This is a genomic window from Pandoraea terrae (assembly GCF_902459695.1).
Lineage (GTDB): Bacteria > Pseudomonadota > Gammaproteobacteria > Burkholderiales > Burkholderiaceae > Pandoraea > Pandoraea terrae.
In genome coordinates, this window is record NZ_CABPRZ010000033.1 from 1 (window position 1) to 57,671 (window position 57,671).

Genomic DNA, 57,671 nt, shown 5'->3' on the forward strand with positions numbered 1-57,671 from the left:
CGGCTTCGGCGCGGCCCGCGGTTTCGGCGCTGCGGGCTCAGGCGGCAGCAGCTGGTCGCCGCAACGCATGCAGCAGGGCACGCTCTCCGTCGCGCAACCGCTGGCCCCGTACGACACCCTTTTCGGCCGCGCCGCGCCTGCGGCGCCGATGGCGCGACCGTATGGCGACGCGGTGCGCCTGGCCAACGACAACGCCACCGGCGCACCGGCCACGGCACTTGACGCCTTGGCCGCCAGCGGTGCCAACGCCGGCGCCAACGCCGGCGCCGACGGCAGCGCCTACCCGGTGGAGCAGCCGCTCGGCTTCGCGCTCGGCCAGTTGCATGGCATCTATATCCTTGCGCAAAATGCGCACGGGCTGGTGCTTGTCGATATGCATGCGGCGCACGAACGGATTCTTTACGAACAGTTCAAGCAGGCGCTGGTGGAACGGCGCGTGCCGGTGCAGCCGTTATTGATTCCCGTGACATTCTTTGCGGACCCCGTCGAAATCGGCACGGCCGAAGAGCATCAGGAAACGCTCACCGCCCTTGGCTTCGACCTGGCCGCCATGTCGCCGACGACGCTCGCCGTACGGGCGATTCCCGCCTTGCTCGACGGCGCCGACGCGCAGGCGCTCGCGCGTGCCGTGCTCGCGGATCTGCGCCAGTATGGTGGTTCGCGCGTGTTGACGGAGCGTCAGCATGAACTGCTCGGCACACTCGCGTGTCACAGCGCCGTGCGGGCCAATCGCCAGCTCACGCATGTCGAGATGAACGCGCTATTGCGCCAGATGGAGGCGACCGAACGCGCCGACCAGTGCAATCACGGACGTCCGACGTGGTATCAGCTCACGCTCGGCGACCTCGACAAATTGTTCATGCGCGGGCGCTGACTGTTTCATGACGACCATTGCCGCCCCGATCGTCTGCCTGCTCGGCCCCACTGCGTCGGGCAAGACCGCCGCCGCGTTGGCGCTCGCGCAAGACACGCCGCTCGAGATCATCAGCGTCGATTCGGCCCTTGTCTATCGCGAGATGGACATCGGCACCGCGAAGCCCAGCGTGGAAGAACTGGCGAGCGTGCCGCATCATCTGATCGACATCATCGATCCGGCCGATGCCTATTCCGCAGCACAATTCCGTCGCGATACGCTGCGGCTCGTCGGCGAGATCGCCGCGCGCGGCAGGCGTGCGCTGCTGGTCGGCGGCACGATGCTGTACTACAAGGCACTCACGCAGGGCTTGTCGCCGCTGCCGTCGGCAGATCCGGACGTGCGCGCGCGCCTCGACGCCGACGCGGCCCGCGACGGCTGGCCCGCGATGCACGCCCGCCTGGCCAAGGTGGACCCGGTGACGGCCGGGCGTCTTGCCCCCAACGATGCGCAGCGCATCCAGCGGGCGCTTGAGGTCTTCGAGATATCCGGCAAGCCGATGTCGCAATGGATTGCGGAGACTCCTGCCGAGGAAGCCGGCGCACACCGATTCGTGCCGGTGGCGCTCGAGCCGTCGGATCGCGCCGTGCTGCACGCACGGATTGCCGAGCGCTTTGCGCTGATGCTGCGCGCCGGCTTGATCGGGGAAGTCGAGCACTTGCGCGCGCGGGGCGACCTGCACCTCGGCCTGCCGTCGATGCGTTGCGTCGGCTACCGGCAGGTGTGGGAATACCTCGACGGTGACGTCGATTACGACACGATGCGCGACAAGGGCATCTTCGCGACGCGGCAGTTGTGCAAACGGCAATTGACATGGCTGCGTTCGATGCCCGAGCGGCATGTTGTCGATTGCACGGCAGCCGATGCGCCGCAGCGCGCGCAGGATGCCGTACGCGCGATCTGGAACGCCTAGCTGCGCGCCCCGTGATGCTTGCGACGGGCGCTTCCCGTCGTGCCTACTGATGCTCACGCCGGCCGCAAAGGCTCCTCTTGCCTACTGATGCTCGCGCCGGCCGCAACTGCCCGTCTTGCCTATTGATGCTCGCGCCACCCGCAACGGCCCTTCTTGCCTATGGATGCTCGCGCCGGCCGCAGCATTGACCCGCTTTCCGCTCCCGACAGAACACACGTACGCGGAAAGCGGGTCAACGCTCCGGCGAACCGCTCAAGTCGCGTCGACACACTGCCTCACGCCGCCCAATGCTTGCCCCAGTCTGACGCGACAGCCGTCTTCACCCGTCGCTCCACGCGGCATGCCAATTCCCGGACTCGCTCACGAGGGACCGGCGTCGACTCCGATAATCGTCATGCCGTGACACCCCGGCGGTCCACTCAGCCCCGCGGCCTCGGGGCCGCACACCGAACGTGGGTTTCGACGTACCGGCACCGCGCGACGCGCCCCGGTTCGTTGAGCCCCCCGCTTGCCATCGGCGCGCCTGCGTCTCGGATAACGTAAACCACGAGCCGTTCGCGCCCCCCCAAATGGACGGATTGTCTCGTCCGCAACAGAAGCCGGCTCCTCGTGAGTGACCGCGTTATTCGCCAAGCGGAACAGTGCGCGTTGTCTCGCCGTCTGCCGGCACTGACCAGCACTTTGGGAAAGCAGTCTGAGCGATGTTCAGCAGTGTTTACCATGCCCTACTGGTTTCGCGTTTGTGATGCCTGGACATACCCTTCAAGAGGAATCGATGACGTACTGCTTCAAAGAACATGAGTCCGACAAACAGGAGTTGAACAAGAACACGAAGCCGATTTCGGAATGCAAGAATTATTTCACCGAAGAAAACGGGCGCAAAGTCCGGGTTACCGAAGTGCCAGTGCTGACGTGCGCTTGTATATGGCGTGAATATCAGAAGCAAGCCGAGGAAATCGTGGCGCCGGGTGGCAAACTGATTGTTGACCCCATAGCGCGCAATCGCGCCATCAATGCGGCCTATGCAAAGTTGTGGCTGCTTGATGGCCGTTTCCAGTGGGCGGGATTGGCGGCCTTTGCTTCCAAGCAAGTCGGCTGCGGCTTATTACATGCATCGGAATCGATCGAGAAAATGCAGGCCGAGCACGAGGCCTTCGAACGTGTGATGAACACCGCTAAACCGCGTTGGAGCTTTCGGAACTGGTTTCGCATCAGCAAGCTTGACGAACAGGCGGAGCGCGATTACAAGGAGGCTCGCCGCAATAACCCAGTGCCAAGCGCCGACATACGGCGCGCCGGCAAATCACTCTCAGTCGTCCAACGGCAATTCCACCATGTGTATGAAATGCTGGCGATGGGCAATACCACGTTGTTTCTGGATGTGTTCCCATTGCACCAATTCTACTGGAAGCGGGGGCTGAAGGAACTTGAGGCTTGTCTACAGTCGCGCGAGAAGCTCACGGACGACCCGAGGTTTCCTATACTCTGGCCGGCTGGACGGAAACTCAACTTCGGCACTGCTCACGCTGAGATTTTGAAAGCCTTTGAAGCCATCGACAAGTGGCAGACTGCCAAGAGTGTCGAGCATTTGGCTTTCCATGAGCAGCGGAACATCCTTCAACCGACAATGTACGATGACCCGCGATTTGTGGCGCTGCTGCGCAGTAACCATGTATCCTACGTCACAGCCTTTCCTACGGGCGTGGCGGAAGCCATCGAGCTGACGCTGACCAGTCAGTGCAGCCGAGTCGATGACGGGCGCACCATCGGCTTCGGCGACAACCCGATTGCCAACTTGGCCGACATCGACCAGCGCATGCCTTTTGTGCTCAAGGCGGCAGAGCGCTTTGACCATATGTTGAATACGGAACATCGCGCCGCGCTTCAGCAGTCGATCCGGGAGATTTCCCGGGGCTCGCGATGAATTGGCCACGCCGAATCGGTTGGCGGCGCGGCGTGCTGGGCGTTGCCGTTATCGCCATCCTTGCGCTGGCGGCAGTGCGCCTGATTGGCCACATTCAATCGGACGTGCCGGAAATCGCGCTGGTGATTGGTGAGCCTTGGGAGGCCATGCGGCAACGATCGAGCGCGAAGATCGACCCCGCAATTCCCGGTCATGTGTGGGGACGAATACCCAAGATCGATGCACGTCTGCGCTTCATCGACCCAACGTATGGGTTCGTGACGCCACCAGCCCGGTTTTTCTCGGTTGGATTCGATGATGAGCGAGTTAACAACGTGCGCATGTCTCCCCAAATTGAACCGCTGCTGCTCGACGACGCGCTCAAAATCGTGTTGGATTTGGAGGAGCAGTGGCGCAAGGGCGGCTGGCAACTGACGTTTCCCGAAGGTTGGCCGGCCTTCGCCGACACCCCGCAGTGGCGTGCACAAATCCAAGCCTGCAGGGCCAGTACGACATACTGGCAGGCGGAAAGCAAGTACCAGGCGCTACTGACTGTTGCTTGTTTTCAGGACGATAGGCACCCGAACGAAGAGCGCTACCTCATTACGCTTGCGTTGGCCAAACCGTGGCTGAAGTAGCTGCGCGTATTGGATTCGCGAGCGGACATGGGCGAAATCAACCAGCGCATGCGGTTTGTGCCGAAGGCAGCAGATCGCTTTGGTAATATGTCGGATACCGAACATCATGCCGTGGCCATCACGTCGCGTTTCGAAATGCTGCGATATCCGGGAAGTCATCCCAATGATTCGCTCGGACGATTCTGAAAGTCGCGCAAAACAATAGAATTGTCGGCATTTCGCCTTGTACATGCCGTGTGCCGCGCGTAATCTTTCCTTGTCGCGCCCCAAGCGCGACTCGGGTGTGAGAACCCGATACTTCTTTTCGGGGCACACGGCCGCGCATCGGCGCGGTCCGTCGTGCAATGGCCTTGCTCGTCTTTCATGCCATGGGCGGGTCCAAGCTGGGCGACCTTTGGGTCGGCCGTTTTTTCCCGAGAAGAGTACGGTTTCTCACCCCGGCTTGGTGCCCGCCCACCCGTTCGTCATCGGAACGCTATCTCTCACGTCACCCCCACGACAGCGCTGAGCGGGCGCAAACCCACTTTGTTGCATTGGAGGTGTTATGTCTGAAGTTGAGCGTCAACTTTCCACGGAAGACGAAGCGATTGCCCAGTGTCGTCGGGAGCAGGATGAACGTGCGGTTGAACTGCGCAATGTGACTGGCAAGATCGTCGCGCTGTCGATGGTGGGTGGCCAAGGCGGGATCGATTCGCTAGATGAGGAATTCGTGCATGCGTTCTTTGAGCAACTTGAAGAACTCGCGAACACTGCGCATGAGCTTTCGGCGCAAATCTTCGAGCAGCGGAACTACTGCATCTATCGAACGGAGCCTCTTGCCGCGTAACGCCGGCCCACAGGGGCAGCCTTGACCGGATGGCATCTCGTCCGGGCGATTACGGATGCGTTACCGCCCGGATTTTCGCGATAAGGCCGGGATACACAGCGGGTTTCAACGAACCGGAGCGCGGCGCGCGGTGCCGGTATGTCGAAACCCGCGTTCGGTTTACGGCCCCGAGGCCGCGGGGCTGAGTGGACCGCCGGGGTGTCACGGCATGACGATTATCGGAGCCGACGCCGGTCCCTCGTGAGCGGGTCCGGGAATTGGCATGCCGCGTGAAGCGGCTGGTGAAGACGGCGGTAGCGTCAGACTGGGGCAAGCATTGGGTGGCTTGAGGCAGTGTGTCGACGGAACGGTGGCGGTTCGCCGGAGCGTTGGCCCGCTTTCCACGTACGTGTGTTCTGTCGGGAGCGGAAAGCGGGCCAATGCTGCGGCCGGCGCGAGCATCAGTAGGCAAGAAGAACAGTTGCCGCTGGCGCGAGCATCAATAGGCAAGAGAAGCGGCTTAAATCGGCACAAGCATGACTAGGCGCGAGAAGCAAAAACCAACGCACACCGGAAAGCGCGACAAAAAGCCCGCTCGGCGAACCGAAGCGGGCTTTTAGAAACAGAAACGCCAAATAACCTAAAAAAGCGCGACGTTACTTGACGATAGTCTGCGCTTCGCCTTCGGCGCGGGTGCGGATCGTGCCGAGTCGATAGACCGTTTCACCGGCCGCTTCCAGTTGCGCGATCGCGGCGGCGGCGTCGGCTTCCGAGACGATCACCGCCATGCCGATGCCGCAGTTGAACACGCGGTGCATTTCGGCGTCGGCAACATTGCCGTGCTTCTGCAGCCACTGGAACAGCGGCGGCAGCGTCCAGGCGTCCTTCGACAGCTCGGCCGTCAGGTGGTCCTGCAGCACGCGCGGAATGTTTTCGACGATCCCGCCGCCCGTGATGTGGGCCATGCCCTTGACGTTCAGCGATTGCATCAGCGCCAGCAGCGGCTTGACGTAGATGCGCGTCGGTGCCATCAGGACGTCGCGCAGCGGCTGGCCGTGGAAATCCGCGTTCAGGTCCGGCTTGGCGACTTCGATGATCTTGCGCACCAGCGAATAACCGTTCGAGTGCGCGCCCGACGACGCCAGGCCCAGTACGACGTCGCCCGGCACGATGGTGGTGCCGTCGATGATCTTGCTCTTTTCGACAGCGCCGACCGCGAAACCGGCCAGATCGTACTCGCCGTCAGGGTACATGCTCGGCATTTCCGCCGTTTCACCGCCGATCAGCGCGCAGCCAGCCAGCTCGCACCCTTGCGCGATGCCCTTGACAACCGTGGCGGCCGTTTGCACGTCCAGCTTGCCGCAGGCGAAATAATCGAGGAAGAACAACGGCTCGGCGCCTTGCACCAGAATATCGTTCACACTCATGGCGACCAGATCCTGGCCGACCGTGTCGTGCTTGTTCAGCTCGAACGCCAGCTTGAGCTTGGTGCCCACGCCGTCCGTCCCCGACACCAGCACCGGCTCCTTGTACCGCTTGGGCACCTCGAACAGCGCGCCGAAGCCGCCGATACCGCCCAGCACGCCGTCGCGCAGGGTTTTCTTGGCAAACGGCTTGATCGCTTCGACCAGGGCGTCGCCTGCTTCGATATCGACGCCAGCGTCGCGATAGGAAAGACCGGGGGTTTGGTTAGGCTGTGACATGACGGAGGTGCATCGAGGTTCGGTAAAATGCGATTTTACCCGATCCTGACCCGCCCCCCGTCCGGCGTGCACGCAATATTTGCGTAAACAATGGCTGGTGATGGACGTGCCGGCGATTTATTATTCCGCCGCGCGCGTGCAATTCGGCGAGGCCTGGCGTTATCGTCCTTGCGATCGTGTATGGTATCGGCCTGGGGCCGAACCTGACGCCGCGCCGGCTTCGCCCATGTGAATGGCGCATTTTACAAGAACCGAATCGTTTTCGTTCGTGACTCAGCAACTGTTTCTCGACCTCGGCACACCGCCGCCCGCCACGTTCGATAACTTCATCGTCGGCGCGAACCGCGAAGCCATGCAAACGCTGGCCGATCTGCCCGCCGAGCTGGCGGCGGGCACGGCGCGCGACCGCGGCATCTATCTGTGGGGCGAAGCCGGGTCCGGACGCACCCATCTGATGGAGGCGCTGTCCCATGACGTCGGCGCGGCGCGCTATCTGCAGCCGCGCAGCCCACTCGCGGCCTTCACTTTCGACGAATCGGCCTCGGTCTATTGTGTCGACGATTGCGATAATCTCTCGCCCAATCAGCAGATTGCCGCCTTCAACCTGTTCAACGAATGCCGCGCCCGGCCCCATTGTGCTTTTGTCGCAGCCGGCTCGCAGCCACCCGTGGACATGCCGCTGCGCGAAGATTTGCGCACACGGCTCGGCTGGGGCCTCGTGTTCCACCTGACCGGGCTCGACGACGACGGCAAGAAGCAGGCGCTGCAAAACGCCGCGCGCGAGCGCGGCCTGCAGCTCGCCGCGGACGTGCCGGCCTACCTGCTGACCCACTTCCAGCGCGACATGTCGAGCCTCATGGCGCTGCTCGACCGCCTCGACCGGTTTTCGATGGAGCAGAAGCGGGCCGTGACGTTGCCGCTGCTGCGTCAGATGCTTTCACACACCGACGCGCCCCCCGCGGACGGGAAAAGCGCCTGATGCCCGTGCTTCGGGTAAAATTCACGCAATGACCAATCTCGCTCTCTTCGATCTCGACCATACCCTGCTGCCCACGGACAGCGACAAGGAATGGGGCCGCTTCCTCGTGCGCACGGGCGCCGTCGACGGCGACGCCTACGGCCGCGCCAATGAAGCGTTCTACCAGGATTACCGCGCCGGCCGCCTCGACATGCCAGCGTACCTGCGATTCTGCCTGGCGCCGCTGGCCCAGTACCCGCGCGACCAACTCGACGCGTGGCACGCGAATTACATGAAAGAGGTCATCGAACCGGCGATTCGTCCCGAAGCGGTGGCATTGCTCGACAAACATCGCGCCGCGGGCGACCTGTGCTGCATCGTCACCGCCACGAATACCTTCGTGACGGCCCCGATCGCACGCGCCCTGGGCGTCGAGCATCTGGTCGGCACCCGGCCGGCGACCGCCGGCGGCCATCCCGACGGCCGCTACACCGGCGATTACGTCGGTACCCCGAGCTTCCGAGAAGGCAAGATCGCGTGCACCGAAGCGTGGCTCGCCTCGCTTGGCAAGACATGGAGCGACTTCCCCCATTCGTTCTTCTATAGCGATTCGGCCAACGACGTGCCGTTGATGGAGCGGGTCACCCACCCGGTGGCGACCAATCCCGACGAAACCCTGCGCGACATTGCGCTCGCACGCCGATGGCCCATTCTTGAACTGTTCCAGTGATCCGCAAACTCATAAAAAAACTGCTGGGCAAGGAAAGCGGCGCCACGCGCGCCGCCGCGCCCGAGGGCACGCCCGTCATCATCGAGCAATCGGTGCACAACATCGATCCCGCCTTGCTGTCGAAGAACGCAGTGCGCGTCACCGATACGCTTCAGCAGGCCGGTTTCAAGGCGTTCATTGTCGGCGGCGCCGTACGCGACCTGCTGCTCGGTGTCCAGCCCAAGGATTTCGACGTCGCGACGAGCGCCACGCCTGAAGAGGTCCAGCGCCTGTTCCGCCGCGCGCGCATCATCGGCCGGCGTTTCCAGATCGTCCATGTGCAGTTCGGCGCCGAGATTATCGAAGTCTCGACCTTTCGCGCGCTCGTCGACGCCGACGAGAGTGAACAGATCGGCGCCCGACGCCCCAAGCGCGGGGAACTCGATCGCAAGACGCACGTCACTGACGAATCCGGCCGCGTGCTGCGCGACAACGTCTGGGGTGAGCAGGATGAAGACGCGGCACGCCGCGATTTCACGGTCAACGCCATGTATTACGACCCGGCGGCCCAGACCGTCCACGATTACCACCACGGCTGGGAAGATATTCAGGCGCGTGTAATGCGCATGATCGGCGACCCCGCCACGCGTTACCGCGAAGACCCGGTACGCATGCTGCGGGTGGTGCGTTTCGCTGCGAAGCTCGGTTTTTCGATCGACGAAGCCACGCGTGCGCCGATCGTGCCGCTCGCGCCGCTGATCGACAACGTGCCGGCCGCGCGTCTGTTCGACGAAATGCTCAAGCTGCTGCTGTCGGGCCACGCCTGGGCGTGTGTGCAGCAATTGCGTCAGCAGGGCCTGCACCATGGCCTGCTGCCGCTGCTCGACGTGGTGCTGGAACAACCGCTGGGCGAGAAGTTCGTGATGTTGGCCCTGGCCAACACCGACAACCGCATCCGCGCCGGCAAGCCGGTGTCGCCGGGCTTCCTGTTCGCGGCGCTGCTGTGGCACCTGGTGGTGGAAAAATGGCAGGCCTATCAAACGGCAGGCGAATATCCGATTCCCGCGCTGCATCTGGCGATGGACGACGTCCTCGATGCACAAACCGGCAAACTGGCCATCCAGCGCCGCTTTGTGTCGGACATGAAGGAAATCTGGGGGCTGCAGTCGCGCCTGGACAAGCGTGTGGGCCGCACGCCGCTGCGCCTGCTGGAACACCCGCGCTTTCGCGCCGGCTACGACTTCCTGCTCCTGCGCTGCGAATCGGGCGAAGTGCCGCACGAGACCGGCCAATGGTGGACGGATTTTATCGATGGCGACCCGGACGCGCGCGAAGCGCTGCTCTCGCAAAGCACTGCCGCGCCGGCCGCGAAGCGCCGCCGCCGCACCCGCCGCAAGCCGGCGGGCGCCCGTGGCGAGGCCGGGGCAGGCAATGCGGCGAGCGAGAACGGCGGCAAGCAGGTATCATCGCCAAAGCAAGGTTCTGAAGGTGCTTCATGACGGTTGCCTATATCGGGCTCGGCGCCAATCTCGGCGACGCCCGCCAATCCCTGAAGGATGCCATTGTCTGCCTCGCGCAGCATGCCGGCATCACCATTACCGGGCGCTCCGAGCTCTATCGTAGCGCCCCCGTCGACGCCTCCGGCGACGACTACCTGAATTGCGCGGTCGCGCTCGACACCACGCTGAGCGCGCGCCAACTGCTCGCGCTGTGCCTGTCGATCGAGCAGCATTTCGGCCGCGAGCGTTCGTACAAGAACGCCCCGCGCACGCTCGACCTCGATTTGCTGCTCTACGGCGAAGCGTGTATCGATGAACCCGATCTGGTCGTGCCCCATCCGCGCCTGGCCGGTCGTGCCTTTGTCCTGCTGCCGCTTGCCGACCTGCGCGCCGATCTCGAGATCCCCGGCATCGGCCGCGTGGCCGACCTGCTGCCCGGCGTCGCCGATCAACGCATCGAGCGCATGGCGTCGTGCTGCTGCCCGACCAAACGCAACGGCGCCTCATGAAATCCCCGGCGCTGACCCGATTCGCCGGCCGTTATCGCTACATTGCCGTCGAAGGCCCGATTGGCGTCGGAAAGACCTCGCTCGTGCGTCGCCTGGCCGATGAAACCGGCGCCGATGTGATGCTCGAGTCCCCCGGCACCAATCCGTTCCTCGAACGTTTCTACCGCGACAGCGCCCGCTACGCGCTCGCCACGCAGCTGTCGTTCTGCCTGCAGCGGGTCGACGAGGCGCGCGAGATCGCACGGCGCGACCCGAACGCCAGGCCGCTGATCGCCGACTTCCTGCCCGAAAAAGACGCCCTCTTCGCCAAGCTCACGCTCGCCGACGACGAACTCGCGCTTTATCACGCGCTCGCCGCGCACGTGGACCGCCCCGCGCACACCCCCGATCTCGTGATTCACTTGCAAGCCACGCCGGAGACGTTGTTCTCGCGCATCCAGAAGCGTGCGATCCCGATGGAGCAGCAGATCTCCGACGCGTACCTGCGCGCCCTGTGCGACATCTATGGCGAATTCTTCTATCATTATGTTGCGGCCCCGGTAATCACCGTCGACACCGAACATCTCGATCCCGCACACAACGCACACGATTTCGATTTGCTGCTCGAGCGCATCGACCAGATGCGCGGGCGCAAGGAAGTCTTCGTCAAGGGCGCGCGGCAATAACAGAGACAGGACATGAGCTATCTGCAAGAATCCAATCGCCGTGCCGTGACCGTTCCCGGCCTGGCAGACATGCGCGCACGCGGTGAAAAGATCGCGATGCTGACGTGTTATGACGCAAGCTTCGCAGCGCTGCTCGATCAGATGGGGGTCGACGTGCTGCTGATCGGCGATTCGCTCGGCAATGTGCTGCAAGGGCATCGCACCACGCTGCCGGTGACACTGCGCGACATTGTGTATCACACCGAATGCGTGGCCCGCGTCACGCAATCTGCGCTGATCGTCTCGGACATGCCTTTCGGCACCTACGGCACACCCGAACAGGCCTATCACAATGCGGTCGAGTTGATGCGCGCCGGCGCGCAGATGGTCAAGCTCGAAGGCGGCGCGTGGCTCGCGCCGACCGTGCGTTTCCTGGTCGAGCGCAGCATTCCGGTATGCGCGCACCTGGGCCTCACCCCCCAATCGGTGCACGCCTTCGGCGGCTTCAAGGTGCAGGGCCGCGAAGAAGCGGCCGGCCGTCAACTGTTTGACGACGCGCGCGCTATGCAGGACGCCGGCGCGCAGTTGCTCGTGCTCGAAGCGATTCCCGCAGCGCTTGCGGCGCAAGTCACGCCCGCGCTGTCCACGCCGACGATCGGCATCGGCGCCGGGCCGGACTGCGCCGGACAAGTGCTCGTGCTGCACGACATGCTCGGGGTCTATCCCGGCAAGCGGCCGCGCTTCGTGCAGAATTTCATGGAAGGTCAGCCGAGCATCGCAGCCGCGATCGAAGCGTACGTCCACGCTGTCAAACAGGGCACATTCCCCGCGCCGGAACACTGCTTCTGACGCATGAAGGCATCGGTCACGGGCATCCCTCCGATGCCGGCGGCCGAAGTCACGACGCCTGCGCAAGGTCCGCTGAGGGCATCGTCAATACGACGGCGAAGCCTTCGCCCTCGATGCGTTCGAAGCGCATTTGTCCGCCGTGGGCGCGCATCACTTCCGCGACCATCGCCAATCCCAGACTCGCCCCCTCCCGTCCGCCGGAACGGGCGGCGAAAGGCGTTCGCACGCGCTGCCAGTCCGCTTCCGGTATGCCGGGGCCGTCGTCGAAAAATCGCACGCACCACTCGGCTTCATTGGCCGTCAGATCGACGTGCAGCTGGTGCGGCGCACCATACGCCAGCGCGTTGACCAGCACGTTCTTGACCGCCTCGCGCAAGCTCAACGCATCGCCGGCGACCCAGCACGGCGCCTGGGGCGCGCTCAGCGCAAAATCGATGTCCCGCGTGGCATACGAGAGCGACTCACGCATGGCCTCGCGCAACAATTCGGCGAGATCAACCGGCACGGGCGCCACACTGTCGGCGCGGTGCTGGACCATGGCATGGTTGATCAGCTGATGGATCAGTGCGCCGAGACCGCGGGCCTGCTTTTGCAGACGGGCGACATGCGACTGCCGCGTCGCGTCGTCGCCCGCTTGCGACAACAATTCGGCCTGCGCCGTCAAGGCGGTAACGGGAGTGCGCAACTGATGCGCGGCGTCGCCGATCACGCGCCGCATCAAGGCACGCGAGGTGGCCAGCCGCTGCATGAAATCGTTGATCGCGCCGACCAGCGCCAGCGTCTCCGACGGCGCCGTCACGGCCATCGGCGAAAGATCGTTGGAATCGCGGGCACGAATCGCCGCTTCGATCTGCTTGAGCGGCGCCAGCGCCTGGCGCAGCGTCCAGAGCGCCGCCAGCAGCGTCATGATGCCGGTGACCATGGTGATGAGCAGCGTGTTATCCGCGAGCGCTCGCGTGAATGCCTGGCGCGCATGCTGCGTGTGCGCCAGCGCGACAACGGCCCACGCATGCGGTCCCGGCACCGGCATGCGGCGGCCGACAATCGCGATGCGCACCGGCATTTCCTGATACACGCCATCGACGACGATCGGCCCGTCCGCCAGTTTGTCCCACGGAATCGCCGGATGGAATTCGGAATCGCCGGCCACAGAGCGTCCGTTCGGATCCATCACGGTGTAGAAGATCTGATCGCCCGTCGCGAGTGCAGAGAAGGCGGCCAGCGGCACGTCGACATTGACCTCGCCGTTCTGATACCACGTGTTCTCGGCCACTTGCAGCGCGCTGCCGACCAACCAGCGGTCATAGGCGCGATCGACCGCCGCGCGGGTCGAAAACCAGATGCCGAGCAAGACCGCTGCGGCGCTGAAGGCCAGTACCGCTCCCATGCGGACGACCAGCCGGAGATAGAGCGAACGGCCCGGAATGATCATGACAGCATGAGCTGATAGCCCAGTCCGCGTAAGGTCCGGATCTGGAAATTCGCGGCAGCGAGCTTCTTGCGCAGACGCGCGACATACTGCTCGATCGCATTGGCGTTCGGCGCCGGTTCGTCGCCGTACAGGCGGTCCATCAGTTCGTCCTTGCCGAAGATGCGGCCCGGACGCGCCGCCAGAATCTCCAGCAACGTCACCTCGCGGCGTGTCAGCTCCACCGGTTGGCCGTCGATCTCGACACCGCGGCTCTTTCGATCAAGCGTGAGATTGGCGCAAGCGAGACGGTTGGTCGCATCCTGCCCGGTGCGCCGCATCAAGGCGCGCACACGCGCTTCAAGTTCGCGAAAGTCGAACGGTTTGGTGAGGTAGTCGTCGGCGCCGAGGTCCAGGGCGCGCACGCGTTCCTCGATCTCCGCGCAGGCGGTCAGCATGAGGACGCGCGTCGACAGCCCGCGTTCGCGCACGCGCTTGAGCAATTCGAATCCGTCGACGTGGGGCAACATGACATCGAGAATCAGCAGATCGTAGTCGTCGCCGATGCGGGCGGCCGCAGCGGCGCCATCCGTTTCGCAATCGAGCGCATGGCCGAGCCGGCGCAATTGCGCCGCGATCGCTTCGGCCACGTCCACGGTGTCTTCCACCAGCATGATGCGCATGTCTCGTTCGTCTCCCGGGGCCGGCCGCCATGTCAGCTTCATTACAGCTTCGCTGCTTAGTATTGAGGCCGATTATAAGAGCATGAAACCGGAGACGCGCAATGCGAATTGACACCCCCTCGGCCGAGACGCCGGCGGCGGCCCCCGTGCGGCCGCTGTTGGAAATCGATGCTGTCACGTTGCAGTACAAGACCGACGACTATCTCGTCACCGCCGCCCAGCAGGTCAGTTTCAATGTCTATCCGGGCGACCGCTTCGTGTTGCTCGGACCGTCCGGCTGCGGCAAATCCACCTTGCTCAAGGCCATCGGCGGCTACCTGCCGCCCGTGCATGGCGAGATTCGCCTGCACGGCAAGGCCGTCATGCAACCGGGCCCTGACCGGATGATGGTATTCCAGGAGTTCGACCAGCTGCTGCCCTGGAAAACGGTGCGTCAGAATGTCGAATTCGCGTTGACCGCAAGCGGCCGCCTGAAAGGCCGCGAAGCCGCCGAGCGCGCCGCGCATTACATCGGGATGGTTGGCCTCGCGAAGTTCATCGACAGCTACCCGCACACCCTGTCAGGCGGCATGAAGCAGCGCGTATCGATCGCGCGCGGCATGGCGATGGAGCCCGACGTGCTGCTGATGGATGAACCCTTCGCGGCACTCGATGCGCTCACGCGCCGCAAGATGCAGGACGAACTGCTGCGTCTGTGGGACGACACCCGCTTTACCGTGCTGTTCGTCACCCACGGCATCGACGAAGCCATCCGCATCGGCACGCGCATCCTGCTGCTGTCGCCGCACCCGGGACAGGTCAAGGCCGAGCTGAACAGCATCGCGCCGGAACTGCTGGGCACGGCCCATCAGAGCGCGCTCGAGACGCGTATCGACCAACTCCTGTTCGCCCACTGACGAGACCACCATGAACGCCATCCAACCCGTGGTGCGGCCCGAGATCGTACTCGAACCCGCGCACGCCGAACTGTCGTCGATCCAGCGCCCGTTGTCGGCCTTCGAAACCCTTTACCGTATCAGCTGGCTGCGCAAGACAGCCATCCTGGTCGTCCTCGCGATCATCTGGGAGATCTACGGCCGCTGGCTCGACAACGCCCTGCTTTTCCCCAGTTTCAGCGAAACGGTCGGTGCCTTCGCCGGCGGCCTGACAAGCGGTGTGCTGCTGATGCGCGCCGCGATCTCGCTTAAGACGCTGCTGATCGGCTACGGCCTCGGCATCGCGCTGGCCGCGCTGTTGACCACGATCGCCATCAGCTCAAGGATCGGCAACGATCTGCTCGAGACCCTGACGGCGATGTTCAACCCCTTGCCCGCCATCGCGCTGCTGCCGCTGGCGCTGATCTGGTTCGGACTCGGCAACGGCAGTGTGATCTTCGTGCTCGTCCACTCGGTGCTGTGGGCGGTTGCGCTTAACACGCACAGCGGCTTCCGGGGCGTGTCGAAAACGCTGCGCATGGTCGGCCAGAACTATGGTCTCAAGCGCTTCGCCCTGGTACGCCACGTGCTGATTCCCGCGGCGTTCCCGAGCATTCTCACCGGTCTCAAGGTAGGCTGGGCATTTGCGTGGCGCACGCTGATCGCCGCCGAACTCGTATTCGGCGTGTCGTCCGGTTCGGGCGGCCTCGGCTGGTACATCTTCGAAAACCGCAATGCACTGGAGACGGCCAATGTCTTCGCCGGTCTGTTCTTCGTCATCATCATCGGTCTGGCCGTAGAGAACCTGCTGTTCGCGCGGATCGAGAAACGGACGCTGCACCGCTGGGGCATGCAGCATTGACGCGCCGCCGCGCACATGAATAATTCCAACTATCCGGAGACAACAACATCATGAATCGACGTCATTTCTCGCGCTGGCTGTCCACGCTGGCGCTGGCCTGCGCCACTGCCGTGTCAACCGTCGGCAACCTCGCCCACGCCGAAGCCGGCACGGTGCGCCTGTCGCACGGCTACGGCATCCTGTACCTGCCGCTGATGGTGATGCGCGACCAGCATCTGATCGAGAAGCACGCCAGGACCATGGGGCTGGGCGACGTAAAAACGACGTGGACGGTCCTCGACGGCGGCAACGTCATCAACGACGCGATGCTGGCCGGCAATCTCGATGTGGCCGGCACCGGCGCGCCGGGGTTCGTCACCCTCTGGTCAAAGGCGCACGGCATTCCGCGCTCGGAAGTGATCGGGCTGTCGGCGTTGTCGACCGGGCCGCTGTGGCTCAACACGAACAATGCGAACATCAAGTCGCTCAAGGACTTCACGCCGCGCGACAAGATTGCCATCCCGGGCATCAAGACGTCGCTGTCGGCGGTCGTGCTGCAAATGGCCGTCGCAAAGACATTCGGCGTGGAAAATTACGCGAAACTCGATCCGCAGACCGTCAGCCTGAGCCACCCGGAGGCCGTCAGCGCCCTGTTGTCCGGGAAGACGGAAATCACCGCGCACTTCACGTCGCCGCCGTTCTCGTATCAGGAAGTGAAGGATCCGAAAATCAGGCGCGTGCTCAATTCGACGGACGTCCTCGGCAACATCACGATCGACGTCCTGTTTGCGCCGAAGCAGTTCGCCGATCAGAATCCGAAGCTGGTGCAGGCCATCCTGGCGGCGCAGGATGAGGCGGCGGCGTACATCGCGAAGGACCGCGCGGGCGCCGCGAAGACCTTCCTGCGCGTGTCGAAGATCAATCTGCCGCAAGCGGAAATCGAGACGATGCTCGCCGACCCCGGCATGCAGTTCTCGACGACGCCGAACGGCCTGATGCAGTATGTCGAGTTCATGGGCCGTGCGGGCACCATCAAGACGCGGCCTGCAAAATGGAGCGATCTGTTCGTGCCGGCGATCGCCGGGCGTCAGGGCAGTTGAGCCCTTGCGCCATGGGCGGCGCAGCCAACGAAACCGCAGACGGGCATGGGGTCTCCGGGTCACATTCTGAAATCAGGATGCTACGCCATCAGAAGATTGAACTGCTACGGGGCCGTGCGGCACGGCGGTCCGCGGTCAGCCGCCGACGATGCGCGCCGGCAACGCGCCACGCAAGGCATTGCACACGACGATGTCATCGGCCGCAAGCAGATCGTCTCGGGTGATAACCGCCTCCGCGGCGTCCCACGCCGGATCTTCAAGCAGCACGGCGCGCATGACGCCCGGCAGCACGCCCGTGCTCAGCGGCGGGGTGACCCACCGCCCGTTGCGTTTGACGAACACATTGCTGCGCCCGCCTTCGGTCAATTCGCCGCGTTCATTGAAGAACAGCGTATCGAACGCGCCCTGCGCCTCGGCCGCTTGCCAGGCGGCGTCGTAGCGCGCGCGCACGGTCGTCTTGTGACGCAGGAAGAGATCATCGGCAAGCGTGGCCTGCGTGCTGTCGGCAAGCAAGACCGCGACCGAGGTCAGCGGCGCCAGTGCGCCATGCGTGAGCGCCGGCGTGCCGTCATGCGCCAGCGCAAGGCGCACGCGGTGCTGCCGTTCGTCCGGAAGCTGCGCACACAGCGCCGCCAGCGCGTCCCGCAACATGACGGGGTCGCAGCGAAAGCCGAAATACGCCGCCGACGCCGATAGCCGCTGCAAATGCCGATCGAGATGACGAATCCCCTCGCCGCGGGTGGCAGCCATCGTTTCAATCAACTGGAAGCCGGGCTCGAGCGCCGTCAGGAACTGCGCCTTTAGACGGCACTCGTCCCATTCATCTTCGGCGCGGCTGTCGAGCACGATGCCGGCGCCCACGCCGAGACGCCCCGGGCGCAAGCCATCGCCGCGTGGCGGGTCGAGCTCAAGCGTACGTATCGCCACGGACAGGCAGAAATCGCCGAGACCGGCGGCGCCGTCGCGCGGGGCGTCAAGCCAGCCGATGGCCCCGGTGTACAGATTGCGCGGCGCCGCTTCGAGCTCACCGATCAACTGCATCGTGCGATGTTTGGGTGCGCCCGTGATCGAGCCGCAGGGAAACAACGCGCGAAGCACCGCGTCGAAACCCACGCCCGGCGGCAGGTCAGCCGTTACCGTCGACGTCATCTGCAACACGCTTGCGAACCGCGTGACTTCGAACAGCGCGGGCACACGTACCGAACCGGGCGTGGCGAGGCGGCCGAGGTCGTTGCGCAGCAAATCGACGATCATCAGATTCTCCGCGCGATTCTTTTCATCGACGGCCAGCGCGCCGCTGCGTTCGGCGTCGATGACCGCATCGCCCGAGGCGGGCGCGGTGCCCTTCATCGGCTTGGCCATGAGCTTGCCGTCGTGGTGGCGCACGAAGAGTTCGGGAGACAACGACAGGATCGCGCGGCCGGGCTGCGCGGGCGCTTCGACATCGGGCAGGACAATCAGTGCGCCGAACGGCACCGGTTGCCGTGCGCGCAAACGGCGATAGAGCGCGACTGGCGAGCCGAACGCGTCGAAATGCAGCCGGTAGGTGTAATTGATCTGGTAGCACTCGCCGTCGGCAAGCCAGCCGTGGATGCGCGAAATCGCCTCGGCGAAGGCGTCTTGCGTGATGTCCGCGCGCAGATGCGCGGTGCCGGCAACGCCCGGCACCGCGTCCGAGTCCTCGCTCGCGCCGTCCTGCGCGGCGAGCCACGCCTGCGTGCCGGCAGCATCGAGCCGGATCATGCGCGCAAACAACAACCCGCGCAAAGCGCCCGGCGCAGCTTCCGTATGGACGGTCGCCACGCCGGACAGACGCACGCCAAACTCATAATCGGCCAGCAACACGGCATGGAGCCCGTTGCGCGTTGCCACTTCGATCTCTTGCAACGACGCCGCCAACGACGCGGGCCCGGCGCAAGTCACCTCACGCACGAGCCCGGTGTACAGCCGCGCGCCGTGGGCCGGATCGGCGCTGTCGTCGAGCAGCGCAAACGCGGCCATCGGCACAGCGTGGTTCATGGCATTACTCGAAGAATTGCTTCACGCGATCGAACCAGCCCTTGCTCTGCGGGCTGTGACGGGCGCCGCCTTCCTTGAGCGAGGTGTCGAAGTTGCGCAAGATTTCCTTTTGCTTCTCGTCGAGCTTGATGGGCGTCTCGACCTGCACGTGAACGTACAGATCGCCCGGATAACTCGCGCGCACGCCCTTGATGCCCTTGCCGCGCAGCCGGAATGTCTTGCCGGTCTGCGTACCTTCGGGCACGGGGAATGTCGCCTTGCCATGCAGTGTTGGCACGTCAATATCGCCGCCCAGTGCCGCAGTGGCGAACGAAATCGGCATCTGGCAATGCAGGTCGTCGCCGTCACGCTCGAACACGCTGTGCTGCTTGATGTGAATCTCGACGTACAGATCTCCCGGCGGACCGCCATTCACGCCCGGTTCGCCATTGCCGGCCGAGCGAATGCGCATGCCGTCCTCGATGCCTGACGGAATCTTGACTTCGAGCGTCTTGGTCTTCTTGATCTTCCCCGCGCCGTGACAATTGGTGCACGGATCCGGGATGTAGCTGCCCGTGCCGTGGCACTTCGGACACGTCTGCTGGATGCTGAAGAAACCCTGCGACATGCGCACCGAACCGGAGCCGCCGCAGGTCGGGCAGGTTTCCGGCTTCGTGCCGGGCTTTGCGCCCAAGCCTTCGCAGACATCGCAGCTTTCCCAGCTCGGCACGCGGATTTGCGTGTCGAAACCGTTGGCGGCCTGCTCCAGCGTAATTTCCATGTTGTAGCGCAGGTCCGCACCGCGGTATACCTGCGGGCCGCCACGGCCGCCGCGTCCGCCGCCAGGGCCGCCGGCACCGAAGATATCGCCGAAGATGTCCCCGAAAGCATCGGCGAACCCGCCACCGAAGCCGCCCTGCGCACCACCGAAGCCCCCCATGTTCGGGTCGACGCCGGCGTGGCCGTACTGGTCGTACGCGGCACGCTTCTGGGTGTCGCTGAGCATCTCGTAGGCCTCTTTGACCTCCTTGAACTTCGCTTCGGAATCCTTGCTGTCAGGATTGCGATCGGGGTGATACTTCATCGCGAGCTTGCGATAAGCCTTCTTCAGCTCATCGTCGCTGGCGTTTTTGGCGACCCCGAGGATCTCGTAATAATCGCGTTTGGACATAAGTCTTTCCACTGGTGCGTGATGCTCGCCATCAGGCAAAAAGCCGGGACGAGTTCAACCTGTCTGGTTGCCCCTGTCCCGGCCCGCACGCGCGGCGCTCGAACACGCCGCGCGCGGCATGCACGCTTACTTCTTCTCGTTGACTTCCTTGAAGTCGGCGTCGACGACATTGTCGTCGTGCTTGGCTTCACCGCCCGCTGCACCGGCTGCGCCAGCCTGTGCCTGCATGTCGGCGTACATCTTTTCGCCGAGCTTCTGGCTGGTGGTCGCCAGCGCCTGAACCTTGGCATCGATGTCAGCCTTGTCCGAGCCGCGCAGGGCATCTTCCAATTCCTTGATCGACGCTTCGATGGCTTCCTTCTCGGCCGCTTCGATCTTGTCGCCGTACTCGGTCAGCGCCTTGCGGGTGCTGTGCACGAGCGCGTCGCCCTGGTTGCGGGCATCGGCCAGCTCGCGCGCCTTCTTGTCTTCCTCGGCGTTGAGCTCGGCATCTTTCACCATTTGCTGGATCTCGGCTTCCGACAGACCCGAGTTCGCCTTGATGGTGATCTTGTTTTCCTTGCCCGTGGCCTTGTCCTTCGCGCCGACGTGCAGAATGCCGTTGGCGTCGATATCGAAGGTCACTTCGATCTGCGGCGTGCCGCGTGCTGCCGGCGGAATGCCCTCGAGGTTGAACTCGCCCAGCAGCTTGTTGCCCGAGGCCATTTCGCGTTCGCCCTGGAACACCTTGATGGTCACGGCCGGCTGGTTGTCGTCCGCCGTCGAAAACGTTTGCGCGTGCTTCGTCGGGATCGTGGTGTTCTTCTGGATCATCTTGGTCATGACACCGCCCAGCGTCTCGATACCGAGCGACAGCGGAGTCACGTCCAGCAGCAGCACGTCCTTGCGGTCGCCCGACAGGACCGAACCCTGAATGGCGGCGCCGGCGGCCACCGCTTCGTCCGGATTCACGTCCTTGCGCGGTTCCTTGCCGAAGAACTCCTTGACCTTCTCCTGCACCTTGGGCATACGCGTCATGCCGCCGACCAGAATCACGTCGTGGATGTCGCTGACCTTCACGCCGGCGTCCTTGATTGCCAGGCGGCAAGGTTCGATCGTGCGTTCGATCAGGTCTTCAACGAGCGCTTCAAGCTTGGCGCGCGTGATCTTCAGGTTCAAGTGCTTCGGACCCGAGGCGTCGGCCGTGATGTACGGCAGGTTGATTTCCGTCTGCTGGCTCGACGACAGTTCGATCTTCGCCTTTTCAGCGGCTTCCTTCAGGCGTTGCAGCGCCAGGACATCCTTCGACAGATCGACGCCTTGTTCCTTCTTGAACTCGGCGATGATGTAGTCGATGATGCGCTGGTCGAAGTCTTCACCGCCCAGGAACGTGTCGCCGTTGGTCGAGAGCACTTCGAACTGGTGTTCGCCGTCGACGTCCGCGATCTCGATGATCGAGATGTCGAACGTGCCGCCGCCGAGGTCATACACGGCGATCTTGCGGTCGCCGCCTTCCTTCTTGTCGAGGCCGAAGGCCAGGGCCGCGGCCGTCGGCTCGTTGATGATGCGCTTGACTTCGAGACCTGCGATGCGGCCGGCGTCTTTCGTCGCCTGGCGCTGGCTATCGTTGAAGTACGCCGGCACCGTGATCACGGCTTCCGTGACCGGCTCGCCGAGGTAGTCCTCGGCCGTTTTCTTCATCTTGCGCAGGACATCGGCGGAAATTTGCGGCGGGGCAAACTTGTTGTCGCGCACTTCGACCCAGGCGTCGCCATTGTCGGCCTTGACGATCTTGTACGGCATCAGGCCGATGTCCTTCTGGACTTCCTTCTCTTCGAAGCGGCGGCCGATCAGGCGCTTGACGGCGTACAGCGTATTGCGCGGATTCGTGACCGCCTGGCGCTTGGCCGGGGCGCCGACGAGCACCTCGCCGTCTTCCATGTAAGCGATGATCGACGGCGTGGTGCGCGCGCCTTCCGCATTTTCGATGATCTTGACCTGATTGCCTTCCATGATGGCCACGCACGAGTTCGTGGTGCCCAGGTCAATACCGATGATTTTGCCCATTTTCAATTCTCTCCTAGCGTCTTTTCGAGGGGCTTGCGTGAGGGTTCGCCCCGTTCAATTCCAATCTGTACGAAATATGGGTGCCGCGAAGGGCATTTCAAGACCCTACGTCGTGTCCGGTTATGCCTTTTTTGCGGAAAATGCGGCAATTTTCTCGCGTGCGGCGGCCACCGCCATGCCAAACTGCGGCACCCCCTGCCAACCGGTGGCGCGGCCCAGCTTCCTGCCTGCGTGGAAAAAGAAGAACGACGGCACGCCGTGGAGCGCAAACCGGGTGCCCAGCGCACGCTCCTGGTACACGTTCGCGTGGTACCAGCGCAGATTCAGGGCCTCGATGGCCTCGCGCTGGAGGAGCATCGTTTTCTTCGCAACCTCGCAGTTGAAACAGTCGACACCCCAGAAGAACACGACAGCCAGCGCGTCGCCCGCCCGCGCCAGTTCGGCGTCGAAGGTCCCGGCGGTCAATTCGCGCATGCCGAACGCCGTGAACGCCGTCGCGTCGACGCCGCCCGGGGCGTGCGCCCCGCCGGCAGCGGACGATTCGAGCGGATCCGTCGTATCGGACATTTCGGCGGGCATGGGTCCGGTTCCGGGCGAGGCGCGCCCTTACTTGGCGGCGGCCACGGTGACGAGCGCCGGGCGCAGCACACGGTCGGCGATCAGGTAGCCCTTCTGCAGCACGGCCACGACCGTATTCGGTTCCTGGTCGGCCGGCACCATCGAAATCGCCTGGTGCTGATGCGGATCGAATTTCTGGCCGACCGGATTGATCACCGTGATCTTGCCCTTCTCGAACGCTTGCGTGAGCTGGCGCAACGTCAGCTCGACGCCTTCGCGCGTCTTGGCGACGTCGCCCGAGGTGTCGGCCAGCGCGGCTTCCAGGCTGTCGACGACCGGCAGGAGATATTCGGCAAAGCTTTCGACGGCAAATTTGTGTGCCTTGGCGACGTCTTCCTGCGCGCGGCGGCGGATGTTCTCGCCCTCTGCACGGGCGCGCAGCAGTTGATCGTGTTTCTCGCGGGCTTCGGCCTGCGCGGCGGCCAGCTGCGCCTCGACCGAGGGCAACCCTTCCGACCCGGCGGATGCCGCGGCATCGGCGTTCGGCGTAGTCTCGGCTTGTGCCGGGATCGGCTGGACGGGAGTATTTTGCTGATCAGTCATCATGTCTGTGTCGTCGGTAAAATTCGCGCCACGCACCAGAGCGATGCATGACAGGTTCCAATTCCCTTCAGAGTGTGGGGATGCTCTCGCCGGTTTCAAGGGCTGCCGCGAGCCGGGTCGGTTGAGCTTCCGGCGGGCGCCACATCCGGTTACACGCGTTACGAAGCCTCTATTGTATCGGTACGCGGCGCGAACTAAGATGAATTACGGTCCGCGTCGTGCCGGCGCGGGCTGAGGGGCCTTGGCTGGGCTTTGCTTCGCGAAAGGAGCGCATCATGAAGCTGCCGTTGGCTGTTGTGTTCGTCCTGGCGCTGGTAACGGCGGGCACCGTCATGATTTGCCTGTCGGGCGCGGTAACGCGCCGCGATACCGAGTACGGCGGCGTCCGTGCGGTATTTCATCAGTATCTGGGCATGCCTCACGACATGCGCCAGGGCGCGCCGTTCGTCCCGATCGGCCTGCGCTGAGTGTCCGCGCTCGGCGTTTCATCCCGATCACGCGTTTTTTCCGGAATTGTCGCCTGCTGACTGCGACATACGTTTCCCATCCGGTGCATTGCCTTCGATCGACCCACCGCGCCCCCACCCGGCGCGGTGCTGAACTCTCAGCTTTTCAGACGTTTCACTCCCCGCCCAGATTGCCTAACCTGCGCCGGTCGCGCTTGGTCGGCCGACCGTGCATTTGCGCCGCCGGTTCCTGAAACAGGTGCCGCCGCTCATTTTCCTCCGCGCGCCGCAGCCGGCTTCCCTCGGTTTCCTCGTACAGCGTTTGAGCGAGCGTCGCGGGGCCGCGCACATCCGCGATCGCCTTGACACGCACTTCCCAGCGTGTGCTCCCGTTGTCGACGGACAGCAGATCGCCGGCATGCACGTCGCGCGCCGGCTTCACCCGCGCCTCGTTGCACAGCACGCGCCCGCGGTCGACTGCCTCGGTGGCGAGCGAGCGCGTCTTGAAGAAGCGTGCGGCCCATAGCCACTTGTCGATCCGGGTGGCAGCGCCCGGCGAATCGTCGAACTTGACTGTCATGCCCGCACTCCCTGGCGCGCGGCGGCCGATGCCTCCGCGCGGGCACGCGTGGCTTCAGCCTCTGCCTCGGGCAGGATCGGCCAGCCTTGCAGATGACGCGCCGCAATCTCGCCGAGCGCCGTGATCCAGGCGGGCGATGCGTTCAGGCACGGAATGAAGTGGAACGCGCGGCCGCCGGCCGCCGCATACGCGTGGCGCCCCTCCATATTGATTTCCTCGAGCGTCTCAAGACAATCGGATGTGAAACCGGGGCAGAACACATCGACGCGCGACGTCCCGGCGCGGCCGAGCTCCTCGAGCGTTGGTGCCGTGTACGGCTGCAGCCATTCCGCCTTGCCGAAGCGCGACTGGAAGGTGAGGCGGCACGCCGTCTCGGACAACTGTAGCGCTTCCGCGAGCAGTTTGCCGGTTTTCAGGCATTGATCGTGATACGGATCGCCCAGATCGAGCGTGCGGCGCGGCACCCCGTGAAAACTGAGCAGGAGACGTTCGCCCGCCGCAAAATCGGGACGGCCGTGCTGCTGCCAATAGGCCTCGACCTGTTGGCGAAGGGCGTCGATATAGGACGGATGGTCGTGATACTGACGCACCGTGCGGACATCCGGCTGATTGCGCAGGTGGCGCAGCACGCGGAAGACTTCGTCGGCGGCGGCCGCCGTGGTGCTGCTCGAATACTGCGGATACAGCGGCAGCACGAGGATCCGTTCCACGCCGGCCTGCCGCAATTGACGCATCTTGTCGCTGATTGACGGATTACCGTAGCGCATCGCGTAATCGACGATCACGTCGTAGTCGTTCGCGAGCAGCAATTGGCGCAGCGCGGCGGTTTGATGTTCGGTATGGACCTTGAGCGGTGAGCCTTCGCGCATCCAGACCTTGGCGTATTTCTGCGCCGACTGGCGGCCTCGCAATGGCAGGATCACGAGGCGCAGCAGCGGTTGCCAGAGCGCTGCCGGGATTTCCACGACACGCGGGTCGGACAGGAATTCCCGGAGGTAGCGGCGCACGGCGGCCGGACGCGGCTCGTCCGGCGTGCCGAGATTAATCAGCAGCACCGCCGTCTTGCCGGTCTGGCCGTAGGAGGCGATAGGTTCTTGGTCGAAGCGCATGGGACGTACTTTACCGCAATCCCCGCGCTTCGCCGTCACGATCGCGTCTCGCGCGCTGCGCGCCCGTCGGCGGACAGATGCGCGCGAGCCGCGTCCGGTCCATGCAACTGGCCATGCGGCAGGGCGTCCTGCCGCGGCGCCTCATTCGGCTGCGGATGGGGGCGCTCCTGCGGTTGCTGACGAGGCGCCGGCTGCGGCCGTTCCATTTGCGGCTGCGGGCGCTCCATTTGCGGCTGCGGTTGCGGACGTGGCGGCTGCGGGCGCTCCATTTGCGGCTGTGGTTGCGGACGTGGCTGCTGCGGGCGCTCCATTTGCGGCTGCGGCTGCGGACGTGGTGGCTGCGGGCGCTCCATTTGCGGCTGCGGTTGCGGACGTGGCGGCTGCGGGCGCTCCATTTGCGGCTGCGGCTGCGGACGCTCGACCTGAGGCTGCGGACGCGGTGCCTGCGGACGCTCCATCTGCGGCGGCGGCATTTGCGGACGCTCGAACTGAGGCTGCGGACGCGGTGCCTGCGGACGCTCCATCTGCGGCGGTGGCGTTTGTGGACGCTCCACCTGCGATGGCACGCGCGTCGGACGGGGCACGTCGTTCGGATTCACGGGCGCCTGCCCCCCTTGCGGACGGCTTTCGAAGCGCTGCGGTGCACGGCCGTCGCCGGGGCCAGGCCCCGGACGGCCAACGTCTTGCGGCATTTGGCTCGCGGGCGGATGCGGCACGCCCGATTCGCGCACACCGGGTGACCCCGGCACACGCGGCGTTCCCGGCACGCCCGGTTCACGCGGCGTGCCCGGCGTCGCGGGAACGCCTTGGGGTCCGGCGCCACGCGGCGCCCCACCGGTGCCGACCACGGTCACTTGGGGCGCCAAGCGTCCTTGCGGCGCGTTGCCGCCATTGCGGGCCGGTCCGCGTCCCGGCGCTTGATCGAAGCGCAGCGGCTGCCCGCCCGCGCCCTGTACCGGGCGCAGACCGGACGTGAGTTCACGGGACGGCCCTTGCGGCCCCTGCGGTGCGCGCGTGGCGAGCACCGGCCGTTCGAACGCTTCGCGCGGCGGCACCACTTGCGCGGGGCGAGCCGCGCCGATCAGGCTCTGGCGTACTGGCGCCACGCCCGGCGAATTGCCCACGTGCCACGCCGGTTGACCTTGGCGCGGGTTGGCGAGTTCACTCCGAACCTCCCTCACGGGCCGCCCTTGCACGAACGCGCCCGCCGGCACGGCCGTGACCGCGTTGCGCACGCTCCGGTTCACGAAGACATTGTTCTGAATATTGTTCTGGACATTGATGTTCGTCGTGCTGATCACTGTCGACCGGTTGATCTGCGTGATGTACGCCGAACTGGTGTGGTACGCGGGGCGATACGGATCATGCGGTCCCAGCGGGAACCAGGCCACGCCGGCGCCCCCGGCTGCGAGCGCCACGCTCCAGCCGTTATTGCCGCTGCTGCCGCCGACCCAGCCGACCAATGCCGGCGCGTACACCGGGCGCACGGCGACCGGACCCGGCACCCAGCACCAGCGCGCGTTGAGGTAGGCCCAACGGCCATAGTGATACGGCGCAAACCCCCACGGCGCCTCGTCGACCCATGTCCAGCCCCATGGCGCAATCCACGCCCAGTGTCCGGTACGGTATGGCGCCCAGTCGTCCGGAGTCTCGCTCGGCACCCATACCGTGCCATAGCTCGCCGTATCCTCCCAGGTACCGTAATCGTCGAGGCTTTCGAAGCCGGTCATGTCACGCGGCACATACCGGGCGGACACTGACGCGTCTTCCCTGGCGTCGCGCGCACGGCCCCAGTCATCGAACGCATCGACCTCGATCGGCCCTGTCAGCGGTTGCTGGAGCAGATTCGTTCCGGCTAGCCGCAAGCGCTGTCCCTGCGCGATAGGCAGCGACGTCCCCTCCCCGTAGATCGTGCCGTAGCCCTGCCAGACCGTGACGGTGGTCACGCCGGCCGGATCGACGTCGAGCCGATACACGCCCGCCTGTTGGGGGACGAACGCCAGATTGGGCGTATCGATCTCGTAGGGCTGGTTCGGGTCGACGCGTCGCAGGCGCAGCGAGAGCGTACCTTGCGTTACGTTCAGTTGCACATTCTGATCGGTGACAGCCAGCAGGCGCGCACTCGTTTCCGGTCCGAGCCGGACGGCGGTGCCGCCGATGTGCATTTCCGCGCGCGAGCCGCGGTCGACCCACACCGCATCGCCGCTCGTGAGCGGGCGATTCCGGTGAGCGTAAACCCAGTTGTCGGTACCCGCCGGCGCGTAGGTCACCGTGCCGTTAAAGTCGTTGAGGCGGGCTACGCGACCGGGCGGATCGCTTTGCGCGCGGGCCAGCGAGGCTGCGCCGGCGGTGATGCATGTCAATGCGACGAGCACCACGATATGCCAGGGAACACGGACTTTCATGGAATCTCCGCTGCGGCCGGGTACAGCCACCGATGAATCAAAACGTCGAGTGACGTTGATGCCTTAACGGTAGCCGTCTATAGCGAAAGCTGCTGCAAGCGAATGTTGGCACTTTGTAACCAGCCATTACACGATGGCAAGCCGGGCAAATTGAGCCGGTGTTGAAGATCCGTTGGCGGCCCCGGGAGCGGGCGAGCACGACCGCGACGAAAGCCGCGAGGGGGTAGTAAAAAGATCAGTGCTGACTAAGCGCGTTCGAAAGCAGCTTCGCGGTGATATCCACGATCGGAATCACGCGTTCGTAGGCCATGCGCGTCGGGCCGATGACACCGAGCGTGCCGACGACACGTCCGTCGACCTCATACGGTGCCGTGACGACCGTCATTTCCTCGATCGGCACGAGATTCGACTCCCCGCCGATGAAGATCTGCACGCCTTCCGCGCGGCTCGAGACATCGAGCAACTGCAGCAGACCGGTTTTGGACTCGAATACATCGAACAGCTTGCGCAGCCGGTCCATGTTCGACGACAGATCTTCCACGCCGAGCAGATTGCGTTCCCCTGAAATCAGGACGCTTTCCTTGTTGTCGGCCATCACATCGCTGCCGGCTTCCACGGCCGCCTGCATCAGCCCGCTCATGTCGCTGCGCAGCGAATCGAGCTCACCGCGCAGATGATTGCGGATTTCGTCAAAACTTTGCCCGCCGAAATGCGCGTTCAGATAATTGCCGGCCTCGACCAGTTGCGACGGTGAATAATCGCGATTCGAGACAATGATGCGGTTCTGCACGTCGCCTTCGGGCGTGACGATGATCAGCAGCACCCGCTTTTCCGACAGACGCAGAAACTCCAGTTGACGAAACACCTGGCTGCGGCGCGGCGTCAGGATCACCCCGGCGAACTGCGACAGATTCGACAGCACCTGCGCGGCCGACGCCACCAGTTGCTGCGGCCCGGCCGGCTGCAGGCGTGTCTGGACCTGCGTCGCCAATTGGTGCACCGCTTCTTCCAGCGGGTGTACGGCGAGCATCGTGTCGACGAACAACCGGTACGCGCGCGGCGTCGGCACCCGGCCGGCCGACGTGTGCGGACTTGCCACGAAGCCCAGCGCTTCGAGGTCGGACATCACGTTGCGAATGGTCGCCGGACTCAGGTCGAGCCCCGAGAAACGGGAAAGCGTGCGCGAGCCGACCGGCTGGCCATCAACGATGTACCGTTCGATCAGTGTCTTGAGGAGCGTTTGCGCACGGGGATCTAGCATGGAAAAATTGTAACGCGAAATGGCCGGGCGCGGGTCGGCAACCGCCGTCGGCCCGCGACGCCCCATTTTTGCGCACGCCGCGCGCCATTCCGGGCCACATATGGCGGGAAACCGCAATTTCAGCCAAGTCCGATGGTTGTGGTCATCGACTTATGGTGTAATGACGGCATGAAAACCGGGAGCCCCTTCAAGACCGTCGCACTGATCGGCAAATACAATGCCGACGGCGTTGCCGAGCCACTGCTGGCGCTGGCCGCCTGCATCTCGCAGCGCGGTCATCATGTCGTGTTCGAACGCGACACCGCCCACAATATCGGCGCGGCAGCGGCCGGGTATGGCGCGCTCGACACCCAGCAGATCGGCACGCAAGCCGATGTCGCGGTGGTCGTCGGCGGCGACGGCACCATGCTGGGCGTCGGCCGCCAGCTCGCTTCGGCCAAGGTGCCGCTGATCGGCGTGAACCACGGGCGCGTCGGGTTCATCACCGACATCCCGCTCGACGACATGCGCCAGGTCGTGCCGGCGATGCTGGAAGGGCAGTTCGAGGCCGAACAACGCACCCTGCTGGCCGCGCGCATCGAACGCGAAGGCAATGTGCTGTATGAAACGCTCGCGTTCAACGACGTCGTCGTCAATCGCAGCGGGATTTCCGGCATGGTGGAGCTGCGCGTCGACGTCGATGGCCGCTTCATGTACATGCAACGGTCCGACGGATTGATCATCGCCACGCCGACCGGTTCCACGGCCTACGCACTGTCCGCCTCCGGACCGATCCTGCACCCGATGCTCGGCGGTGTCGTGCTTGTGCCGATCGCACCGCACGCGCTGTCGAACCGGCCGATCGTGCTGCCCGATTCCACCGATATCGTGATCAGCATCGTGGCCGGGCGTGAAGTCAGCGCCAATTTCGACATGCAGAGCTTCACCGAGCTGCGGCCGGGTGACCGCATTATCGTCAAGCGCTCGGCGCATGCCGTCACCTTCCTGCATCCTGTCGGCTACAACTATTACGCCACGCTGCGGCGCAAGCTGCACTGGAACGAACATATCTCCGCGGAAGACGGCCTGTCCTGAACCCGCTCCCTTTCGACCCATGCTACGCAGCCTCTCGATTCGCGATTTCGTGATCGTCGACCGCCTCGACCTGGAGTTTTCCGCGGGTTTTACCGTCTTTTCCGGAGAAACCGGGGCCGGCAAATCGATTCTGATCGATGCCCTGGCCTTGGCGCTCGGTGAGCGCGGCGATGCGAGCATGGTGCGCACCGGCCACGCGCGCGCCGACATCACCGCCGAGTTCGCCGCCGATGCCGCCGCCCGCCCCGACCTGGAAGCCTGGTTGCAAGCCCAGGCCCTTTCGCTCGAAGAGCACGGGGGCGTGCTGCTGCGCCGCGTCCTCGACAGCGGCGGCCGGTCGCGCGCGTTCATCAACGGGACCCCCGCCACGCTCGCCCAGTTGCGTGAGCTGGGCGACATGCTCGTCGACATTCACGGCCAGCACGCGCACCAGCAGCTGCTGCGGCCCGAAGCCCAACGCAAGCTGCTCGACAACCACGCCGACCTGGGCGAACTGGCCGCCGGCACGGCCGCCGCGCATCGCGACTGGCGCCGGCTCGTCAAACGCTGCGAGGAAGCCCGGGGACGCGACCGCGAACTGCAACTTGAGCGTGAGCGGCTCGAGTGGCAGGCGGCCGAGCTCGACAAGCTCGCACCGGTCGAAGGCGAATGGGACGACATCAGCGCGGAGCATCGCCGCCTGTCCCATGCCGCCAGCCTCATCAGCGGCGCGCAAGGCGCCCTCGACGTGCTCGCCGAATCGGACAACGCAATCGTGCCGGCGCTGGGGCACATCGTGCATCAAATGCGCCAGTTCGCCGAAATCGATGGAGATCTGGCCGATACGCTCGCCGCGCTCGAACCCGCCGAAATCCAATTGCGTGAGGCCGTCCATTCGCTGACCCACTACGCGCAGAAGATCGATCTCGATCCGGAGCGGCTGGCCGTGGTCGAACAACGGCTTGACGCACTGCACTCCGCCGCCCGCAAGTTTCGTGTCCAGCCGGCACAACTGCCCACCGAACACGCCGCGCGCCGCCTGCAGCTCGAAGAGCTGACCGCATCGCAGGATATGGCCGCCATGCAAGCCGCCACGGAAGCGGCGCACGCGGCGTACTTGAAGCTCGCGCGCGAACTGTCGAAAGGACGCGCCACAGCCGCTGCATCGCTCTCGCGCGAAGTCACGCGCGCGATGCAGGATCTGTCGATGCCGGGCGGCCGCTTCGAAGTGGCGTTGACGCCCACGCCGGAAGCGCAATCATTCGGACTGGAGACGATCGATTTCCTGGTGGCCGGCCATCCGGGCGTGCCCACCCGTCCGCTGGCGAAAGTCGCCTCCGGCGGCGAGCTTGCCCGGATCAGCCTGGCGCTGCAGGTCATCGCGAGCAGCGCGAGTCTCACGCCCACGCTGATTTTCGACGAAGTGGATTCGGGCATCGGCGGGGCCGTCGCCGAAGTCGTCGGCCGGCTCCTGCGCGAATTGGGACAAGGCCGCCAGGTACTGTGCGTCACGCACCTGCCGCAAGTCGCTGCCCTCGGCCATCAGCATCTGCGTGTCAAGAAACGCAGCGAAGGCGACGCCACGCTGAGCGAGATCGTGCCCTTGGGCCGAGGCGAACGCGTCGAGGAGATCGCGCGCATGCTGGGCGGCGTCGAAATCACTGCCACCACGCGCAAGCATGCGCGGGAAATGCTCGCGCTGTAAGCCCGACACTCGCGTGAACAGGCCCTAGCCCGCTTCCGCAGCGCCGAACACCTCCGACCACAACGCCGACACCGCTGCGCGCTCTTCGGCCACGTCACCGGCGGGCACGCGCGCGGCTTCCACGCCATCGAGCCGCAACTTGTGCTGCTTCTTGCGATAAATGCGATACGCCGCAGCGGCGGCCTCGGCCAGTGGCTCATTGATCAACCCCAGCCTGGCCGCTTCGCGCAACAGTGCGATATTGCCCGCGTTGCGCAGCAGCGCCGGGTGCGCCCCCGAATGCAGCAGCACCAGATACTGTACCGTGAACTCGATGTCGACCATCCCGCCGCGGTCGTGTTTCAGGTCGAACAACGGCGTCGGGTTCGGGTGACCGTCGAGCACCTTGCGGCGCATCGCCACGATTTCCTGCGCGAGCGGGACAGCTTCCCGCTCGGACGCCAGCACCTGTGCACGAATGTCCTCGAACGCCGCGCCGATCTCCGGATCGCCCGCGCAAAAACGTGCGCGCGTGAGCGCCTGATGTTCCCAGACCCACGCCGTGTTGGCGCCGCCTTCGCGGAACTGATACTGACGGAAACTCTCGAGGCTCGTGACCAGCAGCCCCGACAAGCCGTTCGGCCGCAGACGCAAGTCCACGTCGAACAGCGTGCCGGCCGCCGTATGCGTCGTCAGCCATGTGACGAAGCGGCGCGCAAGTGCCGCATAGGCATCGGGCGCGCGATCGTCGTCATCCTCGTACAGGAAGATCAGGTCGAGATCCGATACGTACCCCAGTTCCTTGCCGCCCAGCTTGCCGTAGGCAATGACCGAAAACCGCGGCACGTCGCGATGACGTGACGTAACGTGCGGCCACACCGTCGAGATCGTGACGTCGACGATCGCGTCGGCGAGCTCGGATAGCCGGTCGCTGATCGCTTCGACGGACAGCGCACCCTGCAGATCGAGCAACAGGATGCGGAACACTTCCGCGTGATGCGCACGGCGCAGGATATCCATCTGCACCTCGACGTTGCCCTCCGCGCCGTGGCCGTTGAGACTGCGGCGCAGTTGGTCCTTGAATGCCGGCCAGTCGAACGGCGCGGCCAAGGCCTCATCGTCGAGCAGTTCGTCGAGCAGTTGGGGATGGCGGATCAGGTACCCGGCGGCCCAACGCGAACCGTCGAGCACATGCAATACCCGATCGAGCGCGCGCGGATACTCGGTCAGCAAGGCCAGATACGAACTGCGGCGGCTGATGGCCGAGAGCAAATCCAGAAGCCGGGCGAGGATCGCATCGGGTTCGGGCGTGCCGCTCGCCCCCTCGACCGCGCGTTGGACCAGCAGGGCGAAGCGGCTTCGGCTGGTCTCGTTGAGCGCCTTGTAGCGCGACGAAGTCCAAACCGCGCGCAGGCGCTCCAGCGAACCCGCCGCATCGGTGAACCCGAGGCGCGTGAGCTGTGCCGCAAGATCGGCCGCCTGCGTTTCGTCGGCCAGGCACTCGCTCCACAACTGTGGCGGACATTCGCAATCGCCCTGTCCGGCCGCGCCGCCCGCTTTCGCCTTGTCGGCAAATATTTCGTCGAACTGCTCGGCGACGAACTCACGGTGCTCATCGAGCACGGTCATGAACGACGTTTCGTCCGGGAAGCCCATGGCCAGCGCCACTGCCAGCCGATCCTCCGGCGTGGTCGGCAGGATGTGGGTCTGAGCGTCGTCGAGATACTGGATACGGTGTTCGAGCCGGCGCAGGAACAGATAGGCGTTGGACAACTTCGCCGCCACCGACGCCGCCAGCCAGCCGCGCCGTGCCGCCACGCCGAGCACCGCCAAGGTCGGGCGTACCCGCAACTCCGGCTCCTGGCCGCCGCGGATCAACTGGAACACCTGGGCGCTGAACTCGATTTCGCGAATGCCGCCACGGCCCAGCTTGATATCGTTGATGCGCGCTGGTTTGGCGCGCGCGCGCCGCTCCGCCTCGTGGCGGATCTGCTCATGCAAGGCACGAATCGCCCCGATCACGCCGTAATCGAGATAGCGGCGGAAGACGAACGGCTGCACCAGCGACGCCAACTGGCGTTCGATGCGCCGGGCAGGTTCGCTCGATATCTCCGACACGACACGGCCCTTGATCCACGCATACCGCTCCCACTCGCGGCCCTGCACGTAAAAATACTCTTCGAGCATCGGCAAGCTGCACACGAGCGGGCCGGAGTCGCCATTGGGACGCAGCCGCATGTCAACACGGAATACGTACCCGTCTGAGGTCAATTCGGACAACGCCCCGATCAGCTTGCGGCCCAGCTTCGTGAAAAATTCATGATTGGACAGCAGGCGCAACCCTCCGCCCCCGCCCTGCGCGCCGGGCGGCGGCGCAGTATCGCCGTCGTCCTCAAACAGAAAGATCAGGTCGATGTCCGACGAGACATTGAGCTCGCGTCCGCCGAGCTTGCCCATGCCCACGACGGCGAGTGTCTGGGGATGACCGTCCGGCGTCATCGGTATGCCGTGAATGGCTTGCAACTCGCGGCCGATGACCGTCAGGCCGGCGCGAATCGAGAACTCGGCGAGCAGCGTCATCGCCTCGGTCACTTCAGGCAGTTCGGCACGGCCGTCGAGATCGCGCTGCATCACTGCGCACATCGTCTCGGCACGCATCAGCCGCAGGGCCCGCGCCAGCGCGGCCTCGTCGACGCGGGGATCGGCCGGGTCGCCGCCAGCCAGCGCCGCAAAGCGTTGCGCGAGCCACGTCTCGCTGATAGGATGCGCGGCCAGCTCGGGCAATGCCTCGGCCAAGGCCGGACGACTGGTCAGCATGCGCGCTGCGTAGCGCGAATAATCACGGATTTCGAGTGAACTCACGGATGGGACACCGGTCAGGTCTTAGAGATTGCCTGCAGCGAACAGATCGGTAGGGGAAACGCCTGCCGAGCCACTGCGGGCTTGTGTTACAGTCTTTCGCACACAAACTACCACATTCCCTCGTTCACGCGCAGCATGACCGACCGCCAGCCGCCCGTATCGCCCAACGCGCCCCGGTCCCGGCCCAGATCGACGACACGGATGCTGCGAGCCGCCCGAATCGGGCTGGAGTGGGCGATCGGCCTCGTTATCGGGGCGTATTTCCTGCTCGGCGCGGCCGTGCTGGTCACGCGCTATGTCGTGCTGCCGCGCGTGGCCGACTACCGCCCGCAGATCGAAGCCGCCGCCACCCGCGCGATCGGCCTGCCCGTCACCATCGGCCGCATCGAAGCCGCCTGGCAAGGCTGGCATCCCTATCTGACCCTTGAAGATGTTCGCCTGACGCAAGCCGGCAGCACGCTTCCCGGGCTGTCGCTGCACCGCGTCGACGCAATCCTGTCGTGGAGCAGTCTCACCCATCTTGACTTCCGGCTGTCCTCCCTGACGCTGGTGCAGCCCGATCTGCAGGTGGAGCGGCTTGCCGACGGCAGCCTGCTGGTCGCCGGCATCCCGGCGAAAGGTCCCGGCAACCGGGACAGCGCACAGGCGGCCGACTGGGTCATGCGGCAAGCGCGCGTGACCGTGCGCGATGGCGTGGTGCGTTGGCGCGACGCCACGCGTAACGTGCCCGAAATCACGCTGACTGGCGTCAACGCCACCCTGCGCAACCGAGGCCTCGACCATCGCTTCGGCATGCAGGCAACGCCGTCGGCGGGCATGGTGGCGCCGCTCGACGTTCGTGCCCGCTTCACCCATCCGCTGTTCGCCTCGCCCGGCGACGTCAAACGCTGGCACGGCCAGGCGTATGCCGAGGTCGGCACGCTCGACCTCGCGGCGCTCGCAAAATATGTCACGCTGCCCGACGCGCAGACGCGCGGTAAATCCGCAGCTCGGGTATGGATCGACTTCGACCAGAATGTGCTGACGGCAGTGACGGCCCGCGTGGCCGCCACCGGCGTGTGGGCGCAGCTGGCGGCCGGCTTGCCGCCGCTGAGCTTCGACAGCGGTGAAGCCCGTATCGATGTCCAACGCGTCGACGACGGTTTCTCGGCGAACATCCGCGACCTGACCTTGCGGGTGGCCAGCCGCGCGCCGCTCGAAATTCCCGCACTGCAGGGTACCTACGCGCCTGAGAACGCCCAGCACGGCCTGCGCGTTGCGCTGACCGGCAAACAGCTGGATCTCGGCGCCCTTCTCGCGATTGCGCCGGCGCTGCCCTTGCCGAAGACGGCACACGAATTGCTGGCCAGCTATCACCCGCGCGGCACACTGCGGGACTTCGATTTCAGCTTGCAGCAGCCGCGTCCGATCGGCAGCGGCACAAACTGGCGCGACCTCCCGGGGCTCAAACGCCTGCCGCCGGAGCGCAGCCGATACCGGTTCGTGGCCGATTTCGATAACGCTGGCGTCGACAGCCTGCCGAATCCGAACCCGCCCTCGCATCCGGGCGGCCCGCACGCCGGACGCCCCGGCTTCGATCATCTGAGCGGCCGCATCGACGCCGATCAGGGACGCGGCACCGTCACCCTCGATTCGCGCGGCGCGCTGCTCGACTTCCCCGGCCGATTCGACAATCCGCGTATCGCGCTCGACACGATGGCGGGCCGCGCCACATGGCGCGTCACGCATTCGCTGACCAACCCCGACGAGCCCGCAAAGATCGACGTTCGGGTCGATTCGCTGCGCCTGTCCAACGCCGAAGTGACGGGAGCCGTTGCCGGCACGTGGGCGAGCGGCGGCAAGGGCAATGGTCTGGTCGACCTGCACGGCACCATCGCACGTGCCAACGCCAATGCCGTGCCGCGCTATCTGCCGACCGACATCGGCGCGTCCGTGCGCGAATATCTGTCGAACGCGCTGCTCGGCGGCACCGTGCAAAACGCCCCGTTTGTCGTGCAAGGCGATCTCGAAGACTTTCCGTACGGCCACGGCGGCGGCAAGTTCAAGGTCGATATCCCGCTGCTCGACGCCCGTTTCGACCCTGCGCCGCAGCGCCCCGGCCACCGCCAGTCGTGGCCGCCGTTCGAAGCGATTCACGGCACACTCCATTTTGATGCCGACAAGCTGCGCATCGGCATTGATTCGGCGAGCGCATTCGGCGTCACGCTCTCGCAGGTGCAGGGCGAGATCGCCGGCATCGGGCGCGAGGATGCCGAGCTGACCATTCGCGGCGATACGCGCGGTCCGATGCAGGATTTCCTGCGCTATGTGAATACGAGCCCGGTGGGCGGCTGGATCGGCGACTTCACCACCGACACGCGGGCGTCCGGGCAGGCCCAGCTAGCGCTGCAACTGGTATTGCCGCTCGAACATTCCGACCGGGCCAAGGTCAACGGCCACTTGCGCTTTTTGCGCAACGACGTGATGCTGCTCACCGGCTTGCCGGTCTTTGGCGGCGTCGACGGCGAACTCGCGTTCACCGAACGCGGCGTCCAGCTGGAGAACTTGCGCGGACGCTTCCTCGGCAGCGATATCCGCGCCGCCGGGGGCAGCCGCGAGGACGGCAGCGTCGCCATCACCGTCAACGGCATGGCCAGCGCCGAGGGACTGCGCAACAACGGCGAGAACGCGTCGCTCGCGCAGATCGCCAAGCGTATGAGCGGTGCGGCTGCCTACACCGCGACGGTCAACGTTCAGCGAGGCCTGACCGAAATCGGTGTGCAGTCGAATCTGGCGGGACTGGCCGTCAACCTGCCGGCGCCGCTGGGCAAACCGGCGGAAACCACCATGCCGGCGCGCTTCACGCTGCGCCCCCAAGCGTCGGCGGGCGGCCGCCGGGTCGACGTGCTCGACATGACGATCGGCCCGTTGCAAGCGAATTTCGTGCAGCAGCACGCGGGCAACCGCGTCGAAGTCCTGCGCGGCGGCATCGGCGTGAACCAGCCCGCGCCCACCCCGCGCGAGGGCGTACAGGCCGCGGCGCAGTTCGACACGCTGGACATCGATGCCTGGCGCGCCGTACTGGCCGAGATCGAGGGCGTGCCGGCCGCGGCGCTCGCGCCTGTGCCTTTGCCTTCGCCGGCTTCGTCCGCAACGGCTGCCCTGCCTGCCCGCTCGAGCCAGGCGGCCGCCGCACGTGACGAACTCGGCGCCCTGGGTGCCTACGTGCCGACGCGGGTCGCGTTGCATGCCAGGCAGATCCGCCTGATGTCCCGCTCGTGGCCGGAATTGGTCATCGGCGCCCAACGCGTGGACAATGAGTGGCAGGCGAATCTCGCATCGCAGCTTGTCTCCGGCTTCGTCCAGTGGAAGTCGCCGAATCCGCGCAATCCTTCGGGGCTACTGACGGCGCGGCTGGCCAAGCTCGTGATCCCCAGGGAAGAGCACGGCGATGTGCTCACCCAGGTGCTCGAAGCGCCGAGCGACGAATTTCCCGCCATCGACCTCGTCGTAGGCGACTTCGTGCTGCACGACAAATCGCTCGGCAAGCTCGAACTCGACGCAAGCAACGGCACCGAGGACGGCGTGCCGGTCTGGCAGTTGACCAAGCTCGACCTGACCAACAGCGCGGCCGTATTGGCCATCACCGGCAATTGGCGCACATCGCGCCGGCGCGCGGCCATCGCAGGCGATGGCGAAATTCCGCGCCGCACCGTGCTCGACTTCAAGCTGGACGTCAAGGATGCGGGCGCGTTGCTGAACCGTCTTGGCCTGCCGAAAACGGTCAGGAATGGCGAGGGCACCATTGCGGGCCGTTTCGGCTGGCGCGGCGGCCCGGACGCCATCGACTATCCGACCCTCGGCGGGCGCATGACGGTCGATCTCAAGCGCGGCCAGATCCTGAAGGCCGACCCGGGGCTCGCCAAGTTGCTGGGCATCCTCTCGTTGCAGTCGCTGGCCAAGATCCTGACGTTCGATTTCAACGGACTCGTCGGCGAGGGTCTGCCATTCGACGAAATCAGCGGTCACGCGACCATGCAAAGCGGCGTAGCGACGACCGACGATCTGACGATTTACGCAGGCGCGGCGACGATCAAGGTCGACGGACGGACCGACCTGGCCAAGGAAACGCAGGATCTGAAGGTGCTCGTGCTGCCCAAGATCAATGCGGGCTCCGCGTCGATCGCCTACGCCTTTATCAACCCCGTGCTCGGCATCGGCTCCTTCTTCGCACAACTGGCGCTGGGCGAACAACTGTCCAAGACCCTTTCCAGCGAGTACACCGTGACGGGCTCGTGGGACAACCCGTTGGTCCGGCAAAGCGGCACCAATCGGGGTAAGATGGACGCGTCCCCCATCCAGAGCCCCGGTTCCTGAACGCGAATGCCTATGACCGCCGCCGAGACGATTGCCGCGCCCCAGCCATCCGGCTTGCCGAGTACGCCCGTGAAAGTTGCGGCCGTCCAGATGGTGAGCGCGCCGGACGTCGCCCGCAATCTCGAGGAAGCCGGACGCCGGGTGGCCGAAGCGGCGCAAGCAGGCGCAAAACTGGTGCTTTTGCCCGAATACTTCTGCTTCATGGGCCGGCGCGACAGCGACAAGCTCACGTTGCGCGAAACGCCGGGCGACGGGCCGATTCAGACGTTTCTTGCCGAAAGCGCACAGCGCCATCAGGTCTGGCTGATCGGCGGCACCTTGCCGCTGGCGGCCCCCGAACCCGAGCGGGTGCTGAACACGACGCTCGTGTTCGGCCCGGACGGCAATCTGGCGGCCCGCTACGACAAGATCCACCTGTTCAACTTCGTCAAGGGCGAGGAAGCCTACGACGAAGCACACACGATCCGTCCCGGCGACGCGGTGAGTGCGTTCGACACCCCTTTCGGCCGGGTTGGCCTGTCCGTCTGCTACGATCTGCGTTTTCCCGAGTTGTACCGGGCGTTGGGCGACTGTACGCTCATGGTCGTCCCGGCGGCGTTCACCTATACGACAGGCCGCGCGCATTGGGAGTTGCTGCTGCGCGCGCGCGCGGTTGAGAACCAGTGTTACGTGCTCGCCGCGGCGCAGGGCGGGCGGCATGAAAACGACCGGCGCACCTGGGGCCATACGATGCTCGTCGACCCGTGGGGCGAGATCGTGGCGCAGCGCGAGGACGAGGGCCCGGGCATTGTCGTGGGCGAACTCGACGGCGAGCGGCTTGCCTCGGTCAGGCAGAGCCTGCCGGCGTTGCGCCACCGTGTGCTCGGCGGTTGATGAACACCCCGGGCCCCCCATCTATTGAATTAGCGAATTTTTTTGGCTCGACACACCGCATGAAAATCATCGACATCGGCATTCAGAATCTGGCCACCGCCCGCGAATTGTTGCTGGCGCCCTACGGCCTTGACGAAAGCCACCTGCAGCGTGCGCTCGGCGACATCTTCACGCATCGTGTCGACTACGCCGATCTGTACTTCCAGTACACGCGCAGCGAGGCCTGGAGCCTCGAGGAAGGCATCGTCAAGTCGGGTTCGTTCTCGATCGACCAGGGGGTCGGCGTGCGCGCCGTCGTCGGCGACCGCACGGCCTTTGCCTATTCGGACGACATCTCCGATGCCGCCTTGCAGGACGCGGCGGCCGCGACCCGCAGCATCGCAGCGGCCGGCCGGGGCCGTGCGAAGGTGGGCAAGACGCTCGCCAGCGCGCCGAGCCGCCAGTTGTATCTGCCCTCGGATCCGCTGAACTCGCTCGACGCGAACCGCAAGGTTGCGTTGCTCGAGCGTGTCGAGAAGCTCGCGCGCGCACGCGATCCGCGGGTGACGCAAGTCATGGCGGGCCTGGCCGGCGAATACGACGTCGTGCTCGTCGCCCGCAGCGACGGCGTGATCGCCGCGGACGTCCGCCCGCTCGTACGCGTCTCGGTCACCGTCATCGTGGAATCGAACGGCAAGCGCGAGATCGGCAACAGCGGCGGCGGCGCACGCCTCGACTACGGCTATTTCACCGACGAGTTGCTGGACCAGTACGCGCGTGAAGCGGTGGACAGCGCGGTCGTCAAACTTGACGCCCGCCCGGCACCGGCCGGCTCGATGACGGTCGTGCTCGGTCCGGGCTGGCCCGGCGTGCTGCTGCACGAAGCCATCGGCCACGGCCTGGAAGGCGACTTCAACCGCAAGGGTTCGTCTGCATTCTCGGGTCGCCTGGGCGAGCGCGTTGCGGCCAAGGGCGTGACTGTCGTGGACGACGGTACCCTCTCGAACCGCCGCGGTTCGTTGAACATCGACGACGAAGGCAACGCCACGCAGTGCACCACGCTGATCGAAGACGGCGTGCTCAAGGGCTATATGCAGGACAGCCTCAATGCGCGTTTGATGAAAATGCCGGTGACAGGCAATGGCCGGCGCGAATCGTATGCCGCCCTGCCGATGCCGCGCATGACGAACACCTACATGCTGGCCGGCGACAAGGATCCGAAGGAAATCATCGCCTCGGTCAAGCGCGGCTTGTACGCAGTGAATTTCGGCGGCGGCCAGGTCGATATCACGAACGGCAAATTTGTCTTCTCGACATCCGAAGCGTACATGATCGAAGATGGCAAGGTGACTTATCCGGTCAAGGGCGCCACGCTGATCGGCAACGGTCCGGAAGCGCTCAAGGAAGTGACCATGATCGGCAACGACATGGCGCTCGACTCGGGCGTGGGCGTATGCGGCAAGGAAGGCCAGAGCGTCCCGGTCGGCGTGGGTCAACCGACGCTGCGTATCGAGAACATGACCGTCGGCGGTACTGCCTGAGGGTATTGGCCCCAAAAATGCGTGAGGACCAGCAAAGCGCCCCATGGAAATGGGGCGTTTTCGCATTTTTTTGAAATATGACGCGAAACTGCCGCAAAACTTTACGCGATAATGCAGGAGTTCCGCAGGATTTTGCGACGTTTGCGCCAAGCGGCGCTTGCAGGCGCTGGAAAATCGCGATATAAAGTCGTTGTTGTGCGCGCCGAAGCAATGCGTAGATCGCCATGCAGAGGCCTCGCCCCGAGTTTTTGCAACGTGCCTTAGGTCACATTCACTGATCGACGCCCGAACGCCATGTCCGCCAAGTTTTATTTTTATTTTTTTGCGAATCTCACACCGCTGGCGGACGGAGAGGGGCGCTAACGCACCGACAGAATCCCGAAAAAACCGCCAGCGAGTCTGGCGGTTTTTTTTTGTCCCACACGAACACCGTAGTTGCATTGATCATTTCAGGAGAAAGAGCATGCCACCCCACAATACCGATGATGTCCGTATCCGCGAGCTCAAGGAACTGACGCCCCCGGCGCATCTGATCCGCGAGTACGCGTGCTCCGAGCGGAGCGCGGATCTCATCTACCAAACACGCGGGGCCATCCACCGCGTGCTGCATGGGATGGAAGACCGCCTTGTGGTGATCATCGGGCCGTGCTCGATTCACGATCCGAAGGCGGCACTGGAATACGCAGGGCGCCTGGTCGAACAGCGCGAGCGTTTCAAGGACGAACTGGAAATCGTGATGCGGGTGTACTTCGAGAAGCCGCGCACGACGGTGGGCTGGAAGGGTCTGATCAACGACCCGCACATGGACAATAGTTTCAAGATCAACGACGGTCTGCGGATGGCCCGCGAGCTGCTCGTCGGGATTAACGAAATGGGCTTGCCGGCCGGCACGGAATACCTCGACATGATCAGTCCGCAGTACATCGCGGATCTGGTGTCGTGGGGCGCGATCGGTGCACGCACGACGGAATCGCAAGTGCATCGCGAGCTGGCATCGGGCCTGTCGTGTCCGGTCGGCTTCAAGAACGGCACCGACGGCAACGTCAAGATCGCGGTGGACGCGATCAAGGCGGCGTCGCAGCCGCACCATTTCCTGTCGGTGACCAAGGGCGGCCACTCGGCCATCGTGTCGACCTCGGGCAATGAGGATTGCCATCTGATCCTGCGGGGCGGCAAGGCGCCGAACTTCGATGCGGCGAGCGTTCAAGCCGCATGCGACGATATCTCGAAGGCCGGCCTGGCCGCACGCGTGATGGTCGATGCGTCGCACGCGAACAGCCAGAAGAAGCACGAAAACCAGATTCCGGTATGCGCCGATATCGCCCGCCAGATTGCCGGCGGCGAGGAGCGCATCATCGGCGTGATGGTCGAGTCGCATCTGGTCGCCGGACGTCAGGACCATGTGCCGGGCAAGCCGCTCACGTACGGCCAGAGCGTGACCGACGCATGCATCAACTGGGAAGACAGCGTCGGCGTGCTCGAGAACCTCGCCGAAGCCGTGCTGCAGCGGCGGCTTGGTCGCGGCGCGGGGAATTGAACAGTCGCTGGTTGTTGCTTTTTACACCATCGTAGGTTGGGCGGCTCCCGGTGGCTTCACGCTTCCGGGGCCGCCAACAGACCTAATTTTGCTTCGCAAAATCAGCTCTATTACCGGCGTCATGCGTCGAGAAACGCTCGCGAATCGTGTAGCGTTGTCAGTGATTGACGCAGTGGGGCCGCCCGCCGGACGTAGGTTCACGCGGGTTATTCTCCCGGCGTCTCCCCATCCCGTCCTCGTTGCCAGAGGACGTCTGTCCCGCCATCCGCTCTATTCAGTACCCGCGCCAGGATAAACATCAAATCGGAAAGGCGGTTGACGTATTGGCGCGGCGCGGGATTCACGGTTTCCTCTTTTCCTAGCGCCACCATCGCTCTTTCCGCACGTCTGGCCACGGTCCGGACGATGTGGGCCTGTGCCGCCGCGCGCGTGCCACCCGGCAGGATAAATTCGGCCAGTCGCGGCAGGTCGGCGTTGTATCGCGCAATCCAGCCGTCAAGTTTGGCGACTTGCGCGTCCTTCAGCAAGGTCTCGCGCGGCAGGCTCAACTCGCCGCCGAGATCGAACAGGTCGTGCTGAATATCGATCAGCAACGCGCGCACGTCAGCGGGGAGTGCCTCGCACAGCAGCACGCCAATGTGCGAATTTGCTTCGTCGACCTCACCGATGGCCACGATCCGCAAGTTGTCCTTGTCCACCCGCCCGCCGTCGCCAAGGCCTGTCTTGCCGCCGTCGCCCGTGCGCGTCGTGATCTTGCTCAAACGATTGCCCATTTTCTCTTGTCCCGCCGCATCCTGCGGCCTCCGATTTCTTCGCCCACCGGGAGCGCATGCGCCTATGATAAGACGCCACGCTGTAGAAAACCGCCGTCACGGCGTAAAATCATAGCCTGTCGGACGAATTCGCATCGGCGCCATCCGGTCCTCTCCGGGAATGTTGCGACGCAGCATATTCGTTCGCCCCCCAAAATGCTGTTGCCGGCCCGTCGCCCCTCGTGTTCAGTTCACTGTCGCACGGACGGGGCGGCTGCCGGAGACCGAAGGAGTTTGCCGTGAATCATCCGCATCCGCCGTTTGGCGCCAAACGTCCGTTTCCTGACGCGCTGCTCACCGAGTTGCAATCGCTGCTCGGCGAGCGCGTCAGTACGAAGGACGCCGTGCGCGAACACCACGGCCGGGATGAGTCGCCGTTCGATCCGATGCTGCCCGATGCGGTCGCGTTTGCACACAGTACCGACGAGGTCGCGCAGATCGTCAAGCTGTGCGGCAAGTACAACGTGCCGATCATCCCCTACGGCGCGGGTTCTTCGCTCGAAGGCCATCTGCTCGCCGTGGTGGGCGGCCTCTCCCTTGATCTGTCCGAAATGAATCAGGTGGTATCGATCAATGCGGAAGACCTGACGGCCACGGTCCAACCCGGGCTCTCGCGCAAGGCGCTCAATGAAGCCCTGCGCGATACGGGTCTGTTCTTTCCGATTGATCCGGGCGCGGACGCCAGTATCGGCGGGATGTGCGCCACCCGCGCCTCCGGCACGAATGCGGTGCGCTATGGCACGATGCGCGAGAACGTGCTGGCATTGACTGTGGTGCTCGCCGACGGCCGGGTCATCAAGACCGGCACGCGCGCGCGCAAGTCTTCCGCCGGCTACGACCTCACCCGCGTGTTTGTGGGCAGCGAAGGCACGCTCGGCATCATTACCGAAGCAACGGTGCGGCTCTACCCGCAGCCCGAGGCCGTGTCGGCCGCGATCTGCGCGTTCCCGAGCATGGGCGACGCGGTCAATTGCGTGATTCAGACGATTCAACTCGGCGTGCCCATCGCGCGCGTGGAGTTCGTCGACGCGCTCGCGGTACGCGCGATCAATCGCCATTCGAAGCTGACGCTGCCCGAAACGCCGACGCTGTTCTTCGAATTTCATGGCAGCGAGAACGGGGTTGCCGAGCAGGCCGAAACGGTCCAGTCGCTCGCCGCCGATAATGGCGGACACAATTTCGAATGGGCGACGCGCACCGAAGACCGTAACCGCATGTGGAGTGCGCGTCATAGCGCGTACTTCGCGATGTTGCAGCTCAAGCCCGGTTGCCGCGCGGTCACGACCGACGTCTGCGTGCCGATCTCGCGCCTGGCGGAATGCGTGGCGGAAACGGAAGCGGACCTGCAAGCGTCGTCGCTGCCGTGCCCGATCGTCGGCCACGTGGGCGATGGCAATTTCCACGTCGCGATCCTGATCGATCCGGACAAGCCCGCCGAAATCGAAGAGGCGGAACGCATCAATCAACGTATCGTCGAGCGCGCCATCCGGATGGACGGCACGTGTACCGGCGAACACGGGATCGGCCTGCACAAGATGACTTTCCTTGTGACCGAACACGGTGAAGACGCCATCGACGTCATGCGCAGCATCAAGGCAGCCCTCGATCCGCACAATCTGTTCAATCCGGGCAAGATCTTCGACATGCGGGCGGCCAGCTGAGCCCGCCGTCATGGGCGCGCCCTGATCGCGCGCCCGGGTGCGCCCCCGACCGGGCGCGGCAGCATTCTTCGCGCGGGAAGCATCGGCTTTGCGCGACTGGAACGACCCTATGAACGCCCCCATCTCCGCCCCGAACGTTGTCCTCGATGCCGCGCAGGAGGAGCGCCAGCGCCAACTGCTGATGGCGCTCGATCAGGTATTGCCGCCGCATTGCCTGCTGCATCGCCGCGAGGATACGACACCTTATGAATGCGACGGCCTCGCGGCGTATCGCCGCGTGCCGCTCGCCGTGGCGCTGCCGGAAACCGAATCGCAGGTGCAACGCATTCTGCAGGCCTGCCATCAGCTCGGCGTGCCGATCGTGCCTCGCGGCGCCGGCACCGGCCTGTCCGGCGGCGCCCTGCCGATCACGGACGGGCTGGTCCTCTCGCTGGCCAAGTTCAAGAAGATCGTCGAGATCGATCCGTATGCGCGCACGGCCACCGTGCAGCCCGGTGTGCGCAATCTCGCCATCTCGGAAGCGGCCGCTACCTACGGTCTCTACTACGCGCCGGATCCGTCCTCGCAGATCGCCTGCACCATCGGCGGCAACGTCGCGGAAAACTCGGGCGGGGTCCATTGCCTCAAGTACGGCCTGACTGTCCATAACGTCCTGCGCGTGCGCGCCATCACGATGGCCGGCGAAGTCATCGAATTCGGCTCGCTCGCCCCGGACGCGCCCGGCCTCGACCTGCTGTCCGTTTTCATCGGCAGCGAAGGGATGTTTGGCGTGGTGACCGAAGTGACGGTCAAGCTGGTGCCGAAGCCCCAATCCGCGCAAGTGGTCATGGCCAGCTTCGACGACGTGGAAACGGGGGGCAACGCGGTCGCCGCGATCATCGCGGCCGGGATCATCCCGGCCGGTCTCGAAATGATGGACAAGCCGGCCACGCAAGCGGTCGAAGAGTTCGTGCACGCGGGATACGATCTCGATGCCGCCGCCATCCTGCTGTGCGAGTCCGACGGCACGCTCGAGGAAGTCGCGGAGGAAATCATGCGCGTCACGCACGTGCTCAAGGCCAGCGGCGCGACGCACATTCGCATATCACGCAGCGAGGAAGAACGCTTGCGGTTCTGGTCCGGCCGGAAAAATGCCTTCCCCGCCGCAGGCCGTCTTTCGCCCGATTATTACTGTATGGACGGCACCATTCCACGCCGCGCAATTGGGACATTACTCAAACGCATCGAAGGCATGGAACTGCAATACCGCCTGCGCTGTATAAACGTGTTCCACGCGGGCGACGGCAATATGCATCCGCTGATCCTGTTCAACGGCAACGATCTTGACGAATGGCACCGCGCCGAAGCGTTTGGCGCCGACATTCTCGAAGCGTGCGTCGAATTGGGCGGCACGATCACGGGCGAACACGGTGTCGGTGTCGAGAAAATCAACTCGATGTGCGTGCAGTTCTCGCCCGAAGAGCGCGACGCGTTCTTCGCGGTGAAGCGCGCGTTCGACCCCGTGGGATTGCTCAATCCGGACAAGGGCATCCCCACACGCGCGCGCTGCGCCGAATACGGCAAGCTGCACGTGCGGGGCGGGCTCTTGCCGCACCCTGATCTGCCGAGGTTCTGACGCATGAAGTGGCTGGCCGGCAAACTGCCGCACGATTGGCGGCAACGCCTGTATATCATCATCTTCGAGGCCGACACGCGCCCGGGCCGCCTGTTCGACCTCGCGCTGCTCATTGCGATCTGCCTGTCGGTACTGACGGTCGTCGTCTCAAGCGTGTCCGCCGTGCAGGACCGTGCCGGGCGCTTCATGACGATCCTCGAGTGGCTGTTTACGATCGCCTTCACGCTCGAATACATCGCCCGGCTTGTCAGCGCGCACCGCCCGATGCGCTATGCGCTGTCGTTCTACGGCATCATCGACGTGATCTCGATCCTGCCGACCTATCTCGCGATCCTGGTGCCGGAACTGCACGGCCTCATCGATGTGCGCATGCTGCGCCTGATGCGCGCGTTCCGGATCCTCAAGCTGACGGCCTACGTCAATGAAGCCGGCGTGCTGAGCCGGGCGCTCCTCAACGCGCGCCGCAAGATTTTTGTGTTTCTCGGCTTCATCTCGATCGTCGTCGTGATCTTCGGCACGCTGATGCACGTTATCGAAGGGCCGGAGCACGGATTCACGAGCATTCCGATCGGCATCTACTGGGCCATCGTCACGCTGACGACGACCGGTTACGGCGACGTCGTGCCGGTCACCGGCCTGGGCAAGGCCATCACCGGCTTCGTCATGCTGCTCGGTTATAGTGTCATTGCCATTCCGACCGGCATCATGGGCGCCGAGATTCATTCGGTCATGAAGGAGAAGCCGGTGACGACGCGAACGTGCGTGCATTGCCTGACCGAAGGGCACGAAACCGACGCGCGTTTTTGCAAGCACTGCGGCGAGCCCCTGCCGCCCCACCAAACCGACACTGCGGCCACGCCCATCCGATGAACGCGACCCTGGACCAATTCCGAGCCGTTGTCGAAAACGCCACTGCGCGCCGCGCGCCCTTGCAACTGCGCGGCGGGGGCACCAAGGCCTGGTACGGCCAGCAACACGTCGGCGAAGTGCTCGATACCCGGCCCTACCAAGGCATCGTCGCCTACGATCCGGCCGAGCTGGTCATTACCGCGCGCTGCGGCACGCCGCTGGCCGACATCGAAGCCGCGCTCGCCGAGAAGAATCAGTTGCTGCCGTTCGAGCCGCCGTACTTCGGCCCGGGCGCCACGCTCGGCGGCTGTGTCGCGGCCGGACTCTCGGGACCGCGGCGGCATACCGTCGGCGCGGTACGCGACTTCGTCCTCGGTGCACGGCTCATGGACGGGAAGGGCCAGATTCTCAATTTCGGCGGCCAGGTCATGAAGAATGTGGCCGGGTATGACGTCGCGCGCGTGCTCGCGGGTTCGCTTGGCACACTGGGATTGATCCTCGAGGTCTCGCTCAAGGTCCTGCCGCAGCCGTTTGCCGAGCTTACGCTGCAGTTTGAGATGAATGCGATCGACGCGGTGCGCAAGCTCAATGAATGGGGGGGCCAGCCGTTGCCAATTACCGGGAGCGCGTGGCGCAGCGATTTGCTCGTGATTCGTCTCGCGGGAGCATCGGCCGCGATCAAGGCCGCGCGTGTCAAGATGGGTGGCGAGCTTGTCGATGCGATCCACGCCGCCAAGTTCTGGCATGCGATCCGCGAACAGACCGACGGCTTCTTTGCCGATGCCGGGCCGGATCAGGCATTGTGGCGCCTCGCCGTACCGTCGATCACGGAGCCGCATCGCCTGCCAGGCAAACAACTGATCGAATGGGGCGGCGCGCAGCGCTGGTGGATCACCGATGCCGACGCCCAGATCGTGCGCAGCGCGGCGCGTCAGGCCGGCGGCCATGCCACGCTGTTCCGCTACGGCGATCCGAGTGTGAGCGTCTTCACGCCGCTGCCGACCCCGCTCATGCGCATTCACCGCAATCTCAAGGCGGCGTTCGATCCCGCCGGCATCTTCAATCCGGGCCGCATGTACGCCGAGCTTTAACCGCCGCGCCAATCCAGCAGCGCGGCGAGCTTGCTGCGGCGCAGCCGGCGTCCGGCGGCGCACGGTTGAGCGCGATCGCCGGCGCCGAGACCTGCGCCCGGAGGGTTGGCCCTCAACGCTTCAGCTGCCGCTCGATATCTGCCCTGACCGCCTCGGGCTTGGTCGTCGGCGAATAGCGCGCGACGACCTTGCCGTCGGCATCCACGAGGAACTTGGTGAAGTTCCATTTGACGACCTTCGTGCCGAAAAAACCGCGCTTGGCAGACGTCAGGTAGCGATACAGCGGCGCGGCCTTCTCGCCCTTGACGTCGATCTTGGCAAACACCGGAAACGACACGTTGTAGCGCGTATCGCAAAACGCGCGAATCTCGTCCGCATTGCCCGGCTCCTGCTGGCCAAATTGATTGCACGGAAACGCCAGCACTTCAAATCCGCGCGGGCCCAGCGTTTCGTGGAGCGTCTGCAGACCGGCGTACTGCGGTGTGAACCCGCACTGACTTGCTGTATTGACGATCAACAGCACTTTGCCACGGTAACGGTCGAGACCGACGGTCTCGCCCCCCGGCGTTTCCACGGAAAAATCGTACACGGTGCTCATCATGACTCCGGCAAATCGGACGAATTGAATCCAGCGACAGGGAAGATGCCAGGGCGGACATCCATGCGGATGCCCCGCCGAAATCCAGTGGCGGTCCGGCTGTCGTACCTAGTTGATTAGTCTGCCACACCCCGGCGCCTTGCGGATGACGCCCATGACGGCGGGTTTGGCCTCTCACTGCAGCGAGCGGTAGCACCTCGTTTGCCCGAGGTAGCACCTGCTCAATCTGAAAGGCTATAATCGTTGACCGTTCCCCCGGTACGCGTCCTCGCGGCACCGGGCGGGTGGTCGCGCAGCCCGTGGTGGGCTGGCGAATCTTCTTGCAGCGCCGCCAGGCCCCCGAATCCGTCATGCCGTCCATTGCCGCGCATCTCGACACCGTCCTCACCCGCATTGCGGCTGCCGTTGCGGCGGCTGGACGCCCCGAGGGGGATGTCCGTCTGCTTGCCGTGTCCAAGACCTTCGGCGCCGATGCGGTGCGCGAGGCCATTGCGGCCGGCCAGCGGGCGTTTGGCGAGAACTACGTCCAGGAAGCCGTCGACAAGATCACGGCACTCGCGGCCGAGAACGCCCAGCGCAGCGCCGGCGACCGGCTCGAATGGCACTTCATCGGGCCGCTGCAGAGCAACAAGACACGGCAGGTGGCCGAGCATTTCGACTGGGTGCATTCCGTCGATCGGCTCAAGATTGCCGAACGCCTGTCGGCGCAGCGCCCGGCCCATCTCGCGCCGTTGCAGGTGTGCCTGCAAGTGAACATCAGCGGCGAGTCCAGCAAGAGCGGCGCCACGCCGGGCGAGGCGCCGGCGCTGGCACGCGCCATCGCTGCGTTGCCAAATGTCCGTTTGCGCGGGCTGATGGCGATTCCCGAGCCCGAAGACGATCCCGCGGCCCAGCGGCGTCCGTTTGCGGCGGTGCGAGCCCTCTTCGACCAATTGCGCGCCGACGGGCTTGCGCTGGACACCCTCTCCATGGGCATGTCGGGCGATCTCGAGGCCGCCATTGCCGAAGGTGCCACAATGGTGCGTGTGGGCACCGCGATTTTCGGCGCGCGCCACTACGCGCGCCCTGCGTAGACTTTACGAATTCAACGGAAGCAAAAGGATTGTTATGAAAATTGCATTCATCGGCGGCGGCAACATGGCCAGTGCCCTGATCGGCGGTTTGATCAAGCGCGGCGCCGCCGCACGCGACATCCTCGCCATCGACGTCAACGAAACCGCCCGCAGCGCGCTGGCCCAACAATACGGCGTGGACACGGCCGCCGCCCCCAGCGACCGCCTGCGGGACTTCGACGCCCTCGTCCTGGCGGTGAAACCGCAGGTCCTGAAAGAAGTCGCGCAGTCCCTGACCCCGCATCTGAGCGGGCAGCTTGTGATCAGCATTGCGGCGGGCATTCGCGCGTCGGACCTGGCCGGCTGGCTCGGCGGTCACCACAAAATCGTGCGCTGCATGCCCAACACACCGGCGCTGATCGGCATGGGCATCACCGGTCTCGCGGCCCTGTCGGGCGTCGACTCCGACCAGCGCAAGCTCGCGGAGAACGTCCTGTCGGCGGCCGGGCAGATCGTCTGGGTCGAAAAGGAAACCCAGCTCGACGGCGTGACGGCGATTTCGGGCAGCGGCCCCGCATACGTCTTCTACTTCATCGAAGCGTTGCAGCAAGCCGCGCAGGAACTTGGCTTCACCGACGAACAGAGCCGCCAACTGGCGATCGCCACCTTCACCGGCGCCGCACAATTGGCGGCCCAGTCGAGCGACCCGGCCAGCGTATTGCGCGAGCGCGTCACGTCGAAGGGCGGCACCACCGCAGCGGCCCTCGCGTCGTTCGAACGCGATGCGATCAAGGCTGCGATCGTGCGCGGCGTGCACGCGGCCAACACCCGCGCGAAGGAACTGGGCGACGAACTCGGCGGCGCGTAAGCCGTTGTCCGCAGCAAAGCAAAAGCGCCAGCCGGGGCAACCCGCTGGCGCTTTCTTGTTGGCCCTGATGCGCGTAGCTCAATTCCCCGCCGTGAGCCAGTAGTGACCGGCGATGCCGAGGAAAACCGCCGCGCCAAGCCAGTTGTTGTGACGGAACGCCGCGAAGCACGGCATGCGCTCGCGGCCGCGAATCAGGAAATAGTGATAGATCGCGAAGCCTGCCGCGACCGCCATGCCGACCCAGAAAGGCCAGCCGAAGCCGAGCGACGCCCCGACGGCCGCCTGGATGCCTAAGGCTGCGGCGTAGCAGAGCATGATGGCGAGCACATCGTACCGGCCAAAGGTAATGGCGGACGTCTTGATACCGATCTTGAGATCGTCGTCGCGATCGACCATCGCATACTCCGTGTCGTAGGCGACCGACCAGAACACGTTCGAGATAAGCAGCAGCCATGCAAGCGGCGGCACTTGATCCTGCACGGCGGCAAACGCCATGGGGATACCGAAACCGAACGCGACACCGAGATACGCCTGCGGAATTGACAGGAAGCGCTTGGTGTACGGATATGTCCCAGCCACAAACAGCGCCGGGATCGACAGCCACTTCGTCAGCGCGTTGAGCGGCAGGATCAGCAGGAACGCGATGATTGACAGCGTTGCCGCCACGGCCAGCGCTTCCCACGCCTGAATGCGCCCCGACGTAATGGGCCGCTCCTTCGTTCGCTTCACATACCGGTCGAAGTCCCGGTCGGCATAATCGTTGATTGCGCAGCCGGCCGAACGCATGAGGAAAGTGCCGATCGTGAAGATCAGCAGAACGGCGGGAGCTGGATGACCGTCCGACGCGATCCAGAGCGCCGCGAGCGTTGGCCACAGCAACAGCACCGTGCCGATGGGCTTGTCGAGACGAACCAGCCGGAAATACAGGGGGAGACGATCGGTGAGGAACATGACGTGCGGCGCTCGCGCGCGAAAAAACATACTTCCGCATTGTATTGCACCGGAGCCCCCGGGACCAAACCAGCAGAAGCGCGCCGCCAGCCCGACACTGGCACAATGGACACCGCGCCCTACTCCTGAAACATCGCTGTGCGCACGGGTGCGGCACACGCGAGCCCCCACAGCGCTCACTTCTCACGCCATGTCTGCCCTTGAACTACCCGACCGACTGCTGATCACGCCGGAGCCTGCCACTTTCGCTAGCGCCGACGCCTTCCTGATACGGCTTGCGCAGGCGCTCGACGGCGGCGTTCGGCTGGTGCAATTGCGCAGCCGGGGCCTGGACGGCGCGCAATACGCTTTGCTGGCGGAGCGTGCAAGGGCGTTGTGCCACAACCACGACGCCCGCTTGCTACTCAATCCGCCGCCGCAAGCGCCTTGGCCCATGGCAGCGGATGGCATCCATCTCACGAGCCCGCGGTTGATGGACGCAGACATGCGTCCGTCCGGATATGGCATGGTGAGTGCCGCGTGTCACGATGCGGCACAACTTGCGCAAGCGCAGCGATTGGGCGTCGATTTCGTCACCTTGTCGCCGGTCCTGGCGACGGCGACCCATCCCGAGGCGGCGCCGATCGGTTGGGAAAAATTCGAGGTATTGGCGAAAACGGTGACCCTCCCGGTCTACGCACTGGGCGGCATGACACTGTCCCAATTGGCGCAAGCGAGGGAAAAGGGTGCCCAAGGCATCGCAGCGATCCGAGGCCTTTGGTAGGAAAAAATGCCCCGCCGCCGGCCATCAGAAAAAACGCCGATTACGCCAGCTGTTTGCGCGCCGCCTCAACCCCGGCGCCGTACGCCGGATCGACCTTGCGGAAGTGTTCGAGCTGCACTGCGACGATTTCCTCCGGCACCCCGCGCATTGCCCGTGCGAGATTGCCGAACAGGCGCTCGCGCTGCCCCGCGTCGAACAGATTGAACAGCGCCCGCGGCTGCGAATAGTCATCGTCGTCATCGCGATGATTGAAGCGATCGGCTACCGCGCCCACCGCTTGCGGCGGCGCCTTCGTTTCCGCTTGCTCTGCGAATGCACCGAAGCGGTTCGGCTCATAGTTCACCGTGCCGCCAAGATTCCCGTCCACGCGCATTGCACCGTCGCGATGGAAACTATTGTGGAATGGGCATTTCGGCGCGTTGACCGGAATCGAATTGTGATTCACTCCGAGACGGTAACGCTGCGTATCGCCGTACGAGAACAGGCGTCCCTGCAACATCTTGTCCGGCGAGAAACCGATGCCTGGCACCACATTGGCCGGATTGAACGCTGCCTGTTCCACTTCCGCGAAATAATTTTCCGGATTGCGGTTGAGCTCCAGCACTCCGACATCGATCAGCGGGTAGTCGTCGTGCGGCCACACCTTCGTCAGATCGAACGGATTGATGCGATACGTATCCGCGTCCTTCTCCGGCATCACCTGCACCCGCAGATGCCAGCGCGGGAAGTCACCCTTCTCGATCGATTCGAACAGATCGCGCTGCGCGCTTTCGCGATCACCCGCCACCACGGCCGCCGCCTCCGCATCCGTGAAATTTTCCACACCTTGCATCGACTTGAAGTGGAACTTCACCCAAAACCGCTCGTTCGCCGCATTGATGAAACTGAACGTGTGCGAACCGAACCCATGCTGCTGACGGTAATTACGCGGCAAACCGCGATCGCTCATCAGGATCGTCACCTGATGCAATGACTCCGGATGACGCGACCAGAAATCCCATACCGCCGTCGGATTGCGCAGATTCGTTTTCGGATCACGCTTTTGCGTGTGAATGAAATCCGGGAATTTCAACGGATCGCGCACGAAGAACACTGGCGTATTGTTGCCGACCAGGTCCCAGTTGCCCTCGTCGGTATAGCACTTCAACGCGAAGCCGCGCACATCGCGCTCCGCGTCGGCTGCCCCGCGTTCACCGGCGACCGTCGAAAAGCGCAGGAACACAGGCGTTTCCTTGCCGACTTCCGCGAATACCGAGGCCTTGCTGTATCGAGTGATGTCGTGTGTGATCTTCAGCGTGCCGTAGGCGCCTGAGCCCTTCGCATGCACGCGGCGCTCGGGAATCACCTCCCGATCGAAATGCGCCAGTTTTTCCAGGAACCAGACATCCTGCAACAACGCCGGACCACGCGGCCCTGCCGTCATCGTGTTCTGGTTGTCGGCAACCGGTGCGCCTGCGGCAGTGGTCAATTTCTTTTGGGGGTCGGACATGCGGCTTCTCCTTGTGGGGGGCGTTCGGCAATTTTATTTTTGCCTATGCGATTAACGAAATTGATTATTCGAATCGACGTGATAGTGACAAGCAACGCACCGTCAAAGTTCCGGCTTCCTCAGTGTCAGCTAAGTCTGCTCGCGTAGGCTCTGCCGTACACGTATGACGGTGTTTCTTCTGAAGAAGCGCCGCACATCGCCGCCACGGAGAACCTATGGAAGACCTGAATCGCGCCCTGTTCCTGTTGCTGAATGCACCCGGGCATCCAAATGCCCTGATGCTCGCAATCGCCAGGATTTTCGCCGAGTACGTCATATGGGCGATCCCGGCCATCATCGGTATCGGATGGTTGCGAAGTGGCGAACGCACACGCAAGGTCCTGCTGGCGGCAACCGTTTCAGGATTGGCGGCGTTGCTGATCAACCAGATCATCGGTTTGATGTGGCAGCACCCGCGCCCCTTCATGGTGGGCGTGGGGCATACCTTCATCGCGCACGCCGCGGATTCATCCTTTCCCAGCGACCACCTGACCCTGTGGTGGGCGGTCGCATTCACCTTCCTGATGCACCGTGGCCAACGCACGACCGGCCTCGCACTGGCCCTGCTGGGACTGCCCGTTGCGTGGGCGCGCATCTACCTTGGGGTCCACTTCCCCCTCGACATGGCGGGCGCGGCTGCCGTCTCGGCGCTGAGCGCATCGCTGGTGTTTCGTAGTGCCCACGTGGTCATTGAACCGCCTTACCGCATCGCCATCCGGATTCACCAACGGCTCTTTCGCCGAATGATTCAATGCGGGCTGGTACGCCCCTAGGGCCTGTTCACGCCAATACCGGACTCGCTATATCTCACCTAAGTTTCGCAGCGCAGACTGCATTCCATTCCCGTCCATCTTCCCTTGGAGAGCGTAATGAATTCAATATCGGCGCCAGGCACTTCCACGTGGTTGAACAAGGTTCCCGCCGTCACGCTGGGGTTCTGGATCATCAAGATCATGTCGACCACGGTCGGCGAAACCGGCGCTGACTTCCTTGCCGTCAACGCCGGGCTCGGCACCGTCATCACGAGCAGCGCGACGGCCGCGTTGCTCGTGCTCGCACTTCTCGGACAACTGAGCACCCGACGTTACATTCCATGGCTCTACTGGTTGACGGTGGTGTTGGTCAGCGTGGTGGGCACCCAGATCACCGATGCCCTGACAGACGGGCTGGGTGTCAGCCTATACCTCAGCACCGCCGCGTTCGCGGCAGCGCTTGCCGCGATATTCGCCCTCTGGTATCGGGCCGAACGCACGCTCTCGATCAAGCTGATTGTCACGCGCCGCCGAGAACTGTTCTACTGGGCCGCGATCCTGTGCACGTTTGCCCTGGGTACGGCAGCAGGCGACCTGGCCACGGAAGCCCTGGGACTGGGATTCCAATGGGGCGTGGTGGTCTTCGGCGGCCTGATCGCGCTGACCGCGTTGGCGCGCCATCTCCGGGCGAACAGCGTTCTGGCCTTCTGGATCGCGTACATCCTGACGCGCCCGCTCGGGGCGTCACTCGGTGACCTGCTGTCGCAGGCCAGAGACTATGGCGGCCTCGGATTCGGCGCGATGCTTACTAGCGCGATCTTCCTTGGCGTCATCGTCGCACTGGTCGCCGTCGCGCAACGAAATTCGAGTCGCACTGCCGTGGCCGTCCCGGCACGATAAATTTTCCGCCTTGCCAATCCGTCATCCCTTTCAAAAGGAAAACGTCATGCAATCACGCAATCTTGCTCGTTCGCTCGTCGTCGCAATGGTCGCCTTCGCCACGTTCGGCGCGGGCCACGTCGCGGCCCTCTCGTTCAATGGCATGATCGCCTCCGCCGAGGCCGCGACCCCATCGAAGCTGGGCGATTTGACGCCGTTCCGCACCATCGCCGTGGATGTGGCGTCCATCGTCGACAAGGGCGATCTGGCCGGCGCCAAGACGCGTATCAAAGACCTGGAAGTCTCCTGGGATTCGGCTGAGGCCGGCCTCAAGCCGCGCGCGGCGGCCGACTGGCATGTCGTGGACAAAGCCATCGACCGCGCACTGGAAGCATTGCGCGCCGGCACGCCGAAAGCCGCCGACTCCAAGCAAGCGCTTGCGGATTTGATCAAGACCATTGACCAGATGAGCGCCAAGCGCTGAGGCCGTCGGGCTGCCCGCGCCACGCGTCAGGCAACCGGCGCGGCGGGCAGCCGCAACCAGGGCCTGTTGCCCCTAGTTCGACGTTACCGGCAAGTCCAGCGGCATCACGCCGGGCAAGTCGCAGGCCGCAATGGCCTCGCATACGGCTTCGATCGCCGGCATGCGGGTAAAGCTCTTGCGCCATGCCAACACGACGCGACGGTCGGGCACCGGCGCCTCGAACGGCACATAGCGCAGCAGTCCGTCGTGCGACTTCACGTCGGACACCGACGTGCGCGGCAACACCGTAATGCCGACACCGCTGGCCACCATGTGCCGGATCGTTTCCAGCGACGACCCTTCAAACGTCTTCTGAATGCCGTCCGCATTCTGCGAGAAACGCATCAGCTCCGGGCACACCCCGAGCACGTGATCGCGGAAGCAATGCCCGCTGCCAAGCAAAAGCATCGTTTCCTGCTTCAGGTCGCCGGCATTGATCGACTCACGGTTGGCCCACTGATGGCTGCGCGGCAAGGCGACGACGAACGGTTCGTCGTACAGCGGACGCACCATCAGCCCGCTCTCGGGGAACGGCAGCGCCATGATCGCCGCGTCGATCTCGCCCTGCTTGAGCAGCTCGATCAGCTTGAGTGTGTAGTTTTCCTGCAGCATCAACGGCATTTGCGGCGTCGTCTCGATCATCTCCTTGACGAGCGTCGGCAGCAGATACGGTCCGAT

General features: G+C 64.5%; 50 protein-coding genes (1 of these 50 running past the window's edge). 32 read left to right on the top strand and 18 right to left on the bottom strand.

What is annotated here, in order from left to right:
• The 6 genes from PTE30175_RS25080 to PTE30175_RS25100 all read left to right on the top strand — a co-directional run.
• Positions 1-874, top strand: an 874-nt coding sequence (locus PTE30175_RS25080; protein ID WP_476703893.1) for a DNA mismatch repair MutL family protein, incomplete at its 5' end; no start/stop codon positions are given.
• A 7-nt stretch (positions 875-881) separates the two neighbouring features.
• Positions 882-1,826 (top strand): tRNA (adenosine(37)-N6)-dimethylallyltransferase MiaA, encoded by a 945-nt coding sequence (gene miaA / locus PTE30175_RS25085; RefSeq protein WP_150699791.1) that lies wholly within the window; start codon positions 882-884, stop codon positions 1,824-1,826.
• 775 nt (positions 1,827-2,601) lie between these two features.
• Positions 2,602-3,750 carry a DUF2515 family protein gene (locus PTE30175_RS25090; protein WP_150699792.1) on the top strand — a complete coding sequence of 383 codons (1,149 nt, stop codon included), beginning with the start codon at positions 2,602-2,604 and terminating at the stop codon, positions 3,748-3,750.
• 32 nt (positions 3,751-3,782) lie between these two features.
• On the top strand, positions 3,783-4,367 hold the full coding sequence (locus tag PTE30175_RS25095; protein WP_224788967.1) for a flagellar biosynthesis sigma factor: 585 nt from the start codon (positions 3,783-3,785) through the stop codon (positions 4,365-4,367).
• Positions 4,368-4,394: 27 nt separating this feature from the next.
• Positions 4,395-4,553 carry a hypothetical protein gene (locus PTE30175_RS28365; protein WP_191629208.1) on the top strand — a complete coding sequence of 53 codons (159 nt, stop codon included), beginning with the start codon at positions 4,395-4,397 and terminating at the stop codon, positions 4,551-4,553.
• 358 nt (positions 4,554-4,911) lie between these two features.
• A complete protein-coding gene (locus PTE30175_RS25100; RefSeq protein WP_150699794.1) occupies positions 4,912-5,193 on the top strand; it encodes a hypothetical protein in 282 nt (93 codons plus the stop codon).
• A gap of 635 nt (positions 5,194-5,828) precedes the next feature.
• Here PTE30175_RS25100 and purM read toward each other — a convergent pair.
• On the bottom strand, positions 5,829-6,875 hold the full coding sequence (gene purM, locus PTE30175_RS25105) for a phosphoribosylformylglycinamidine cyclo-ligase (RefSeq protein WP_150699795.1): 1,047 nt from the start codon (positions 6,873-6,875) through the stop codon (positions 5,829-5,831).
• 268 nt (positions 6,876-7,143) lie between these two features.
• Here purM and hda point away from each other — a divergent pair, with 268 nt between their 5' ends.
• From hda to panB, 6 genes are read left to right on the top strand one after another with little or no spacing between them, the layout of a single operon-like run.
• The gene (gene hda / locus PTE30175_RS25110) at positions 7,144-7,854 is read left to right on the top strand and encodes a DnaA regulatory inactivator Hda (protein ID WP_150699796.1); all 711 of its coding nucleotides are present in this window, start codon (positions 7,144-7,146) and stop codon (positions 7,852-7,854) included.
• A gap of 28 nt (positions 7,855-7,882) precedes the next feature.
• Entirely contained in the window at positions 7,883-8,563 is a 681-nt protein-coding gene (locus PTE30175_RS25115; protein ID WP_150699797.1) for a histidinol-phosphatase, read from the top strand.
• Entirely contained in the window at positions 8,560-10,041 is a 1,482-nt protein-coding gene (pcnB, locus tag PTE30175_RS25120) for a polynucleotide adenylyltransferase PcnB (RefSeq protein WP_150699798.1), read from the top strand. The genes PTE30175_RS25115 and pcnB overlap by 4 nt, the downstream gene beginning before the upstream one ends.
• Positions 10,038-10,550 (top strand): 2-amino-4-hydroxy-6-hydroxymethyldihydropteridine diphosphokinase, encoded by a 513-nt coding sequence (gene folK, locus PTE30175_RS25125; RefSeq protein WP_150699799.1) that lies wholly within the window; start codon positions 10,038-10,040, stop codon positions 10,548-10,550. The genes pcnB and folK overlap by 4 nt, the downstream gene beginning before the upstream one ends.
• Entirely contained in the window at positions 10,547-11,215 is a 669-nt protein-coding gene (locus tag PTE30175_RS25130) for a deoxynucleoside kinase (protein WP_150699800.1), read from the top strand. The genes folK and PTE30175_RS25130 overlap by 4 nt, the downstream gene beginning before the upstream one ends.
• 12 nt (positions 11,216-11,227) lie before the next feature.
• On the top strand, positions 11,228-12,043 hold the full coding sequence (panB, locus tag PTE30175_RS25135) for a 3-methyl-2-oxobutanoate hydroxymethyltransferase (protein WP_150699801.1): 816 nt from the start codon (positions 11,228-11,230) through the stop codon (positions 12,041-12,043).
• Between the two features lie 49 nt (positions 12,044-12,092).
• On the opposite strand, the gene PTE30175_RS25140 is transcribed toward panB, so the two are convergent.
• Positions 12,093-13,475, bottom strand: coding sequence for a sensor histidine kinase (locus tag PTE30175_RS25140; protein ID WP_150699802.1), 1,383 nt, complete (start codon positions 13,473-13,475; stop codon positions 12,093-12,095).
• Positions 13,472-14,134: a response regulator transcription factor gene (locus PTE30175_RS25145; protein WP_150699833.1), complete on the bottom strand. Its 663-nt coding sequence runs from the start codon at positions 14,132-14,134 to the stop codon at positions 13,472-13,474. Before PTE30175_RS25145 ends, PTE30175_RS25140 begins: the two co-directional genes overlap by 4 nt.
• A gap of 101 nt (positions 14,135-14,235) precedes the next feature.
• On the opposite strand from PTE30175_RS25145, the gene PTE30175_RS25150 reads away from it, so the two are divergent.
• The 3 genes from PTE30175_RS25150 to PTE30175_RS25160 are packed head-to-tail and all read left to right on the top strand — an operon-like array spanning position 14,236 to position 16,989.
• Positions 14,236-15,030, top strand: a complete 795-nt coding sequence (locus PTE30175_RS25150) for an ABC transporter ATP-binding protein (RefSeq protein WP_150699803.1) — start codon at positions 14,236-14,238, stop codon at positions 15,028-15,030.
• 10 nt (positions 15,031-15,040) lie between these two features.
• On the top strand, positions 15,041-15,910 hold the full coding sequence (locus PTE30175_RS25155; protein ID WP_150699804.1) for an ABC transporter permease: 870 nt from the start codon (positions 15,041-15,043) through the stop codon (positions 15,908-15,910).
• Positions 15,911-15,960: 50 nt separating this feature from the next.
• Positions 15,961-16,989, top strand: coding sequence for an ABC transporter substrate-binding protein (locus PTE30175_RS25160; protein ID WP_150699805.1), 1,029 nt, complete (start codon positions 15,961-15,963; stop codon positions 16,987-16,989).
• Between the two features lie 135 nt (positions 16,990-17,124).
• Here the strand turns inward: PTE30175_RS25160 and PTE30175_RS25165 are convergent, their stop codons facing one another.
• The 5 genes from PTE30175_RS25165 to grpE form a co-directional block, all read right to left on the bottom strand.
• Positions 17,125-19,008: a chorismate-binding protein gene (locus PTE30175_RS25165; protein WP_224788968.1), complete on the bottom strand. Its 1,884-nt coding sequence runs from the start codon at positions 19,006-19,008 to the stop codon at positions 17,125-17,127.
• Between the two features lie 4 nt (positions 19,009-19,012).
• Positions 19,013-20,158, bottom strand: a complete 1,146-nt coding sequence (gene dnaJ, locus PTE30175_RS25170; protein WP_150699806.1) for a molecular chaperone DnaJ — start codon at positions 20,156-20,158, stop codon at positions 19,013-19,015.
• A 126-nt stretch (positions 20,159-20,284) separates the two neighbouring features.
• Positions 20,285-22,204, bottom strand: a complete 1,920-nt coding sequence (gene dnaK, locus PTE30175_RS25175; RefSeq protein ID WP_150699807.1) for a molecular chaperone DnaK — start codon at positions 22,202-22,204, stop codon at positions 20,285-20,287.
• Positions 22,205-22,324: 120 nt separating this feature from the next.
• Positions 22,325-22,678, bottom strand: coding sequence for a thioredoxin family protein (locus PTE30175_RS25180; protein WP_191629211.1), 354 nt, complete (start codon positions 22,676-22,678; stop codon positions 22,325-22,327).
• 132 nt (positions 22,679-22,810) lie between these two features.
• Positions 22,811-23,368 (bottom strand): nucleotide exchange factor GrpE, encoded by a 558-nt coding sequence (gene grpE, locus PTE30175_RS25185; protein ID WP_338044477.1) that lies wholly within the window; start codon positions 23,366-23,368, stop codon positions 22,811-22,813.
• A gap of 272 nt (positions 23,369-23,640) precedes the next feature.
• Between grpE and PTE30175_RS25190 the strand changes: the two genes are divergently transcribed.
• Positions 23,641-23,832: a hypothetical protein gene (locus PTE30175_RS25190; protein ID WP_150699808.1), complete on the top strand. Its 192-nt coding sequence runs from the start codon at positions 23,641-23,643 to the stop codon at positions 23,830-23,832.
• Positions 23,833-23,986: 154 nt separating this feature from the next.
• Here the strand turns inward: PTE30175_RS25190 and PTE30175_RS25195 are convergent, their stop codons facing one another.
• The 4 genes from PTE30175_RS25195 to hrcA form a co-directional block, all read right to left on the bottom strand.
• The gene (locus PTE30175_RS25195; protein ID WP_150699809.1) at positions 23,987-24,391 is read right to left on the bottom strand and encodes an RNA-binding S4 domain-containing protein; all 405 of its coding nucleotides are present in this window, start codon (positions 24,389-24,391) and stop codon (positions 23,987-23,989) included.
• On the bottom strand, positions 24,388-25,500 hold the full coding sequence (hemH, locus tag PTE30175_RS25200; RefSeq protein WP_150699810.1) for a ferrochelatase: 1,113 nt from the start codon (positions 25,498-25,500) through the stop codon (positions 24,388-24,390). Before hemH ends, PTE30175_RS25195 begins: the two co-directional genes overlap by 4 nt.
• Positions 25,501-25,535: 35 nt before the next feature.
• The gene (locus tag PTE30175_RS25205) at positions 25,536-27,905 is read right to left on the bottom strand and encodes a DUF6600 domain-containing protein (RefSeq protein ID WP_150699811.1); all 2,370 of its coding nucleotides are present in this window, start codon (positions 27,903-27,905) and stop codon (positions 25,536-25,538) included.
• Positions 27,906-28,140: 235 nt separating this feature from the next.
• A complete protein-coding gene (gene hrcA / locus PTE30175_RS25210) occupies positions 28,141-29,166 on the bottom strand; it encodes a heat-inducible transcriptional repressor HrcA (RefSeq protein ID WP_150699812.1) in 1,026 nt (341 codons plus the stop codon).
• Between the two features lie 168 nt (positions 29,167-29,334).
• Between hrcA and PTE30175_RS25215 the strand changes: the two genes are divergently transcribed.
• Complete coding sequence (locus PTE30175_RS25215; protein ID WP_150699813.1) at positions 29,335-30,240, top strand: NAD kinase; 906 nt, start codon at positions 29,335-29,337, stop codon at positions 30,238-30,240.
• Positions 30,241-30,259: 19 nt separating this feature from the next.
• Positions 30,260-31,924 (top strand): DNA repair protein RecN, encoded by a 1,665-nt coding sequence (gene recN, locus PTE30175_RS25220; protein WP_150699814.1) that lies wholly within the window; start codon positions 30,260-30,262, stop codon positions 31,922-31,924.
• A gap of 24 nt (positions 31,925-31,948) precedes the next feature.
• Here the strand turns inward: recN and glnE are convergent, their stop codons facing one another.
• The gene (gene glnE / locus PTE30175_RS25225; RefSeq protein WP_224788970.1) at positions 31,949-34,765 is read right to left on the bottom strand and encodes a bifunctional [glutamate--ammonia ligase]-adenylyl-L-tyrosine phosphorylase/[glutamate--ammonia-ligase] adenylyltransferase; all 2,817 of its coding nucleotides are present in this window, start codon (positions 34,763-34,765) and stop codon (positions 31,949-31,951) included.
• A gap of 201 nt (positions 34,766-34,966) precedes the next feature.
• Here glnE and PTE30175_RS25230 point away from each other — a divergent pair, with 201 nt between their 5' ends.
• The 4 genes from PTE30175_RS25230 (at position 34,967) to aroG (ending at position 43,051) form a co-directional block, all read left to right on the top strand.
• Positions 34,967-39,121 carry a YhdP family protein gene (locus PTE30175_RS25230; RefSeq protein ID WP_191629210.1) on the top strand — a complete coding sequence of 1,385 codons (4,155 nt, stop codon included), beginning with the start codon at positions 34,967-34,969 and terminating at the stop codon, positions 39,119-39,121.
• Positions 39,122-39,133: 12 nt separating this feature from the next.
• Positions 39,134-39,994 (top strand): carbon-nitrogen hydrolase family protein, encoded by an 861-nt coding sequence (locus PTE30175_RS25235; RefSeq protein ID WP_150699816.1) that lies wholly within the window; start codon positions 39,134-39,136, stop codon positions 39,992-39,994.
• Between the two features lie 59 nt (positions 39,995-40,053).
• Positions 40,054-41,514, top strand: coding sequence for a metalloprotease TldD (tldD, locus tag PTE30175_RS25240; RefSeq protein ID WP_150699817.1), 1,461 nt, complete (start codon positions 40,054-40,056; stop codon positions 41,512-41,514).
• 463 nt (positions 41,515-41,977) lie between these two features.
• Positions 41,978-43,051, top strand: coding sequence for a 3-deoxy-7-phosphoheptulonate synthase AroG (aroG, locus tag PTE30175_RS25245; RefSeq protein WP_150699818.1), 1,074 nt, complete (start codon positions 41,978-41,980; stop codon positions 43,049-43,051).
• Between the two features lie 206 nt (positions 43,052-43,257).
• Here the strand turns inward: aroG and PTE30175_RS25250 are convergent, their stop codons facing one another.
• Positions 43,258-43,824 (bottom strand): cob(I)yrinic acid a,c-diamide adenosyltransferase, encoded by a 567-nt coding sequence (locus PTE30175_RS25250; RefSeq protein WP_150699819.1) that lies wholly within the window; start codon positions 43,822-43,824, stop codon positions 43,258-43,260.
• Positions 43,825-44,102: 278 nt separating this feature from the next.
• On the opposite strand from PTE30175_RS25250, the gene PTE30175_RS25255 reads away from it, so the two are divergent.
• The 4 genes from PTE30175_RS25255 to glcE all read left to right on the top strand — a co-directional run bounded on the left by PTE30175_RS25255 (position 44,103) and on the right by glcE (position 49,079).
• Positions 44,103-45,524 carry an FAD-binding oxidoreductase gene (locus tag PTE30175_RS25255; RefSeq protein WP_150699820.1) on the top strand — a complete coding sequence of 474 codons (1,422 nt, stop codon included), beginning with the start codon at positions 44,103-44,105 and terminating at the stop codon, positions 45,522-45,524.
• A gap of 109 nt (positions 45,525-45,633) precedes the next feature.
• Entirely contained in the window at positions 45,634-47,139 is a 1,506-nt protein-coding gene (locus tag PTE30175_RS25260) for an FAD-linked oxidase C-terminal domain-containing protein (RefSeq protein WP_150699821.1), read from the top strand.
• 3 nt (positions 47,140-47,142) lie between these two features.
• On the top strand, positions 47,143-48,009 hold the full coding sequence (locus PTE30175_RS25265) for an ion transporter (protein ID WP_150699822.1): 867 nt from the start codon (positions 47,143-47,145) through the stop codon (positions 48,007-48,009).
• A complete protein-coding gene (gene glcE / locus PTE30175_RS25270) occupies positions 48,006-49,079 on the top strand; it encodes a glycolate oxidase subunit GlcE (RefSeq protein ID WP_150699823.1) in 1,074 nt (357 codons plus the stop codon). The genes PTE30175_RS25265 and glcE overlap by 4 nt, the downstream gene beginning before the upstream one ends.
• Positions 49,080-49,191: 112 nt before the next feature.
• Here glcE and PTE30175_RS25275 read toward each other — a convergent pair whose 3' ends face one another.
• Positions 49,192-49,677: a glutathione peroxidase gene (locus tag PTE30175_RS25275; protein ID WP_150699838.1), complete on the bottom strand. Its 486-nt coding sequence runs from the start codon at positions 49,675-49,677 to the stop codon at positions 49,192-49,194.
• A gap of 350 nt (positions 49,678-50,027) precedes the next feature.
• Here PTE30175_RS25275 and PTE30175_RS25280 point away from each other — a divergent pair, with 350 nt between their 5' ends.
• Positions 50,028-50,750, top strand: coding sequence for a YggS family pyridoxal phosphate-dependent enzyme (locus PTE30175_RS25280; protein WP_150699824.1), 723 nt, complete (start codon positions 50,028-50,030; stop codon positions 50,748-50,750).
• 34 nt (positions 50,751-50,784) lie between these two features.
• Positions 50,785-51,597, top strand: a complete 813-nt coding sequence (gene proC, locus PTE30175_RS25285; RefSeq protein ID WP_150699825.1) for a pyrroline-5-carboxylate reductase — start codon at positions 50,785-50,787, stop codon at positions 51,595-51,597.
• 78 nt (positions 51,598-51,675) lie between these two features.
• Here proC and ubiA read toward each other — a convergent pair whose 3' ends face one another.
• Positions 51,676-52,548 carry a 4-hydroxybenzoate octaprenyltransferase gene (gene ubiA / locus PTE30175_RS25290; protein WP_150699826.1) on the bottom strand — a complete coding sequence of 291 codons (873 nt, stop codon included), beginning with the start codon at positions 52,546-52,548 and terminating at the stop codon, positions 51,676-51,678.
• A 190-nt stretch (positions 52,549-52,738) separates the two neighbouring features.
• On the opposite strand from ubiA, the gene PTE30175_RS25295 reads away from it, so the two are divergent.
• The gene (locus PTE30175_RS25295; RefSeq protein WP_150699827.1) at positions 52,739-53,311 is read left to right on the top strand and encodes a thiamine phosphate synthase; all 573 of its coding nucleotides are present in this window, start codon (positions 52,739-52,741) and stop codon (positions 53,309-53,311) included.
• Between the two features lie 40 nt (positions 53,312-53,351).
• Here the strand turns inward: PTE30175_RS25295 and PTE30175_RS25300 are convergent, their stop codons facing one another.
• The gene (locus PTE30175_RS25300; protein ID WP_150699828.1) at positions 53,352-54,800 is read right to left on the bottom strand and encodes a catalase; all 1,449 of its coding nucleotides are present in this window, start codon (positions 54,798-54,800) and stop codon (positions 53,352-53,354) included.
• Positions 54,801-55,015: 215 nt separating this feature from the next.
• On the opposite strand from PTE30175_RS25300, the gene PTE30175_RS25305 reads away from it, so the two are divergent.
• The 3 genes from PTE30175_RS25305 (at position 55,016) to PTE30175_RS25315 (ending at position 56,954) form a co-directional block, all read left to right on the top strand.
• Entirely contained in the window at positions 55,016-55,612 is a 597-nt protein-coding gene (locus PTE30175_RS25305) for an undecaprenyl-diphosphatase (RefSeq protein WP_150699829.1), read from the top strand.
• 96 nt (positions 55,613-55,708) lie between these two features.
• A complete protein-coding gene (locus tag PTE30175_RS25310) occupies positions 55,709-56,491 on the top strand; it encodes a COG4705 family protein (protein WP_150699830.1) in 783 nt (260 codons plus the stop codon).
• A 46-nt stretch (positions 56,492-56,537) separates the two neighbouring features.
• Entirely contained in the window at positions 56,538-56,954 is a 417-nt protein-coding gene (locus PTE30175_RS25315) for a hypothetical protein (protein ID WP_420819679.1), read from the top strand.
• A 72-nt stretch (positions 56,955-57,026) separates the two neighbouring features.
• Here PTE30175_RS25315 and PTE30175_RS25320 read toward each other — a convergent pair whose 3' ends face one another.
• Positions 57,027-57,671, bottom strand: partial view of a LysR substrate-binding domain-containing protein gene (locus tag PTE30175_RS25320; RefSeq protein ID WP_150699831.1) — the 3' portion only. 300 nt of this gene lie beyond the right edge of the window; the window shows 645 of its 945 coding nt (coding positions 301-945); the start codon falls outside the window, past its right edge; it ends in the stop codon at positions 57,027-57,029.

Coding starts and splice junctions, on each gene's coding strand:
- miaA (WP_150699791.1), top strand. CDS start 882: ATGACGACCATTGCCGCCCCGATCGTCTGCCTGCTCGGCCCCACTGCG.
- PTE30175_RS25090 (WP_150699792.1), top strand. CDS start 2,602: ATGACGTACTGCTTCAAAGAACATGAGTCCGACAAACAGGAGTTGAAC.
- PTE30175_RS28365 (WP_191629208.1), top strand. CDS start 4,395: ATGGGCGAAATCAACCAGCGCATGCGGTTTGTGCCGAAGGCAGCAGAT.
- PTE30175_RS25100 (WP_150699794.1), top strand. CDS start 4,912: ATGTCTGAAGTTGAGCGTCAACTTTCCACGGAAGACGAAGCGATTGCC.
- purM (WP_150699795.1), bottom strand. CDS start 6,875: ATGTCACAGCCTAACCAAACCCCCGGTCTTTCCTATCGCGACGCTGGC.
- PTE30175_RS25115 (WP_150699797.1), top strand. CDS start 7,883: ATGACCAATCTCGCTCTCTTCGATCTCGACCATACCCTGCTGCCCACG.
- folK (WP_150699799.1), top strand. CDS start 10,038: ATGACGGTTGCCTATATCGGGCTCGGCGCCAATCTCGGCGACGCCCGC.
- PTE30175_RS25130 (WP_150699800.1), top strand. CDS start 10,547: ATGAAATCCCCGGCGCTGACCCGATTCGCCGGCCGTTATCGCTACATT.
- panB (WP_150699801.1), top strand. CDS start 11,228: ATGAGCTATCTGCAAGAATCCAATCGCCGTGCCGTGACCGTTCCCGGC.
- PTE30175_RS25140 (WP_150699802.1), bottom strand. CDS start 13,475: ATGATCATTCCGGGCCGTTCGCTCTATCTCCGGCTGGTCGTCCGCATG.
- PTE30175_RS25145 (WP_150699833.1), bottom strand. CDS start 14,134: ATGCGCATCATGCTGGTGGAAGACACCGTGGACGTGGCCGAAGCGATC.
- PTE30175_RS25150 (WP_150699803.1), top strand. CDS start 14,236: ATGCGAATTGACACCCCCTCGGCCGAGACGCCGGCGGCGGCCCCCGTG.
- PTE30175_RS25155 (WP_150699804.1), top strand. CDS start 15,041: ATGAACGCCATCCAACCCGTGGTGCGGCCCGAGATCGTACTCGAACCC.
- PTE30175_RS25160 (WP_150699805.1), top strand. CDS start 15,961: ATGAATCGACGTCATTTCTCGCGCTGGCTGTCCACGCTGGCGCTGGCC.
- PTE30175_RS25165 (WP_224788968.1), bottom strand. CDS start 19,008: ATGAACCACGCTGTGCCGATGGCCGCGTTTGCGCTGCTCGACGACAGC.
- dnaJ (WP_150699806.1), bottom strand. CDS start 20,158: ATGTCCAAACGCGATTATTACGAGATCCTCGGGGTCGCCAAAAACGCC.
- dnaK (WP_150699807.1), bottom strand. CDS start 22,204: ATGGGCAAAATCATCGGTATTGACCTGGGCACCACGAACTCGTGCGTG.
- PTE30175_RS25180 (WP_191629211.1), bottom strand. CDS start 22,678: ATGCGCGAATTGACCGCCGGGACCTTCGACGCCGAACTGGCGCGGGCG.
- grpE (WP_338044477.1), bottom strand. CDS start 23,368: ATGATGACTGATCAGCAAAATACTCCCGTCCAGCCGATCCCGGCACAA.
- PTE30175_RS25190 (WP_150699808.1), top strand. CDS start 23,641: ATGAAGCTGCCGTTGGCTGTTGTGTTCGTCCTGGCGCTGGTAACGGCG.
- PTE30175_RS25195 (WP_150699809.1), bottom strand. CDS start 24,391: ATGACAGTCAAGTTCGACGATTCGCCGGGCGCTGCCACCCGGATCGAC.
- hemH (WP_150699810.1), bottom strand. CDS start 25,500: ATGCGCTTCGACCAAGAACCTATCGCCTCCTACGGCCAGACCGGCAAG.
- PTE30175_RS25205 (WP_150699811.1), bottom strand. CDS start 27,905: ATGAAAGTCCGTGTTCCCTGGCATATCGTGGTGCTCGTCGCATTGACA.
- hrcA (WP_150699812.1), bottom strand. CDS start 29,166: ATGCTAGATCCCCGTGCGCAAACGCTCCTCAAGACACTGATCGAACGG.
- PTE30175_RS25215 (WP_150699813.1), top strand. CDS start 29,335: ATGAAAACCGGGAGCCCCTTCAAGACCGTCGCACTGATCGGCAAATAC.
- recN (WP_150699814.1), top strand. CDS start 30,260: ATGCTACGCAGCCTCTCGATTCGCGATTTCGTGATCGTCGACCGCCTC.
- PTE30175_RS25230 (WP_191629210.1), top strand. CDS start 34,967: ATGCTGCGAGCCGCCCGAATCGGGCTGGAGTGGGCGATCGGCCTCGTT.
- PTE30175_RS25235 (WP_150699816.1), top strand. CDS start 39,134: ATGACCGCCGCCGAGACGATTGCCGCGCCCCAGCCATCCGGCTTGCCG.
- tldD (WP_150699817.1), top strand. CDS start 40,054: ATGAAAATCATCGACATCGGCATTCAGAATCTGGCCACCGCCCGCGAA.
- aroG (WP_150699818.1), top strand. CDS start 41,978: ATGCCACCCCACAATACCGATGATGTCCGTATCCGCGAGCTCAAGGAA.
- PTE30175_RS25250 (WP_150699819.1), bottom strand. CDS start 43,824: ATGGGCAATCGTTTGAGCAAGATCACGACGCGCACGGGCGACGGCGGC.
- PTE30175_RS25260 (WP_150699821.1), top strand. CDS start 45,634: ATGAACGCCCCCATCTCCGCCCCGAACGTTGTCCTCGATGCCGCGCAG.
- PTE30175_RS25265 (WP_150699822.1), top strand. CDS start 47,143: ATGAAGTGGCTGGCCGGCAAACTGCCGCACGATTGGCGGCAACGCCTG.
- glcE (WP_150699823.1), top strand. CDS start 48,006: ATGAACGCGACCCTGGACCAATTCCGAGCCGTTGTCGAAAACGCCACT.
- PTE30175_RS25275 (WP_150699838.1), bottom strand. CDS start 49,677: ATGAGCACCGTGTACGATTTTTCCGTGGAAACGCCGGGGGGCGAGACC.
- PTE30175_RS25280 (WP_150699824.1), top strand. CDS start 50,028: ATGCCGTCCATTGCCGCGCATCTCGACACCGTCCTCACCCGCATTGCG.
- proC (WP_150699825.1), top strand. CDS start 50,785: ATGAAAATTGCATTCATCGGCGGCGGCAACATGGCCAGTGCCCTGATC.
- ubiA (WP_150699826.1), bottom strand. CDS start 52,548: ATGTTCCTCACCGATCGTCTCCCCCTGTATTTCCGGCTGGTTCGTCTC.
- PTE30175_RS25295 (WP_150699827.1), top strand. CDS start 52,739: ATGTCTGCCCTTGAACTACCCGACCGACTGCTGATCACGCCGGAGCCT.
- PTE30175_RS25300 (WP_150699828.1), bottom strand. CDS start 54,800: ATGTCCGACCCCCAAAAGAAATTGACCACTGCCGCAGGCGCACCGGTT.
- PTE30175_RS25305 (WP_150699829.1), top strand. CDS start 55,016: ATGGAAGACCTGAATCGCGCCCTGTTCCTGTTGCTGAATGCACCCGGG.
- PTE30175_RS25310 (WP_150699830.1), top strand. CDS start 55,709: ATGAATTCAATATCGGCGCCAGGCACTTCCACGTGGTTGAACAAGGTT.
- PTE30175_RS25315 (WP_420819679.1), top strand. CDS start 56,538: ATGCAATCACGCAATCTTGCTCGTTCGCTCGTCGTCGCAATGGTCGCC.